Raw genomic sequence first — 46,989 nt, 5'->3', positions numbered from 1 at the left:
CTCGGCCGATGCCGCGAAAGAGATCAAGACACTGATTTCCGCCTCCAACCAGCAGGTTGTCGCGGGCGTGGACCTTGTCGACGAGACGGGCAAGGCTCTCGAACGGATCGTCCGCCAGATCGCCGAACTCAACGACTCCGTTGCGAAGATCGCCGCCTCGGCGCAGGAGCAGTCGACCGGGCTGGTGCAGGTGAATACCGCCGTCAGCCAGATGGATCAGGCAACGCAGCAGAACGCGGCCATGGTCGAGGAATCAACGGCTGCCAGCCACAGCCTCGTTCAGGAAGCCGAGCAGCTTACCCAGCTGATCGGGCGGTTCGATCTGGGCACATCGCCGGCCCCCGCCTCACCGGGCAGACTGCCGGTAACGCCGCCGCGGCCCGCGGCAAAGCCGGCCCCCATTGCCGCCCCTAAGCGGCACCTCGAAGGCGCCGATGCCGGCGATTGGGAGGATTTCTGAAGCTGCGACGAACGATCACGGCTGGCCAGGAGGCCTCCGGAATGATCGCCGGTGCGCTTCGCCCGCAGCCCCGGCACCGCGCGTCCGGTACGCTGGCATGAAGATGTCGCACCTGGTTGACGCAAATCATTGCCGCCCGAGATGTTCGAGGCTCATTTGCGGGCATACGGCATGACCACGCCGCGCTGAAGCCGTGGAAAGGTATGGCGATGAGGGATCTTCCGCTCGCCAGGGTCTACCAATTCATCGAGCCCGGGCCCGTCGTTCTGCTCACCACAGCAGAGCGGGGGCACCTCAATGTGATGACGATGTCCTGGCATATGATGGTGGAGTTCGAACCGCCGCTGATCGCTTGCATTGTCGGCGAGGGCGATTACAGCTTTGCCGCCCTGCGCAGGACGGGAGAATGTGTCATCGCCATTCCAGCGGCGGAACTGGCTTCGACGGTGGTCGGCATCGGCAACTGTTCCGGCCGTGACGTCGACAAGTTTGCGCGATTCGGTCTGACGGCAAGGCCGGCCCGGCTCGTGACCGCGCCGCTGATCGCCGAATGCTTCGTCAACCTCGAATGCCGCGGCATCGATATGCGTCTGGTCAGACGCTACGACATGTTCGTGCTCGAGGTCATCAAGGGGTGGATCGACCCGGCACGCCGGAACGCGCGAACACTCCATCATCGCGGCTTCGGCCGGTTTGCCGTTGATGGCGAAACCATCTCGTTTCGTTCGAGGATGCGGTAGACCAACCCTCTGCAAACGACCGGCAGGTCAGCCCCGATGGCCCCCACACCGGTCGGCTCGCAAGGTGATCTACCGGTTTCGCGTCGCCGTTCCCCAGAACGGCACATAGACGGTCAGCGCCACAACGTAGAGAAAAACGGCGCAGTAGAGGATCTGAAAGAACCACATTGGCAGGTTCCAATAGATCAGCCGATCGACCCATTGCATGATCAGCGGGTGCACGGTCCCGGCGCCGCCCGCCAGATCCTGCTGCCAGATGGTCAGGATGCAGGCACGGCCTGCCACCGCCTGGCCGGCAACCACCGCGAGAAGAGCAAGATGAAGCAGCCGGAGCCACGCAACGCGAATGACCCGCCAGCCGAGGCGCGCACCGACAGGGATCACGACCAACCCCGTTACATTGAACAGGATGACGATCACGTGCACCGCAAGGATCGCATCCGCGAGCACAAGAATCTCCCGCATGGGTCTCCGGTTGGGCAAATGGAACAAGTTGCCTGATTGCGCACCATGATCCGATTTCATCGACGCAGAAAGCCCAAAGTGATGCCGGAGCTCTCCTGCGCGGGTTGGCGAGGAGCGCTGCCCCGACCTTGTTCAGAGATAGGCGAAGCGGCGCATCTGGGGCGCCTGGGCGTGCTCCACCGCGCGGCTCTGCCGATCCGACAGCACGTCGCGCCACTGTCCGGCGCGCCCATTGCGGAAGAAGAGCGCAGCCGCCCCCGGCCGTTCGACAAAACCCCGTTCACGTTCCTGTGCGGCGAGGACGTCGAACGCACTGTGTCGGATCGCGCGGGCAAGGCGGGGGGGATCGGGCTCCGCGCCAAGAAAGCGGATCACGTCGCCAAAACCATCGGCCGGATCGGCGAGCAGATCTTCATAGCGCAACACCATTGTCGGCCAGGCGGGGTGCGCGGTCCATGACTCCACATGCCGGTTCCAGGAGCCGACGAATTCGGTCACCTTGTGGACGTTGTCTCCCGACACCGCGCGATCGTCCGTCATCAGATCAATCAATGCGTCATGGCCGACGCCGAGGTGATGCGCATAGGAAACCGCGACATCGCGCGGATCCCGCACCAGATAGATCGCGCGATCGGTGACCCCGGCCGTCACGAGCGGCGTGCCCGCATGGTCGACATTGGCATTGTGCGTCTTGACGAAGACCCGCTGCGGGTCGGCGCCGGCGATCGCGCGGTGAACGGCGGGACGCAGGCGGGCGGCCGCCTCGGCCGACAGCGTCGCATCCGGTTCGGCCATGAAAGGCCGGTAGAGCGATGCTCCGCTCTCGCCGGTCGAAAGCAGGGTCAGCCGATTGATGTCCTGCGGCCGGCCCTCATCGAGGATATAGTTCTGCAGGAAAGCCCGCAGCCAGGTGTTGCCGGATTTCGGATAGGAGGCGAGCCAGATGATGCGTCCCATGTCAGATCGTCCTCCGCCGAGGGCAGCAGGCGCCGCCGCGCCCCGATCGCACTTGTGAAATCGGCCTTTCGCTCACGTCCGGCAGTCCTGAAAGATAGCCCGTCGCCGCACATATCCGGTGGCAACTCCGGTTTTGCAACCGCCGCCGGCGGCTGGCGGGCTTGGGCAGTTTCCGTGATCGCGGGTGACCGGGCTCGGCGTTCGACTTCGCCGCGCCGGTGTCTATACTCCGCCCATGGACACCGATGAACTGGCCACGATCGGCTACGAAAAATGCGGCTTTGATGATTTCGTGCGGTGCCTGCGCGAAGCCGGCGTTCGCCAGGTGATCGATGTCAGGGACCTGCCTCTCTCGCGGCGCGCGGGTTTTTCGAAGCGACAACTCGCCGCCGGTCTCGATGCGGCTGGAATCGGCTACCATCACCTGCGGGCGTTGGGCACGCCGGCAGCGGGGCGCGAGGCCAATCGTCGGCGGCGGTGGGACGAGTTCTGGCGCATTGTCGACGACCGTCTGGCTACGCCGGAAGCTGCGTTCGCGCTGGCGGAGGCCGCGGAACTGGCCTCGGCGAAGCCATCCTGTCTTCTGTGCTACGAGGCGGCGGTCTGCCAATGCCACCGGCTGCGCGTGGGTGAACGTCTCTCCGCCAGCCATGGGTTCCGGCTTCGGCATCTCCTGGTCCAAGGCGCGGTCGGACATACGCCGCCCTCGCGCTGAACACGCGCCGCCCGGACGCCGACGTTTCCGCCCGCCCAAACCCTGCCACATTTCGGCCATGCATCTTCCTCATAACCTCTGCCCATGGACACATCACCAAGATGCGCCCTTGAGTCGGGAGAGCAGAATGTCGCGGTCGAGCGTCGGTCCGGAGCATGGCTCAGGATGGGCGCGATCATTCTCTGCACGGCAGGGCTTGCCGCATGCGCCGCCAAGGCGCCGCAGGCCAGTCTCGCCATGCCGCCGCCTGCCGAACCGCCTCCGCAGGCACTTCCCGCGCTGACCGTCGCAAAACGGCTGAGTACGATGCCTCCCGTCGCGGTGCCGGCCGTTCTCCGCCCGCCGCTCGATCTCTCGGGACGCAACGAGACCGGCAAGGCCTCCTATTACGCCCGCCGTTTTGCCGGCCGGCGCACCGCCGATGGCCAGCGCTTCAATCCGCACGCGCCGATGGCCGCCAGCAAGACGCTGCCGCTCGGCACGGTTGCCAAGGTCGTCAACCTGTCCAACGGCACGAGCACGACCGTCACGGTCGCCGACCGGGGGCCGAATGTCGAAAGCCGCATGCTCGATGTCAGTCCGGAGGTCGCGATCCGCCTCGGCATGATCCGGGAAGGCGTGACGCGGGTTCTGGTCGAGCCGATCACCATCCCGGAGCCGGATGGCAAGGTGAAGCTCGGCGCCGGCGCGGCGCATGCCTCGAAGGCGCAGATCGCGGCCGCCATCGGAACCTCCCGGCGAGTGATGCGCCAGGACGGAATCCGGGTCGCGGACCGGTGAGCCGCGCGCCCCTCGTCTGACGACGTCCTTTCCGCCCGATCGCAACGCTCGCCAAGGTGCCGGCGAGCCTATCTCGCGTGCGCCCTCAACGCGCACATCAGATCGTGCGACCGGTTCACCAGAACCGAGAAATGCCCCTCCCCGTCATAATAGGTGGCGGCGCATTGCCTGAGCCGCCCAGCCATGAGGCGTGCCGCTTCAACCGGCAGGATCCGATCCTGGCCGCCATGCCACAGCAGGACCGGCACGGGCACGTCTCCGATCCTGAATCCCCAGGGCCGGGCCAGCCGTTCGATCTCGGTGCGGTTCGCGGCGCCGCCCTGCAAGGCTGTCTCGGTCATCGTCCGCGCCATCAGGTCAAGCATGGCCGGGTTTCGCATCAGGGCCAGATCCTCGCCGCCCAGCCAGTGCGCCATGCGCATGAGCCGGGCATTGATCATCTCCCTCGTCGGAATGCCGTCCGGTCGAAACTGCCTGAGCCGGCTCCGCAGATAGCGCGGGAACAGAGACGCGATCCACCAGGCGAGCCGTCGCTTCAGCGGCCCTGAGCGACGCGCGATCGCCGGCGGCGGCATGGCGCTGACCAGCGAGCACACCGTGATGCGGGCGGGGCAAGCCCTCGCGCAGGCGAGCGCATAAGGCCCTCCGGCCGACATGCCCTGCACCGCGAACCGGCCGATTCCGAGAAGATCGGCCGCCTCCAGAATATCCGCCGGCCAATCGAGAAGCCTGTCGCCCGGTCGGGGGGCGGAGCGTCCGATACCGGGACGGTCGAATGCGAGGATACGAAGGCCGGCCGACCGCGCCGCGTCGGCCAGCACGAGGGCCTCCAGCCGCGAAGAACCGTGCCCGTGGAAATGAAAGACCGGTGGACCTTCCGCCGCACCGACATCGAGATACCCGAGCGCCCGCCCATCGTGTAGCCTCACCGTCGAACCGGGTTCGTTCTCCGGAACGCCGCCTTCAGTGAGGATCATGGGACGGGCACAATCCGGCGGGTCGGGGCCGGTCAGGCACGGATGTCACCGGCGGCCACCGATCTCGTCGATATGGCGCAGCAGATCGGCGGGATCCTCGTAGACCCTGATCGCGCCAGCCTCCCGCAGCTCATGGGCGCCATACCCCCCGCTCAGCAACCCGACTCCCAGGGCCTTGCAGCGCGCCGCCGCGAGCATGTCCCAAATGCTGTCGCCCACCACGACCGCCGTTTCGATCGCCGCGCCGAGCCGCTCCGCCGCGGCGAGAAAGAGATCCGGGTTCGGTTTTGCGTGGTTCACCTGATCGCGCGTGATCACCGCCGCCTGCTCGGGGTCCACCTGCAGCGCCTCGAGATTGACCGCGGCCGTCTCCATTCGCCCGCTGGTCGCGATCGCCCAGGGCACGCCGGACCCGGTGAGATGATCGAGAAGAGCCCTCGCACCCGGGAGAGGACGAATCCGTTTCCCGTAACGACGATATGATTCGGCATGGCCCCGACGGAGGCGCTCGATGCGTTCCGGGCTGATCTCCAGCCCGGTCTCGCGGAGGAGCTGGTTCGTGAAGAGTCCGCCGCTCATGCCAATCTTCCGATGGATGCGCCAGACGGCAAGGTCGATATCCTCGGCATCGAGCGCGTCCTTCCAGGCCAGGACATGCTGGTAAACGCTGTCGACCAACGTCCCATCAAGGTCGAAAAGGAAGACCGGTTCTCTGGGTATCATGGTTTCGTCTTTCTCGTTGTCCTCAACCGGCTCAGGGCATCACGCCAAGATCCGCACGATATCTGGGGACTCTCATGCACGCCGGACAAGACGCGATCATCTCGCGCATCCGGCCGGCAGGCTCGCTGGCGATCAGCCGCCGCGCGCCATCGGAGGCCGCAGCCCGTCGACGAAGATATCGATGATACGGAGCACCTGGACTTTCCAGCCCGGATCGGGCTGGCGCGCGTAACACAGAGCGAACACCGTCGACATGATCTCCTGCGTGGTGACATCCGCCCGCACCGAGCCGTCCGCCTGGGCCCGCGCCACGAGGCGCTCCATCGCGACGATCAGCGGCGCGGACACCTCGGAATACCGTGCCCTCGCCTCCTCCGTCATCGCCATCGACAACGCGCCGATCAGGCCTCGCTTGGTCTCGACCAGCCCGACCATTCCGTGAATCCACGCCCGCAGCGCCTCCAGCCCGTCGCCGGCTGATTCCAGTTCGGTGGCCGTCTCCGTCGCCTGTGCAACCTCGCTGGCGTAGACCGCCAGGAACAGCGACTCGCGCGTCGCGAAATGGCGGTAGAGCGTGCCGATGCCGAGGCCCGCACGCCGCGCGACCGCTTCAAGGCTCGCCTCCGGACCGCCCTGCCCCAGTATCTCCTTTGCCGCCGCGACGAGTCGCTCGCGGTTGCGCTGCGCATCCGATCTTGGCTTGCGACCGGCGATCTGCATCGTGCCGAACTCTCCCATTGCTAAACGGAGGCATGCTCCGTATATTGTCGAAAGCGGCCGACGGATCCGGCTTCGCCGCTCAACGCACCTTTCGGGCACCTTTGCACCGCGCCAGCGCGCCCGTCGATCCATAAACATCCCGAATGATCGGAGACTCCATGCTCCACCCGATACACCTCACGCTCAACGGCATCTGCCGCGACCTGACGCTCGATGACCCGCGCATCACGCTGCTCGACCTCCTGCGCGAGCGGATGGCGCTCCCCGGCACCAAGAAGGGATGTGACCGCGGCCAGTGCGGCGCCTGCACCGTGCTGGTCGATGGGCGGCGGATCAATTCCTGCCTCGTGCTGGCCGTCACGCTCGATGGCGCCGAGATCACGACCATCGAGGGTCTCACGGAAGGCGGCCGCCTTCATCCGGTGCAGGCGGCGTTCATCGAGCATGACGGGTTCCAGTGCGGCTATTGCACGCCAGGGCAGATCATGAGCGCGCTCGGCCTGATCACCGAGGGTCATGCCGGCGACGACCCGGAGCGCATCCGCGAGGGAATGAGCGGCAATCTATGCCGCTGCGGCGCTTATCACGGCATCACCGAGGCCGTGCAGGACGCCGCGAGACGCATGGCGGATACCAGCGCAGGAGACGCCGCATGACCCCTTTCGCCTATCTCCGCCCCGCCACGCTCGATGAAGCCCTCGGCGCCTGGGAACCGGGCGCGGCGTATCTCGCCGGCGGGACCAACCTGGTCGATCTGATGAAGACCGGCGCGCTGCGGCCGGGCAAGCTGATCGACCTCGCCCGCCTGCCCGACCTCGACGCGATCGAGACGCTGGAGGACGGCAGTGTCCGGGTCGGCGCGCTGGTGCGGAATGCCGATCTCGCCCATGACATTACCTTCGCCGCGCAGTTCCCGATGGTCGCCGAGGCGCTGCTCTCGGGAGCTTCGGGCCAGTTGCGCAACGCCGCGACCGTGGGCGGCAACCTGCTGCAGCACCCGCGCTGCGCCTATTTCCAGGACCCGCTGAGTGCCTGCAACCGCCGTGCGCCCGGCAGCGGATGCGATGCGCGGGACGGCGACAACGCCGCCCTCGCGGTCATGGGCTGGAGCGAAGCCTGCATCGCCACCAGCGCGTCGGATTTCTGCGTTCCCCTTGCCGCGCTCGATGCCGTGGTCGAAACCACCGGCCCGGCGGGAGCGCGCGAGATCCCCTTCGCCGAGCTTCATCGGCTGCCGGGCGATTCCCCCGAACGCGCGACCGCGCTTGGGCCGGGTGAACTCATCGTCGCCCTGCGCCTGCCCGCCGCCGCGTCCGCCTTCCGCGCCCATGCGCGCTATCTCAAGCTGCGCGAGCGCACCTCGTTCGCCTTCGCGCTGGTCTCGGCCGCCGCGGCGCTGCGTCTTGATCGCGGCCGGATCGCCGAGGCCAGGCTCGCGCTCGGTGCTGTCGCCGCGAAACCCTGGCGCAGCCGCGAGGCGGAGGCGATGCTGGCCGGCGCCGCCCCGGCGCCCGAACTCTTCGCCCGCGCCGCCGCCGTGGCGCTTTCCGGCGCCACCCCGTCGGGGGCGAATGCCCACAAGATCGAACTCGCCCGTCGCACCGCGGCCCGGGCTCTGGCGCTCGCCGCCGCGGGCACGCCCGCCCGGATGCCGGCGCTGCCTGCCTCGCCCTTCGGAGACCTCGCTCATGTCTGAGACTTCCATCCGCTTCGGCTCGAACGCCGGCCAGTCCGTCACCCGCCGCGACGGCATCGCCAAGGTCACCGGCGCCGCCACTTTCGCTGCCGACAATCACCCGGACGGCCTGCTCCACGCCGTCTATGTGCCGGCCACCATCGCGCGCGGGCGCGTCATCCGCCTCGACACCGGGGCGGCCAGGGCCCATCCCGGCGTGGTCGAGGTGTTCACGCCGGAAAACCGCCCGGCGCTGGCCGGCGATCCGGACGCGAAACCCTTCCTGTTCGCCTTCCGCACCGAGGTGCTGCAAAGCGCCGAGATCCGCTATGCCAACCAGCCGATCGCACTGGTCGTGGCGGAGACGGTCGAGGCCGCCACCGAAGCCGCCCGTCTCGTGGTGCCGCACTACGAAGCCCTGCCGCCGCGCCTCGGGCTTGACGGCGATGCCCCGTACAAGCCGGAGTCCGGCAATTTCGGTAGGCCGGCGGAAACCGTTTTCGGCGATGTCGCCGCAGGCCACGCGGCAGCCCGCCACGCGGTCGACCTGACCTATGAAACTCCGGCGCAATACCATAACGCCATGGAGACCCACGCCATCGTCGCCACCTGGGACGGCGACCAACTGGCGCTGGACGTGCCGAGCCAGGCCATCGTGATGTCGCGCGGGGCCTATGGCTACTATTTCGGCATCCCTGCGGAAAACGTGACGATTCGCAGCCCCTATCTGGGCGGCGGCTTCGGCTCGAAAGCGGTGATCAACGGGCCGGCGTTACTCGCCATCCTGGCGGCGCGCGCGCTTCGCCGGCCCGTCAAGCTGATGCTGCGGCGTGAGCAGATGTTCGGCCCGGTCGGCCATCGCGGCGCCACGCGCCAGCGCCTGCGCATCGGCACCGACGATGACGGCCGCATGACCGCGCTCGACCACGAATCGCTCGCCGTCACCTCCACCTTCGACGATTTCATCGAAGGTGCGGCGGACGCGTCCCTGGGGCTCTATGCCACGGAGGCCCTGCGCTCGACGCAATACGCCGTGCGCGCCGATATCGGCACACCGGGGCCGATGCGCGCCCCCGGCATCGCATCCGGTTCGGCGGCGCTCGAATGCGCGCTGGACGAGATGGCCGAGGCGGTGGGACTCGACCCGCTGGAATTCAGGCTGCGCAACTATGCCGACGCCGAGCCGGGCACCGGCCGGCCCTATTCCTCGAAGGCTCTGCGCGAATGCTACCGGCAGGGCGCCGAGCGATTCGGCTGGGCCGGCCGGCCGCTCGCGCCGCGCCAGATGACCGACGATCGCGGCCTGCTCGTCGGCTGGGGCATGGGCACCGCGCTGTTCCACGCGCCGATGTTCGCGGCGGAGGCACGCGCCACGCTGCGCCCCGATGGTACCGGCCTTGTCGAGACGGCGGCGGCCGACATGGGCCAGGGCGCCTGGACCGCGCTCGCGCAGATCGCCGCCGACGGCCTCGGCCTGCCACTCGAAAAGATCGAGTTTCGCGCGGGCGCTTCCGACCTTCCCGATGGCGGCATCGCCGGCGGCTCGGGGCACACGGCCACCGCGGGCGGCGCGCTTCATGCCGCTGGCAGCGATGCCGTCCGCCGGCTCGGAGAGATCGCCGTGGCCGATCCCGCCTCGCCGCTTTTCGGCGCCAATGCCGGCGTCGTCGCGCGCGACGGCCGGCTCTTCGCCCGCGACGATGACAGCCGCAGCGAAAGCTATGTCGAGATCATTGCCCGCGCCGGCGGCGCGGCAGTCCAGGGCGCCGGCAGCGCCGCCCGCCCGCCCGAGGCCGCGGAACGCCATGCGATGTATTCGCACGGCGCGGTCTTCGCCGAGGTGAAGATCGATCCCGCGCTCTTCCAGATCCGCGTCACCCGACTCGTGGGCGCCTTCGCCGCGGGCCGCATCATCAACCCACGCCTCGCGACGAGCCAGTTGATGGGCGGAATGATCTGGGGCCTGTCCTTCGCGCTGCATGAAGAGGCTCGCCACGACCGCCGCACCGGCCGGATCGTGAATGCGGACTTCGCGGGCTACCACATCCCGGTCAACGCCGACGTGGCGGGCCTCGACGTGATCACCGTCCACGAAGACGATCCGCATGTGAATCCGCTCGGCATCAAGGGCGTCGGCGAAATCGGGATCACCGGCACCGTCGGCGCCATCGGCAACGCGATCTGGCACGCCACCGGCACGCGCGTGCGGCGCTTCCCGATCCGGATCGCGGATCTGCTGGCGGGCTCGCAATCGATGTAGTGGTCGCGCCTCCGGCCATTAATTTGACATTTTGGCGCATATAGATCCCGCCAAGTTTATTGGCTAAGGGATCGAAGCATGAAAACAGCACTCGTCACCGGGATCACCGGCCAGGACGGCGCCTATCTCTCCCAGTTGCTCCTGGGCAAGGGATACAAGGTATTCGGTGTGATACGGCGCTCTTCGCATCGCGGCGTCGAAGACCATCGCCTGCGCTGGCTCGGCATCGCCGACAAGGTCACCCTGCTTGACGGCGATCTCGCTGATCTTTCCAGTCTCGTGCGCATCGTCAAGGAAGTCCGGCCCGACGAGGTCTACAATCTTGCCGCCCAGTCGTTCGTCGCCTCGTCCTGGCGGCAGCCGATTCTGACCGCCAACATCACCGCCGTCGGCGTCACCAACATCCTCGAGGCAATCCGCGCCGAACAGCCGGAGGCCCGCTTCTACCAGGCATCCTCCTCGGAAATGTATGGCCTGATCCAGGAGCCGATGCAGAGCGAGTCGACCCCCTTTTATCCCCGCTCGCCCTACGCCGTTGCTAAACTCTACGGCCACTGGATCACGGTGAACTACCGCGAGAGCTTCGGCATGCATGCCTCTTCGGGCATCCTGTTCAACCACGAAAGCCCGCTTCGCGGCGTCGAGTTCGTCACCCGCAAGGTGACCGACGGCGTCGCCCGGATCAAGCTCGGCCTCGCCGGCGAACTGCGTCTTGGCAATGTCGACGCGAAGCGCGACTGGGGCCACGCACGGGATTACGTGAAGGCGATGTGGCTGATGCTCCAGCAGGACAAGCCGGATGACTACGTCGTGGCCACCGGCCGCACTACCACGGTGCGGGACATGTGTCGTATCGCCTTCGACCATGCCGGCCTCGACATGGAGCGCCACCTCGTCATCGATCCCGCCTTCTACCGCCCCGCCGAGGTCGACGTGCTGCTGGGCAATCCCGCGAAGGCGGAGCAGAAACTCGGCTGGCGGCCGGAAACCACGCTCGAGCAGATGATCATCGAAATGGTCGACGCCGATCTCGAACGCCTGCGCCGCACCACGCCGGGCTGACCTCGCAGATTGCCGCCGCCATGCGAACGTTCCGCGCCGGCGGCGGACTGGCCACCGTCTCCAACTTCCACTAGCGTGCGCCGACTACGACTATACGATGGAGACGTCCGGCCCATGGGACAATTGAGACGGATACTTGTCACCGGCGCCGGCGGCTTCGTAGGGCGGCACCTGATGCCAGAACTTGGCCGCCGATTTCCGTGGGCCGAACTGGTCAGCTTCCGCGCCGATATCACCGACCCCGCCGCCACCGAGACCTCGGTGCGCGACGTCCGGCCGGATGCCTGCGTCCATCTCGCGGGCATCGCCGCCATTCCCGAGGCACGGGAACACCCACGCCGTGCCTTCGCGGTGAACCTCGACGGCACGCTGAATCTTGCCCGTGCCCTGCTTGCCCATGCGCCTGGCTGCCAACTGATCCATGCCGGAAGTGCCGATTGCTACGGAGCCAGCTTCCGCTCAGGCCAACCGCTGGACGAATCGGCCCCGCTGGCGCCGCTCAACACCTATGCGGCAAGCAAGGCCGCAGCGGATCTTACCCTCGGCGCCATGGCTGCGGAATCCGGACTGCGCGTGCTGCGCTTCCGTCCTTTCAACCATGTGGGCCCGGGGCAGAGCGAAGCCTTCGCTCTTGGCTCCTTTGCTGCCCAACTCCGCCGGATTGCCCGCGGCGATGCAGCACCGGTGCTGCATGTCGGCAACCTCGATGCCGAGCGCGACTTTCTTCACGTGAACGACGTGGTCCGTGCGTATGCGCTGGCGCTGGGACGCTCCGACGACCTACCGAACGGCACGATCTTCAACATTGCCTCCGGCATTCCGCGCCGGATGCGCGACATGGTCGAGGCGATGATCGTCTCTCTCGGTATCCATGTCTCGGTCGAGATCGATCCGACCCGCCTTCGGCCAAGCGATATTCCGCGCGCGGTCGGCGATGCTTCCCGCGCCGAAAACCTGCTTGGCTGGCACCCGGACCACGGGATCGAGGAGATCGTGCGCTCGGTCCTCTAAACGCCGCATCTGCGCCCCGAGGCGAAACCAGCCCTGAAGACACGACCGGCAGCCCGGCCGGAAACCGGCGGCAGATCCAGCCGATGCGCCAGACTGCCGCCGCGGGTCAGACGCGTGTCTTGAGCGTCGGCGACGACTTGAAACGCACGGTCTTTCCGGCCTTGACCTTGATGGGCTCGCCGCTGCGCGGATTGACGCCCTTGCGCGCCTTCGTCTTGCGCACCGTGAACGTGCCAAAGCTCGGCAGCGTGAATTTGCCCTTCTTCTTCAGTTCCTTGACGATCGCCTCGATAACGTCCGTAGCCGCCCGGTTCGCGGCGACGCCGGTAATCCCGGTCGAATTCTGAATCACATCCGTTATGAACGCTTTCGACATGGCGACGCCTTTCAATGATTGCAGGAGAATCCTAGCACTGTTCACTGCTCAAACAAAGACGCAAAACGGGGGCCGATGAAACGAAAAACGCCTGGTGTAATTCCGATTTTTACCCCGGCGGTGCGGTGCCATCAGGCGCGGCGCAGTCGGCGCATGAGGGTGCGCAGCAATCCGGTCTTCCACGTATCCAGCATCACCGCGAGCAGGATGACGATGCCGATCACGAGCGGTTGCCAATAGGTATTGAGATCGAGCACATCCATGCCTTCCGTCAGCGTGCCGATCACGATCGCTCCGAGCAGGGCACCGGCAACACTGCCGGATCCGCCGAACAAACTCACCCCGCCCACGACCGCCGATGCGATTCCATCGAACAACGACGCGCCGGAACCGGCTGTCGGATAACCGGACGCAAGGCGCGCGGCGAGGATCACCCCGGCAAGCCCTGCAATCGTTCCCGAAAGCGTAAAGCAGAGGATCTCGATCCGCGCGATGTTCACGCCAGCCAGCCAGGCGGAATGGCGATTGCCGCCGACGGCGTAGACCTTGACGCCGAACGCGGTGCGGCTAAGCACCACATGCGCGGCCGCGGCGACCACCAGCATCACGAGAACGCCGATCGGAATGATCTTCAGCACGTATCCCTGTCCAAGGGCGTTGAACGTGTTGCTGAAAATCGGAATCGGATTCGCCTGCGTCACGATCAGCGGGATCGATGCGGCGACGCCCAGGGTCGCGAACGTCGTGATGAAGGCGGGAACATTGATATAATGTGTGATCGAACCATTGATGAAGCCGATCAGCGCCCCGGCCAGGATGCCGCCGAGGATCGCTCCAGGCCAGCCGAGCGGCGTATGGTTGATGACCACGGCGGCCGTTACACCTGACAGCGCCTGGATCGCGCCCACCGAAAGGTCGATGCCGCCGATCAGCAGCACGAAGGTCTCGCTGACCGCCAGCAACCCGATGGTGATTGTGTTGACCAGCAGGGTCGAGATATTGCCGATGGTCAGGAAGTTTCCGGTCAGCACCTCCATCCCGGCCATGATCAGCGCGAGAATGACGAAAATTCCCGTCTCCGGCGGCAGGCGAAGGCCCTTCCGTTGCGGGCTGGCTGTCGTGCTGGTGTCCTGTTTTGCCATGAAGATCGCCCCGGTTGCGGATATGTCAGAGGGATTGTGCGAGAATCGAACGTGCCTCGGCCTCGGCGCGCGGAATCCCTGTGCCCTCGCAGATGCCGTGCCGAAATACATAGATCACGTCTGAAACTTCGAGAATCTCCTCGATCTCCGAGGAGCACACGAGCAGCGTATCGCCCGCCGCGGCCAACTCGCGGATCAGGGCATGGATCTCGGCTTTGGCACCGATATCGACACCTTTTGTCGGCTCGGCGAGCAGCAGGATGCGGCTCCGCGCCGTCACCCATTTCGCGAAGATGACCTTCTGCTGGTTGCCGCCGGACAGGCGCCGCACGCTGGTTCCAAGCGGCGAGCGTATGGCCAGGCGGGCCGCCATGGTGCGCGCCTGCTCCGCCACTGCCGCATCGTCGAACCAGATCCCGCGCGAGAACCGGTCGATGCTGGCGAGCACGATGTTCTTGCCGATGGTCATGTCGGGAATGAAGCCGTTGGCCTTGCGGTCGTCCGTCAGGAACCCGAAGCCTTTTGCCAGCGCGGCGCGCGGCGTTGTCGGCACATACGGCTCACCGGCCAGGCGGATCTCGCCACCCTGCATCGGCCGAACGCCGAACAGCACCTCCAGCAGTTCAACCTGCCCGGCTCCGGCCACGCCGTACAGCCCGACCACTCTTCCAGCATTGATCTCCAGACTCGCCGAGCGGCAATTGCCGCTCGAGAGGGTCTTTATATCGAGCAATGTGGTGCCGCCGAACGCGGTCCGCGGCGAGACCTCGGCGAGCGGCGTGGCATCGCGCCGATGGCCGGTGATGTAATAGGCAAGATCCGCCTCAGAAAGATCGGCGCGCTCCGCATCCAGCACGACATCGCCATCCTTCATCACCACCACATGATCGGCAACCGCCAGCGCCTCGCCGAGCTTGTGCGTGACAATGGCGATCGAGGTGCCGCCCGCCGCCAGCCGGCGGACCGTATCGAGCAGCCGGGTGATCTCGCTCGCGTTCAGTGCCGACGTCGGCTCGTCGAGCAGCAGGAACCGGCCGCCCTTGTCGAGCGCGATGATGATCTCCAGCATCTGCCGGTCAGCCGGCGACAGCGCTCCCGCAGCCATGTCCGGATCAGCGGCGAGGCCGTAAGTCGCCAGGGCCCTCCTGACATGTTCGTTCATCGCGGTGCGGTCGGTGAATGGCCCGCGCCGCTTCTCCCGGTTGAGGAAGAAATTCTGCGTCACCGTCAGTTTCTCGATGATGCGCAGTTCCTGCCAGACCACGGCAATGCCGTGCGCTTCGGCGATGCGCGGCGTCGTCAGCGTCACGGCCTCGCCATCGAGCAGGATATGGCCGCCGGATGGCTGCTCCGCCCCACCCAGGATCTTCAGCGCCGTCGACTTGCCCGCGCCATTATGCCCAAGCAGCGCCGTCACTTCCCCAGCGCGGAGCGAGAAACTCACTCCGCGCACCACGGGTGCGGAATCGTATCGCTTGACGATTCCCGAAAGGGCCAGGCTGCCAGCCTGGCCGGTGGACACCGTCGTCACGGATAGGCGATTTTCATCATCTCGTGGCAGTTAGCCTTACTGACGGTATAGGTCTTGGTGAGAACCAGTTTGGGAATATTCTTGTCGCCATCGAGATACTTGATGATATTCGCGACCTCGATCTTCGACTCGACCGCGGGGGACTGCAGCGCGCCAGCCTTGTAGACAGAGTTCTGGCAGATCGCCTGCACGGCCTGCTGGCTGCCTGAGAGACCGATCACCGCAACCTTGCCAACCTTGTTGGCGGCGCGGATCGCATCCATCGCCCCAAGACCACTCGGCGCATTGATATCGAAAATCACATTGACGTCAGGATGCGCCGAAAGCATCGCCGCCGTGGCGGACAAGCCGCCCGGCGTGGTCCCCTTGCCATTCAACCTCGATACGACGTGGATGTTCTTGTCACCATCGATGATTTTCTTGAAACCCTTGTCCCGATCCTGGACCGAGGTTGCAAACGGATAATCAATCCATCCCAGCTTCACCGGCGCCCCGTGCAGAGCCGACTTGTCATAGGCGATGACTTCCTTCGCGGCATTCTCGCCAAGCTGGACATTGTTCGACTGGACGAATTCGACGATATGCCCGCCCGCGCGCTTCAGGGTTTTCATGTCGACATTGGTATCGATCGTGAAGACCGGGATATGCGCGTGATTGGCTGCCAGCACGGCGGAGGAGGCCGCCGCCGCATCGGCGGGAGCGAACATGATCGCGTTGACATGCCGCTGGATGAACGCCTCGACCTGGTTGAGCTGCTGCGCCTCGCTCATGTTGCCGCCATAATAGATCAGCTTCGCGCAATCCGCGGCCGCATCCTTGGCGGCGGTTTTCGCCATGGTCTCGAAATACGGATTGGTCAGCGTCATCAACGACATGCCGATCACGTATTTCGGCTTCGCGCAGGTCTGCGCCGCCTCGGCGTGCGGGCCGGCCAGGCCGATCGTTCCGGCGATTGCCATGCCCACTATCGAAAGCCGCTTTGCCAGCTTCATTCCCGTTCCCTCCTGTTTTTGAACAATTCTACTTTTCGGACAAATTTGGCTCATAGATTTGCCCAGAGACCAAAAATTAGATGAACGAAAGCGCTTGCGCAAGCGCTTTCGCTCCCTGTAGTGTTTGTAGGCAGGTCAGGAGAAGATCGACTCGCGGGCCGGCATCGTGCCGTTGCGCATCATCCCCCCGCGTCCGCCAGGGCTCGCCGCATACACGCGATCGTTTTGGATTTCGGTGCCGCACGGAGCAGGCCGCATGAGTTGACAGCAAACGCCTCCACGCATGACCTCCGGCGCAGTCTCGTGCGCCGCAGCGCGAGACAGGCAAGCATTGGAAATATCGAGCAGTTGCGAGAATGAGATCTTTCGCCTCCCCCCTCTCACTTGGCATCGACCTCGGGACATCAGGCGTCAAGGCGGTCCTGCTGACCTCATCCGGAGCGGTCATCGGCACCATGTCGGCTGCCGTGCCGACATCGCATCCGCACCCCGGCTGGGCCGAGCAGGATCCCGAGGATTGGTGGATCGCCTGCATAACGGCCCTGCGCGAACTTCGCCGGCAGTATCCCGAAGCTTATGAGGCGGTCAGATCGATCGGGCTGTCCGGACAGATGCATGGAGCGGTCCTTCTGGATCGGCATAACCGAAGCATCCGCCCCGTGATCTTGTGGAACGATGCGCGCTCCACTGCCGAAGCGGCGTTCCTGGCGGAAAATCATCCCTCGTTCATCGAGGCGACCGGCAGCCTTCCGATGGCCGGCCTCACGGCACCCAAGCTGCTTTGGCTGCATGGCCACGAAATCGAATCATTCCGGAAGATCGACTGCCTCCTGTCGCCCAAGGACTATCTCCGGCTCCGGCTGACCGGCGAGCGCGTCACCGATATGTCCGATGCCGCCGGCACGCTCTTTCTTGATGTGCATCGCCGCTCATGGTTCGAGCCGATGATCGCCGCGACCCATCTCGAACCTCGGCAATTTCCCAGCCTGTGCGAGGGAACATCCGCCACCGGCACCCTGACCCGAAGCGCCGCCAGCGAGCTTGGCCTCGACAGCAAGGTCGTGGTCGCAGGCGGCGGCGCCGACAATCCGGCCTCCGCGGTCGGGATCGGCGCGTCACACCCGGGCGATTCGTTTGTCACCCTGGGAACCAGTGCCGCCGTCGTGTCGATCACCGATCGCCCCCTGGCGCGCATTGCCGGCGGCGTTCACGGCTTCTGCCACGCGCTGCCAGAGAGATGGTACGCGATGGGGGCCATCCTGTGCGGCGCAAATTCGCTGCGTTGGGTATCGAAACTGCTGTCGATGCCGAGCGAACAGGCTTTGCTTGATCGGCTTGCCGCCGAACTGCCACTCGAACGGCCGGTTCCGCCGACAACCCCGCTGTTTCTGCCCTATCTATCCGGCGAGCGTACCCCGCACAACGATCCGAACGTGCGCGGCGGCTTCATGAATGTCGGCATCGAGACCGCGGCGCCGTCATTCGGCTACGCCGTTCTCGAAGGAGTCGCCTTCGCCCTGCGGGATGCCATGGGTTCGGTGGAGGAGTCAGGTTCGGATATTCGTCATTGTTCTCTGGTCGGCGGCGGAGCGAAAAGCGATTACTGGGGACAGTTGCTGGCGAACGTGCTGGGACGCGAACTCCATACGCTGGAAGGCAGCGAACTCGGCGCGGGGATCGGCGCGGCGAAACTCGGTTTCGCCGCGCTCGGAATCGACGAGCCGGTGAACATGTCACTGCCCGTCAGAAAGACCTTCGAGCCGCAAGCGGACCGTCGCGAGGATCTGGACGACCGATATCAGAAATTCCGAACCCTTTACCCTGCGGCGAGTTCGCTCTGCACCTGAAGGAGGGGCCATTTCGTGACTCGCCGCATCATGATCGGACAGTATGGGAACGTCGCCCCGCTCCCATCTCCTCGGTCGGCTGCTTACCGACATCACCGGTCGCCGGATCTGTAAGGGGTCGAGCAATTGGCCACCATGGAAGATGTTGCCCACAAGGCAGGCGTTTCGGTATCAACCGTTTCGCATGTCATCAACGGCACCAGAAAAGTCCGTCCCGCGACGGTCGAAGCTGTAAGGGATGCCATCAGGAAGACCGGCTACGTTCCGAACTCGCTGGCGCAGGCCCTGGCGGGAGCGTCGACGAAAACGATCGGTGTGGCGATCTCTGCCCTGACAAATCATTATTTTGCGGAAACGGTCCGTGTGATCGAATCCGAATGCGCAAGGCGGGGCCTGATGATATTCCTGGCCGACACGCATGACGATCCGGACCAGGAACTGCGGGTCATCAAGGCGTTGCACCAGCGCCGGGTGGACGGCATCATTCTCGCGCCGACCGCGGGAACCGACCGACGGGCGCTCGACTACCTGAAGGGCAAGGGCATACCGTCGGTGCTGGTCGATCGTATCGTTCGAGGCGAGTTCGACCAGGTCGGCGTCGAGAACACCGTCGCGTGCCGCGAGCTCATCTCGCATCTGATCGGCCACGGCCATCGCCGCATCGGCTTCGTGGCGGGAGCTCCAGGAATTTCAACATCGATCGAGCGGCTCGAAGGATATCGCGACGCCCTGCATCAGGCCAGCATCCCGTTCGATCCCGCCCTGGTGTGTTGCGGAGAATCGGCAAACGAACCGGCACGCCGCGCCGTTCGCGAACTGCTCCGGCTCGACCCACGGCCGACCGCGATCGTGGCCTCCAACAACCTGATGATGATCGGCGCCATGCACGCCTTGCGCGATGCCGGCATAGAGGTGCCTGCGGGAATGGCTCTGGTCGGGTTCGATGATTTCGACTGGGCCGAACTCTTCAACCCCCGGCTCACAGTGCTCGCACAGCCACTCGAGGACATCGCCATGAAGGCGGTGGAACTGCTGACGAGACGCATCGCGCGGCCCGATGATCAATTCGAAATCGTGCGTCTCACGCCGGAATTGAGGATCCGGAACTCCTGCGGCTGCCAGGATCAGCGCTGACACCGCCGGGGCCCGGCCAAAGCCTGGCCACGGCGGTGTCACAAGAACGCATCCGAGGTCAGCGCACCTGACGCTCGACGGGCAGCGCGGCGTTGCGCGACCATTGCGACATCGAGCCCGTGTAGAGCTTCGCCTGCTTGTTGCCGAGCAACTCATAGCTGGCAAACCAGCCGAGCGCCGCCCAGTGCGCGGTATTGCAGAAATTGATCTGCCGGCCCGCCATCGGCACCCCTGCCGCCTTGTAGAGCCCGGCAAGATCCGCCGGCGTGCGGAACACGCCGCCATCGTTCACCGTCAGCCAGCTTTCGGGAAGGTTGCGCGCTCCGGGAATCGTGCCCGGACGCGTATCCACCGGCGCGAGGTTCACGCCGAGATATTGCGCCGACGGCCGGTCGTCGACCAGCGGAACGTGCGCCTTCATCGCCCGCTCCACCTCGGCCTCCGTCGCCAGCAGGCGCGGCCTGACATGGGCCACGAAGCGTGTCGCCACCGGCTTGACGAAGCCCGCCTGCACCGGATGGGCCGGCGTGCTGCCCCGCCCGACATATCCGGCATAGCCGCCGTTCAGGATGGAGACATTGTTGTCGCCCAGATACTTGAAGGTCCAGAACACACGCGCGGCGCTCGCCATGTCGGTGGCGCTCGTCCCGGCCGTGTAGATGACCACGCGCGTGCGGTTGCCGATACCGAGGCCGCCGATCAGGGTCTCCAGCTCCGCGACGGGCGGCACCATACCCGGCGCGCCGTCGACATCCTTCCGCCATAGGCCGTTCTGCGCATAATTGCTGTAGACCGCGCACGGCACATGCCCGTGCATATAGGTCTGCACGTTGCCGCCGCCGATCGGATTGCGGACGTCGAGCATGACGACGCCTGGCTTGCACGCATGGGCCGCGACCCAATCCGCGCTCACCAGCGGCGGCACCGGCTTCGCGGCGAAGGCCGTGCCGCCGAGAACGGCCGCGGCAAGACCGAATGCCGGAATGACTGACAGTTTCATGATGATCTCCCTGATCCCTGGCGAGGCGCCGGCCTGCGCCGGCCGCCCGCATGTCCATTCAGTCCGGCAGTCCGAACCGTCTTCTGAGCGCGATGCCCACGGGCGTGCCGAGCAGCGCGAAAACCAGCCACTCCCAGCCGTGCAGGCTGGTCGAGGCGATGCCGCTGAACAGGCTGCCGATATTGCAGCCGAAGGCGAGCCGCGCGCCATAACCCATGGCAAGACCGCCCAGCGCCGCGGAAAGCAACGGCAGCGGCTCGAATTTCGCGGTCAGGCTGAACCGTCCGCCGATCGCGCTTGCAAGCAGCGCACCGAGAACGATGCTGATATTCATCACCGACGTCTCGTCGGCCAGAATGCCGTGGGAAAGCGCCGCGTGCGGGAACGGCCAGCTCCAGAAGCCGTGCGCGGGCGGCACCCAGCCGAGCAGGCTCGCCCCCTTCGCGCCCCAGAGCGTGAACCCCCAGACGATCGACCAGGGATGCCCGGCGATCAGGAGGGTCAACCAGTTCAGCCCGGCCAGCATCAGCGCGGCGAAAGGGAGCGGCCAGGGGCCACGGAACCAGGCACTCCCCTTCGGCAGCCAGGCGCGCATCATCGGCGAGGCCGGCGGCGCGAACCGCCGCAGTATCAGCGCAAGGCCGCCGAGCGCAACGATCTGCAGGGCCGCGCCCGGGCCCCAGCCGATCATGCCACCGAACGAGACCGCGCCAAGCGAAGGCAGGGAAAGCCACCAGGGCAGCTGGAATGTTGCGATGAAGGCTCCCGCGCAAAAGAACAGCAACGCGAGCAACGTGCGCAGATTGCCGCCGCCCGACGCATACAGGCAGCCCGAGGCACAGGCGCCGGACATCTGCATCCCCACCCCGAACAAAAACGAACCGACCGCGACCGGCACGCCCGCTGGCGCGATCGCACCGGCCACGCCGTGGCCGAACACCGCTCCCCGCGCCAGAATGGGGGCGAACAGCACCGTCGCCGCCGCGAGCATGAGAAGATTGGCCATCGCTCCGCTGCCGTCACGGCGCAGGACCAGCGCGCGCCAGCCATAGGCGAAACCGTAGCCGCCGTGGGCCAGCGTCATGCCCATTGCCGCACCGATCAGAACCAGCGCCGGCAGCCTGCCGCCGGTAGCCGGCATGGTCATCGCGAGAAGCCCGACGATGACGACGCTCGCTGCGGCCAGCAGAGCTCGCGGCGGACGCGGCCCGGTCGCGGCAATCTGGCTCATGCCCCACCCCGTGTGACAACCGCCGGCGAGGCGCCATTCCCGGCATTGCGGCCAGCAGCGATCGCGCCGGCCATTCCGAAACCGCCCGCCTTCATCCTTCCTCCTTCGAGGTCCATCTTGCCCGGATTGCGCGCCGGACTCGCCGGCCGCGTGATCGTTCGAATTGAAACTTTCGAGACGATTTTTGTGACCTACCAAAGGCCGGTCAATAGTTCCGGAAAAATGAAAATGGGGATGTCGGCAAGGCCTCCTTGGGCAGAACGATTGTCCTGCAAAACACGGTAGCGGAAATGAATGTTTTCTATGCCGCGGCGAGACGCCGCAGGGCGGCGGCGAGGGAAACCCGCGTCTGGCTCGGTATCCGTAGCCTGCGGTCCTCGAACCGCCGGTCGCCAGGGCCGATCCCCGATCCCATCCGCGCATCCCGGGCGTACAGCAGCGCGACGATGTCCGGTGCAAACAGGACAACGAGATTTTCCAGCCAGCACGCCACATCGCCGGGCGACGCCCCCGCCAGGCGCGGCCGCAAGACGCGTCGTCCGATCGCCGCCGCTGGTTGCCAGGCTTCGTCAGTCACCCAGCGATTGGTTGTGAACAGCCGGATCGGCAGGCCCTGCACGTCAACCGAAATGCCGATCAGATGCGTGAAGCCCATCCCGCCCGCCGGCCCCGGCGTGAAGATGTGGAAATGCCCATGCTCGGCGCGCAACCGCTCACGCACCGCATGGGCATGGTAGAAGAACCGCCAGCCTGACACCGGATCCAACGCCTCTGGCTGCGGATATTGCGCCCATTCGGCGAACCCCTCGGCAGTGCCGGGCAACCGCGCGGGCGCGCTGGTTCCGGCCCGCGCCCAGGCGGCGATCTGGGCTGCCGCGGCGTATCCGGCGCGCGCCCGCCGCCGCGGCGAAACGCCTATTTCTGCGGCGCGCAGGGGTTCTGCGGAGCGCAAGGGTTGCCCGAATTCGTCTGCCCGTTCGTCGCGCCGGATTGCGGCGCGCACGGATTCTGCGGTGCGCAGGGATTGGCCGCGGCGAGAACGATCCCGCTCGCCGCCTTCGCCGCCGTCGCATGCGGCAGCGCCGGCGCGAGCGCGGCGGCCAGGGTGAGCATCGACAGGGCACTGTGCTTCGGCTTCATGACGGGTCTCCTCGGTGAATGCGGGCGGGACGGTGCGGTTCGCCCGCGCCGGGCCTCGGTCAACATAGAGTGACAAGCCGCCGTGCCGTCAAGGACGCCATCTGGCCAGTCGCGCGCCCCCATCCGGGCAACGACCCGGTGGCCAGGACGCAGCGCCGCGGCTTTCCGCCAGAACGACCCCCGCCAAGTCACATGCCCTTGCACGCCGGCCGCCCGGTGCGAAACCCTGCCATGCCACATATGGCGAACCGCCCCGTTTCACGCGGCGGGGAGTCAAAGGCGCGTGAGACCGGCAACGATCATCGAACCGTGTCTTGGCACCGGCCGCGGCGCGAGGCAGACCGCCCGCATGAACGCGCAACGCGACAAGAAGCAGCGTGCCGTCTTCACCCGGCGCGCCATGATCATCGGAGGCAGCCAGGTCGCGCTGTTCTCGGCGCTGACCGCGCGACTCTACGAGATGGAGATCGTCGATCACAGCCGCTACAGCCGGCTCGCCCGCAAGAACGCGGTGAGCGAACGGCTGATCGCGCCGGAACGCGGACTGATCACTGACCGCAACGGCGTCATTCTGGCCGGCAATCGCCAGCAATGGCAGGCCCTGTTCCTGATGACGGCGGCGTCTGACCCTGCCGCCACGATCGCGCGCCTGGAACGGATCGTGTCGCTGTCGCCGGCCGATCGCGCCCGGCTTGCGAAGCTCGCCACCGGGCCGATCCATTTCCTGCCGATCCTCGTCAAGAAGGATCTCGGCTGGGACGAGATGGCCAGACTCGAAGTTCACAGGCCATCGCTGCCCGGCCTCATCATCGATCGCGGCTTCCGGCGATTCTACCCGCTCGGCCCGCTTACCGCCCATCCGGTGGGCTACGTCGTCCGCCCGGACAGCGCCGATGCGGGGCGCGAGCCGGTTCTCGCCCTGCCTGGTGTGCGCGTCGGCGGCAGCGGCATCGAAAAATCGGCCAATGCCGCGCTCTTCGGATCGCCCGGCATCGTCGAGGATGAGGTCGACGCCGGCGGGGCCGTCGTTCGCGTCATCACGCGACGCCCGGCGCGCGAGGGGCACGCCGTCGGTCTCACCCTCGATGCCGGATTGCAGCGCACCGCTGCCGGCGCCCTGAACGGGCGGCCCGGCGCCGCGGTGCTGATCGACACCAGCACAGGCGACCTGCTCGCCATGGCCAGCGCGCCCTCGTTCGACCCGACCTGGTTCGACGACGGTGTGCCCGATCATGTCTGGCGGCGCTGGACCTCGAAGGCGGCGCATCATCCGCTTACTGACCGTGCGACCGGCGGACTCTATGCCCCGGGCTCATCCTTCAAGCCGACCGTCGCCCTCGCCGCACTCGAAGCCGGCGCGATCACCGGCGACACAAGGTTCTTCTGTTCCGGACACATGAAGATCGGCAACCGGATCTTCTATTGCTGGCTCCGCTCCGGCCACGGCTCGATGGACGTCGCTTCGGCCCTGCAGCAGAGCTGCGACATTTTTTTCTACCACGTCGCGATGCGCACCGGAATCGACCGGATGGCCGCGATGGCCCGGCATCTCGGCCTGACGGGCCGCGAAGCGCTCGCCCTGCCGAATGTCGCCGAAGGCTTCATCCCGACGCGCCGATGGGCGAAACAGCGGCAAATCGACTGGACCAAGGGCGATACGGCGGTTCAGGGGATCGGTCAGGGCTACACCGTCCTGACGCCGCTCGCACTCGCCGTGATGGCGGCACGCATCGGCACCGGCCGGGCGGTTCGCCCGCGAATCATCCGGACGGTCGGAGCGGTCGAGCGAACCCATCCGGCGGCAACCACGCTCTCCCTTTCGGATCGTCACCTGGCCCTGGTCCGCCAGGGTATGGCGGAGGTGGTCAACACGCCCCTCGGCACCGCCTGGGGCGCCCGCCTCGCGCTCCGGGGTGCCAGGATGGCCGGCAAGACGGGCACGGCCCAGGTCATCGGGGAAAGCGCCGAGATGGAAGCCGAAAACTACAACGATGCCGAACTGCCGTGGCAGGACCGGCCGAATGCGCTGTTCGTGGGCTACGCGCCGCTCGACAGGCCACGTTTCGCTGCGGCCGTGGTGATCGAGCATGGCACGCTTCTCGGCCCCGTGAAGATCGCCCGGGACCTGTTCGCGGCCGCCCTCTCCCGACGCCGTCTCGCCTATGGCGACGAGTCCAGACCTGCGTGATGCGGATCGCTCCGGGCATCGTATCGTCCCGTTGCCGATCATGACATCAGGATCCGCGGCCGCAGGTTCACGCCCGCTGCTTCAAGATACGGTGATACAACACCGGCTCCGGAACCAGTGCGTTTCTGGATTGTCCTTGCAGTATCGGCAATTTTTCCGATCGGCCGGTCGCCGACGGCCTCTTCTGACGATGACGTGTTATTGACACGTCATCGCGACCTCTACCGCAGCGCACAAAATCAGGGCAGTCAATATCGGCGGGTCGGCATTCGCATGGCGGGTCACCGGTTCCGGATCGATCCTGCCGCGCGGGCTCAACCTGGCCGCACCTCGCCTGTCGCCACCGCCTTGCCGAACCCTGCCAGGCTCCAATGGAAAGGCTTACCCGATGTCGGTCACGAACAAGCGGAGATCCCGACAGCCCTCCGCCGCCACCCCGGCTTGCGCCACGGGGTTGCGGAACGTCCTTCTGTTGCAGGGCGGCGGCGCGCTCGGTGCCTACCAAGCCGGCGCCTACGAGGCACTCGCGGAGCACGCCTACGACCCCGACTGGATCATCGGCGTCTCGATCGGCGCGATCAATGCAAGCCTGATCGTCGGCAATCCGCCGGAGCGCCGCCTCGAACGGCTTCGCGAATTCTGGAAGCGCGTCACGACCCCACGGCCTGGTTTCATTCCTCCCGCCCTGTCCCTACACGTCGCCGCCGAGAAGAAGCTCGGCGCGCTCAACGCGGTCCTGTTCGGCCAACCCGGCTTTTTCCGCCCCCGCCATCCGGTCGACTTCATTACGGAAAACCCGCTCAGCTTCTACGATACGGCCCACCTGCGCCAGACTCTCGAAGAACTCGTCGATTTCGACCTGATCAATAGCGGCACCACGCGGCTTGCCGTTGGCGCCGTGCAGATTCGTACAGGCAACATGATCTATTTCGACAATGCCGAGTGCCGGATCACGCCGCAGCACATCATGGCCAGCGGCGCCCTGCCGCCCGGCTTCCCGCCGGTCGAAATCGATGGAGAAGCCTATTGGGACGGCGGGCTCGTCTCGAACACTCCGCTCGAATACATGATGCGCTGCGAACCGCGCGAGAATAGCCTGGTCTTCCAGGTGGACCTGTTTCCGGCCCGTGGGCCGATGCCGAAAACGCTCGATGGCGTCGCCGAACGCGAGAAGGACATCCGCTATTCAAGCCGCACGCGCTATGGCACCGACGCGGAGAAACGCCGCCAGGACCTGCGCCGCCGGGTCTGCGCCTTCCTTGAAAAGCTGCCGCCCGAGTTGCGCGACGATCCGATCGCGAAGCATCTCCAAGAATTTTCCTGCCCGGCACAGATCGATGTCGTACACTTGATCTACCGCCCCGAGCATCCGCAGGGCGCCGACAAGGACGTGCAGTTCGACCGTACCACCGCCACGGAACGATGGCGCCACGGTCACGAAGATGCCTCGCGCGCGCTGGTCGCGGCACCGTGGCGCGAACCACACCCGCACGAACTCGGCATGCGGACCTTCGACATCGCCAAAACCGAATCTTGACGAGGAGCATTGCCACGATGGATGCAGCAACGATCAGGGAAACCGCCTTTGCGATGCCGCTGACGAGCCCGGGCTTTCCGAAAGGACCCTATCGCTTCGTCAATCGCGAATACATGATCATCACCTACCGCACCGATCGCGCGGCGCTCGAGAAGATCGTCCCCGAACCGCTCGAACTCGCCGATGACGTGGTGAAATACGAATTCATCCGCATGCCCGACAGCACCGGCTTCGGCGACTACACGGAGTCTGGCCAGGTGATACCGGTTCGCTACAAGGGCAAACCTGGGGTCTATGTCCATTCGATGTTCCTGAACGACCATCCGCCGATCGCCGGCGGACGGGAGATCTGGGGCTTTCCGAAGAAACTCGCGCGCCCGGTCCTGGAAGTCGAAATCGACACGCTGGTTGGCACGCTCGATTACGGCCGAATCCGGGTGGCCACCGGCACGATGGGCTACAAGCACCATACGCTCGATCACGATCCGGTTCTCTCCTCGATGCATGAGCCGAACTTCCTGCTCAAGATCATCCCGCATGTCGACGGTTCGCCACGCATCTGCGAACTGGTGCGCTATCACATGAGCGACATCGTCCTGAAAGGTGCCTGGACCGGTCCCGCCGCGCTCGCGCTCTATCCGCACGCCCTCGCCCCGGTCGCCGATCTGCCGGTTCGCGAAGTCGTCGCCGCCTCCCACATCCTCGCGGACATGACGCTCGATCTCGGCGAGGTCGTCCACGACTATCTTGCCTGATCGACCCTCCGGATTCCCCTCAAGAGAAAAGGATTTTCCCATGGCCCGTTTCGACGGCAAGGTCGGCATCATCACCGGCGCCGCCAGCGGCATCGGCCGCGCCATCGCTGAACAGTTCGCCAGAGAAGGCGGCCACGCCGTGATCGCCGATCTCGATCTCGACGCCGCACGCAAGACGGCAAGCGCCATCGCGACCTTCGGGCCGGCGCCGCTGGCGGTTTCGATGGACGTCACCGACGAGCAACAGGTGGAGGACGGCGTTGCCGCCGCCGCTGAAAGGTTCGGCCGGATCGATGTGCTGGTGAGCAATGCCGGCATCCAGATCGTCAGGCCGCTTGCCAAGTTTCCCTTTTCCGACTGGAAGAAGCTGCTCTCGATACATCTCGACGGCGCATTCCTGACGACGCGCGCCTGCCTGAAATACATGTATGCGCAGAAAAGCGGCTCGGTCGTCTATATCGGGTCGGTGCATTCAAAGGAGGCGTCGAAGCTGAAAGCGCCCTATGTCACCGCGAAGCATGGGCTGATCGGCCTCTGCAAGGTTCTCGCCAAGGAGGGCGCGGAACATAATGTCCGCGCCAATGTCGTCTGCCCCGGCTTCGTGCGGACGCCGCTGGTCGAAAAGCAGATCCCGGAACAGGCAAAGGAACTCGGCATCAGCGAGGATGACGTCGTGCGCAATGTCATGCTGAAAGACACCGTGGACGGCGAATTCACAACCGTGGAAGACGTCGCCGCCGCGGTGCTCCATTTCGCCGGATTCCCGAGCAATGCCCTGACCGGCCAGTCGATGGTCGTCAGCCATGGCTGGTTCATGCAGTAGCCGCATCCGGTCAACGCGCGGGAGTCCGACCTCCCGCGCTCGGCTCCTTGCCCGTTGCCGATACGGGAAACAGCCGGCGTGACCCGTCGCCGTCATTGCGCTTGCGCGCTGCGGCGCAAGGCCTGCGGCGGCTGGCCGAAGGCGCGCAGGAACGCCCGCCGCATGCGTTCCGGGTCGTGAAACCCGACCATCCCGGCAATCGCCTCGATGGGCATGCTGGAATGTTCGACCCGCTCGCGCGCGGTCTCCAGCCGCAGGCGCTCCACCGCCCTCGCCGGACTCATGCCGACCGACCGGCTGAATGCCCGCGAGAAATGCCGTGGACTCATCGCGGCCCGTTCGGCCAGCACCTCGACGGTCAGACGCGCGTCCAGATGGTCGCGCATCCAGCCGAGCAGCCCGGCGAAGCGTCCGTCTCCTCCACCCATCTCGATCAGCGCCGAAAACTGCGACTGCCCGCCCGGCCGGCGATAATAGACCACCATCTCCTGCGCCACGCGCCGCGCCACCGCCTCGCCCAGGTCCCCGGCGATCAGCGCCAGCGACAGATCGATGCCGGCGGTAATCCCCGCCGAGGTCCATATCGCCCCGTCACGGATGTGAATGGCATCCGGCTCGACCAGGAGGCGCGGAAACAGCCGCGCCAGTTCCTCCGTCCGTCGCCAATGCGTCGTCACCCGCCGCCCGTCCAGAACGCCCGCCGCCGCCAGCAGGAAAGCACCCGAACAGACGCTGCACAGCCGCCTCGCTCCCCGCGCCTGCGCCACGACGAAGGCACGGATCTCGGGACACTCCATTGCCCGCCGGCAGCCTCTGCCGCCCGTCACGATCAGAGTGTCCAGCGCACCGGCCGCACTGGCGGGTTCGCTGCCCAGCACGGCGCCGGACGATGAGCGGACGGGGCCGCCAGATGCGGAGAGGATCGCCAGCCGATACACGTCCGCCTGATGCCGCGCGGCGATCTCGAACGCCGTGATCGGCCCCGAGGCGTCGAGGATCTGGAAGTCCTGATAGATCAGGATGCCGATATGCCGGGCCATGGCCTGAAATGAGGGATCATGGTCATTTCGTCAATCGTGCCGTCATGGGACACTCGGTCGCATCATCGGAGATACCCCATGTCCCCACCGCCATTTCGTATCCTCTTCGCCGTCTATCCGGGCATGACCCAGCTCGATTTCACGGGTCCGCACCAGTTCTTCATCCGCGCGCCGGGATGCGAGGTCATCGTCGCCAGTCGCGATGGCGGCGATGTGCCGAGCGACGGCCTCGTCTTCGCCCGCACCGCCCGCCTTGCGGACGTTCCCGGCTGTGACCTTCTCTGCGTGCCGGGCGGCACAAACGCGCTCGACGCGGCGCTGGACGACGGCTTTATCTCCGAACTCCGCCGACTTGCCGCCGATGCACGCTACATCACCTCGGTCTGCACCGGTTCGCTGATCCTCGGCGCCGCCGGGCTGTTGCGGGGGCGGCGCGCCGCGTGCCACTGGGCGTGGCGAGACCTGCTGAAGCCGTTCGGCGCAATTCCGGATGACGGCCGCGTGGTGCGCGATGGCAACGTCATCACCGGCGGCGGTGTGACCGCGGGAATTGATTTCGCGCTCGTGGTCCTCGCCGAGATTGCCGGTCCGCAGGTGGCGCAAACCCTCCAGCTGGGCTTCGAATACGCTCCCGCCCCACCCTTCGAGGCTGGGCGCCCGGAACACGCGCCGCCTGACATCCTCGCGGTCTGCCGGCAGGGTCTCGCTCGGCTGGCTGCGACCCGCGAGGCCCAAACCCGCGAAGCAGCATCTCGTCTCGCCACGCAACACTGAATCCGCTGAGGGTGTGAAGCTGTCGATCCTGATGACAACACCAGGCTAGCGGTGGCGCGTTGAACCAGGCCGAGAGACCGCGCAGGCAAGCGGCCTCCCGGCGGGGTTCGTGACCGTAGCCGGTCTGGTGCATCAACTGATGGAGACGCGCAACTCTACCGACTGGCCCATCACGTCCTCTCCTTGAGATGAACGGCGACAGCTTCCGATTGAGCCAATACCGGGTTCGCTCCGGCGGGCGGAAAGAAGGCCCCGGATCGCTCCGGGGCACACACAGTTGTCGCGAGTGGGCTTGGCTTGCAGAAAACGCGGTAGTCTCGCGCGAGTTCATCATGCCGCCGCCCGGCTCTGCCGCCAGTGGAGACCGCATGTCCTCCCGGACAGACGTTGCGCAGGCCTATCGGCCTCCGCCCCCACCAGCGCCACCACCGCCGGCACCGCCGCCGCCCGCGCCGCTTCCCGACCCGTGGCCGCCCGCTGCGGGGCCTCGGCCAACGCCGATCTGGTCGTGCGTCATGTCGCGGTCGCGGTCACGGTCGAGATCGCGGTCCTGATCGGGATCCTGCAGTTTGTCCTGATCGCGCAGCCGGTCCTGATCCTGGTCCTGCGCCCGGGCCGTGCGGCTGAGGGCAACCAGGCCGGCAGCCAGGCCAGCCAGCCCGGCGGCGCCGGCGACGACGCGCCGGCGGGACATGATTTCCGATGAGTCGATACGTAAGGCCATTGTCTTGCTCCACGCCAAGAAGGTTGCCGCTTATTGCGTGTGTGGAGGCTAGGCAGACCGCATGTGCCGGGCGTTGCGCTGGATCAAGCAGAGAGTCGGGAGAAAGGACAGGGCGGGGCGGCACGTTCAACCGTTCGTACGATCGCCTTCCAACCGGGATCAGACGGTCTTTCGGCATGGAATAAGGGCCAGGTTGTTTGGGGGATCGGCAACGAATCGGGCTCTTGGGGACGCTGGCTCCACAATGGCCCCCATGGACGATATGGGGGCGGAGCCGGGATGTGGTGATGGCGAGGATTACGAAGATTTGGCGGGCATATTTTGGTCAGCGGAAGTCGATCAGGTCATCCGCAGGATCGTCCGGACAGGCGCAAGGCAGCGCGCGATCACTTTCTCAAACCGATCAGGCAGTATCGGAAATTCTGTATATGGGTGGCAGTTGACAGAGGAGCAGATAGGCAACCTTCCGCGCGTGTCGCGAAGTGCCGCTTGACATCAGGCGGTACGGCCCTGCGGTGCGGGCATATCGTTCGCCGGCGCGTCGTCGGCCTCGACGAGTCTGTCGATTTCGGGGGCAGGCCGCGCCTTCGAGAAGATGAAGCCCTGGAGATCGTCGCAGCCGATCCGCGCGAGGCCCTCGCGCTGTTCCAGTGTCTCGACGCCCTCGGCGGTGACGCGCAGCCCCCGGGCGTGGGCGAGCTCGATGATCGCCCGGACAATGACCTCGTCGCTGTCCTGGTCGCCGAAGCCGTGGATAAAGCTGCGGTCGATCTTGACGCGGTCGACCCGGAGCTGCTGGAGGCGGGCAAGCGAAGAGAAACCGGTGCCGAAGTCGTCGATGGCGATGCGGACCCCCATTGCCCGGAGCGATGCGAGGTTCTCGGCTGCGGTGCCGATCTGGCCGTTGGCGGCGGTTTCGGTGATCTCGATCTCGAGGCGCTGCGGCGGCAGGCCGGTGACGCGCAGGATGGCGGCGACCCGCTCGGCATAGCCGGGATTGGCGAGTTCGGGGCCGGAGGCGTTCACCGCGATGGTGCGGTTCGGCCAGTTGACCGCGGCAGTGCAGGCCTCGCGGAGCACGCGCTCGCCCATCATCTCGATCAGGCCGGCTTCCTCGGCGATGGGGATGAACAGGTCGGGCGAGATCCAGCCGAGCGCGGGGTGGCGCCAGCGCAGCAGCGCCTCGAACCCGGTAATGGTATGGCCGGCGGCGGCGTGAATGGGCTGGTAATATGGCACGATCTCGCCGCTTTCCTGCAGGGCAGCGCGCAGGTCGGCCTCGATTTCGCGGCGAAGGCGGAGCGCGTCGTCCATGACCGGGTCAAAGAACGCAAAGCGGCCGCGCCCGGTGGATTTGGCACTGTAGAGGGCGATGTCGGCCTTGCGGAGCAGGTCAATACGGTCCGTGCCATGATCCGGTGCGAGAGCGACGCCGATGCTCAGCCCGACGAACACACGGTTGCCATCAAGATCGAAGGGGACGCGGACGGACTCGACGATGCGCGCGCAGAGCTTCTCCACATCCTCGCGCCCGGCAACGCCAGCGAGCATGACGGTGAATTCGTCGCCGCCGACGCGGGCGACCATGTCCTCCTCGCGGACCAGGGCGCGGAGGCGCGCGCCAAATTCGCGGATCAGCGTGTCGCCGGCGGGATGGCCCAGCGTGTCGTTCACCTGCTTGAAGCGGTCGAGATCGAGAAAGAGCAGCGCGATCGAGGTCCCGGACAGCGCGGCGAGGGCGGCATCGGCGCTCTCGTTGAAGAAGGTGCGATTGGGCAGGCCCGTCAGCGGATCGTGAAACGCGAGGTGATGGATCCGCACCTCGCTCGCCTGCAGCCGGAGCGAGCGGCTGCGGACGACGGCGAGGAAGCCGGCGACGGTGAGCAGCGCCAGGGCGAGCAGCCCGCCGAGGATCGGCATCGCCCGCGACAGCACCGCCGTGCCGGGGCGGTAGGGGCGCCAGATGAAATAGCCGATCCGCTTGCCGGCATTGTCGTCGACCGGGTAGGCGGCGGCGCCAAGGCCGTGCGCCGGAGTCCAGGCGAAATGCAGGCCATTGAAAAGATAGTCGCGCGTCAGCCGGCGGGCGAAGGAGCCGTCGAGGAAGCGGACGGCGACGTGCAGATATTCAGTGCCGGGCGCCTGCCGGATCTTGCCGGTATCCGAGACGATGGGCTTGACGCTGATGACCGCGGGATGGCCGCTGACAACCGCAAGATCGGCAATGCCGGGCGAGAGGAACTTGCCGCCCTGCCCCGTAGCATGGCCATCGCGCATGTCATGCCGCAGGGCGTGGACGAGCGGCGCGACCTGTCCGCGGATCGCGTCATAGGCGGCGGGGGACGTCATCCTCCCATTGGCGAACGCGTAGATCGGACGGTTTTCGGGGTTCAGCACATAGGCGCCGTCGAACCCGAAGTAACTGTGCATCCAGGTGCCGAGATTGTCGTCGATCCAGTGCGTGTCGTCGGCGCGGACCTTCTCCACCGCAGTGTCCCACACCGTCGAGCTTTCCTGGTCGTGCGCAACCTGCGAGCGCAGCTGCGAGACGACGAGGGCGACCAGCCTTTCCTGCCGCTGGAAGGAGACGCGGTCGGACTGATGGGCCGCCCAGGCGAGGAGCAGGAAGGCAAGCCCGCCGGCCGCCAGGGTCAGCAGCAGCGCCGGAACGGCGCGCGTCAGCACGAAGGCGAGGCTCGTTCGATTGTCCTTCCGTTGCAACACGACTGTCTCCGTCCATCGGACCCAGTGTGATCACATGAACGGGAATCGTTAATACTTAATGTAATTTTAGACTCATTACGTAGTATGAATGCATGCCGAAAAAAAACGGCCCCGGATGCTTCCGGGACCGTTCTGGGAGGGGAGCCTCGAACGTCTCTGCATGTCTCAAGGCCCAACGTATGTAACAGAAGAGACGCTGCACACGGGTGACGCGAGCATGTCATTTACGTCAGGTTTGCATCCCTGTTCCTCAACGCATCGCGAGAACGTAACAGGAACGGGTTAACAAATCCACTCCGCTCCGCGATCATGTGTGGAACACATGAAAATCGGGCAATTTTACCGCCATTCCGCCACAAGGAAATGGCCCCGGAGCGCACCGGGGCCAGGAGGGAAAATGGGAGGAGAGTGTCTCGCCGGAAACAGTCGCGGGAGCCGGCGCCGTCAATATTACAACCATAGCGAGCATATTGCGTCGACGCAACAATAAAATGGCGGCGGACCGGATGCGATGAATCAATGACGGTCGCGAGTCGGCGTGCCAGCGTTATTCTGCAAACGCACGGCTTTCTCATGGAGACAAGATCATGAACCCTGTATTCCGATATGCCGCCCTGGCCGCGATGCTGGCCCTCGCCGGCTGCTCGAGCACGGCACGCGCTCCCGAAAGCGCCGCCCTCGGGCCGGCGGATCTCGCTTTCATCACGAGTGCGTATCAGCTCGTGCAGTTCGACATCGACGCCTGCTCCTTCGTCCGCAAGGGGCCGATCGAGCCTGCGGCGATGCCCGCGGTGGACAAGGTCTGCGCCGATGCAGCGACCTACAAGCCGCAGCTGCGCGCCCTTGCGGCCCAGGAGGGCGTGACGCTGCCGAACACGCTGCCCTTTGACCTCAAGGAAAAGCTCGTCTCGCTCAGCTATCATCCCGAGCCGAACCTGACCGTCGAGTTCCTGCGCGACGAGATCAGCAGCCATGAGAGCGCTATCGCGGTGTTCCAGGGCGAACTGCGCGAGGGACGCAACGCGGCCTTCCGGCAGAAGGCGCAGGAGGCGCTGCCGGTGCTGGAGCGCAACCTCGCCATGCTGCGCGCCGCCCTGCCCACCGGCACCGCGGAATGAGAAAAGCCCGGGCCTGAGGCCCGGGCTTCCCGCCATTCCGAAGGGGGTGAGGTCAGAAGACCTTGCCGACCTGGACCTGGAAGAAGATGTCGTTCTTGGCGCCGCCGCGGGCCTGAACGTCGGTCGCGAGCTGGGCTTGGGCGAAGATCGTCGGCGAGAGGAACGAGCCGGCGATGACGCCGATGCGGGTGAAGTTGTTGCGGCTACCGGTATCGAACGTCCCCAGCGGATTGACTTCGGATATCTTGCCGCCGAAGGTTTTCTCGAAGCTGAGGCCGACATAGGCGTCGGTCTGCGGGTGGAAGTAATAGGGCGCGTAGACGATGAACTGCGCAGCCGGGTCGGTCTTGAGGTGGACGCCGGTCTGAACGTTGGTATTGCCGTAGAAATACCCGTCGGCCCAGACCTCTAGATCAAGCCGCTTGCCCTTGGCCTGACCGAAGACCTTGTGCATGTAGCCGATTTCGAAATTGTTCACCCAGTTGTTGGTGCTCGCGTTGAGCGCGATGCTGGGGTTGTAGGAGCCCGAGGGCGGGCTGAGGAAGTAGGCCAGCACCACGGTTTCATCCTGGCTCGGATGATTGACCGGGTAGAGGAATGCGGAAAGTTGCGGCTCGGCGAAGCCGCTCTGGTGCGACACACTGCCGCCGCCGACCTCCTGGTTGCCGAGGAAGGAGACATAGGGGGCGATGACCTGAACGCCCCAAGGCATGCCGTCGATCGGGCTAAACGTGTGGACGAAGCGCAGCACCGGCACGTCGGTCTGGATGTGGGTGTTGCCGAGCTTGGTGCCGTTCGCCGTGTAGAATGTGCTCGCCGAAGCGAACTGGTTGTAGAGGAAGGCGACGCTGACATTGGGTGGCGGCGCGGGACCGTCATAGGGCAGCGGACCGCCGGCGCGGGCCGGCTGCATCATCGACGAGACGGCAAGCGCCACGCCGAAGGCCGCACCAGCGGCAACGCCCGCGGACCTCGTGACTTTTCCTGAAAAGTATTCGAACATTTGGACTGTCTCCTGTTGTTGTTGAGTTATTCTTTTCTGAATATTCATGCCCCCGGCCCATCGGCCCGGCAATGTCCTGTCATTCGACAAGATGGCGAGATTGTAATTTTTCCCTTTTTTGTGTCCATTTTGCCACATAAGACGCTGAATATTCGGTTTTTATAGATAACCCGTACCCGCTTCAGCCGCGAAACGGGTCGGCGTGCCGTCCCAGATGATGCGGCCATGCTCGATCACATAGATGCGGTCGGCATGCGGCAGGGCGAAGGTGACGTTCTGCTCGCCGAGGAGAACCGTAATGTCGGTCGTCTCGCGCAGGCGGGACAGTGCCTCGGAGAGCTGGCCGAGGATCACCGGAGCGAGGCCGAGAGTCGGCTCGTCGAGGACGAGCAGGCGCGGCTTGAGCATCAGCGAGCGGGCGATGGCGAGCATCTGCTGCTCGCCGCCGGAAAGGGTGCGCGCCTCCTGGGTGCCGCGCACGCGCAGGATGGGAAACAACTCGTGCAACCAGTCGAGCCGGGACGAGCGCTCACCGGGTGGCAGACGCTGGCCGGCGAGTTCGAGATTCTCGGCGACCGACAGGCGGCCGAACAGCTCGCGGGTTTCCGGGCACTGGACGATTCCGGCGCGGGCAATTTCCGCCGCCGATTCGCGGCCGCGCGTCGCGCCATCCCAGCTGATCGCGCCGCGGAACGGGACGAGGCCGGAAATCGCGTTGAACAGCGAGGTCTTGCCGGCGCCGTTGAGGCCGACGATGGAGACGAACTCACCCTCGTGAACGGTGAGGGAGACATTCTCCAGCGCCTGCGCCTTGCCGTAGAAGACGCTGACATCCTTGACCTGGAGCAGCACCTTGTGGGCGGCGATCTCGGCCTCGGGGCGTTCGTGGGTCTCGATGCCGCCGCCGAGATAGACGCGGCGGACGGTTTCATCCCGCATCACCTGCTCGGAGGAGCCCTCGGCGATCTTCTCGCCGAGATAGAGGGCGAGCACGCGGTCCGCTAAAGAGGCGATGCTCTTGACGTTGTGGTCGACCAGCATGACGGCGCGGCCCTGGTCGCGGAAGCGGCGGATCAGGGCGGAGAAATCGTGCACCTCGGTGCTGGTCAGGCCGGCGAAGGGTTCGTCGACCAGGACCACGCGGGGGTCGCGCGCGATGGCCTTGGCGAGTTCCATCCGCCGCAGATCGGCGAAGGGAAGCGTCGCCGGCAGGCGGTCGAGCACGTCGCCGAGACCGCATTCCTCGCCGATGCGCCGCGCCGTATCGATCGCGCCGGGCGGTGGGCGGAGGCGGCTGAGACTGTCGGGCAGCAGGCCGAGCAGGATATTTTCCAGCACGGTTTGCAGCCTCAGCGGGCGGGAGTGCTGGAAAACGATGCCGACCCCGGCGCGGGCGATGTCGTAGGTCGGGCGGCCGGCGATGTCCTCGCCGTCGAGCAGGATCTGCCCGGCGGTGGGGCGGACCACGCCCATGATCATCTGCATGACCGTGGACTTGCCCGAGCCGTTCGGCCCGATCAGGCCGAGGATCTCGCCGGGATAGAGGTTGAAGTCGAGCGACTTGACGGCGATCAGGCCGCCGAAGCGCTTGTGCAGCCCGCTGACGGCAAGGCGCGGGGTGGTGGAATTCATGCGCCCCTCCGGTGCGGCAGCAAGCCAAGCAGACCGTCCGGGAACAGCACGATCACCACCAGCGCGATCAGCGCGACGACGAAGGTGGAGAGCTGGCCGATCGGGCGGAGCAGTTCGCCGGCGACGATGAGGAAGACCGAGCCGATGGCGCCGCCGATGATGGTGCGGCGGCCGCCGAGCACGGCGGCGATGATCACGCGCACGCCGATCGAGATGTCGACCACGGCGCTGACCGAGGCGGTGCCGAGATAGAAGACGAGGAAGGCGCCGGCGAGGCCGGAGAACAGCGCGGAGACGGCGAAGGCGAGGATCTTGTGGCGGGTGGCGTTGAAGCCGAGCGCGGCCGCGGCCACCTGATCCTGCCCTGCGGCCTGCAGGATCATGCCCAGCGAGGAGCGGGAGATGAGGAACAGGATCAGGCCGCTGACCAGCATGAAGGCGAGCGCGTATTCGTAGTTCACGGCGCTGCTGATCGAGAGCACGTCCGGCACCGAGAGGCCGATCTCGCCGCCGGTGACGCCGGCGAAGATGACGATGGCCTGTTGCAGGAGCAGCACCGAGACCAGGGTGATCAGGCCGAGATAGGGGCCGGAAAGACGCAGCGCCGGGATGGCCAGGGCAACGCCGCCGGCCACCGCGACGATCGCGCCGACGACGACCGCGAGCGGCACCGGCAGGCCGAGCAGCGCGTTGGACATGCCCGCGCCATAGGCGCCGAGGCCGATCAGGAAGGTCGGGCCGAAATTGACCTCGCCGGCATAGCCGAACAGCAGGTCCCACGACATCGCGAAGACGGCGAAGTAGAAGGCGGTGGTCAGCACGCCGAGGATGTAGCCGTTGGCGCCGAGCGGAAAGAGCGCCAGCACGATGAGGAAGACCGCGAGCGCCACCAGGCGGGATTTCGGAATCGTCGACATCAGCGCCGTCCCAGCAGCCCTTGCGGCCGCATGTAGATCACCACGACGAGAAGGATGAGCGCCGGCACCTCGCGCAGCGAGGGCGAGACCAGATAGGCCGTCAGGGTTTCGATGTAGCCGACGATATAGGCGGCGATCAGTGTGCCGGAGACCGAGCCGAGGCCGCCCAGCACCACGATGGTGAAGGCACTGCCTGTCAGGCCCGGCACATAGCCCGAGCCCGAGCCGAGGAAGCTGCCGAGCAGCACGCCGGCGATACCCGCGAGGAGGCCGTAGATCACCCAGACGAAGAGATAGATCTGGTCGAGTTCGAAGCCGAGCAGGGTGAGCGCGCGCGGGTTGATCGAGGCGGCGAGCAGGCGGCGCCCGATCCGCGTGCGGTTCACCAGCAGCCACAGCGCGCCCATCACCGCCCAGGCAACGGCGGCGATGAAGATCTCGTTGATCGGGGTGCGCACGCCGAGGATGGACACCGTGCCGGCGATCAGCGGCTGCACCGTGATCGGGCTGTTGGTGAAGGCGTAGGACAGCGCCTCCTGGATCATCACACCCCAGAGCAGCGTCGCCGTCAGCACGAAGAGTTCGCGCTCGTGCGCGGGGACGGCGCGCGAATTTTCGATCGGGCGGACGATGCCGCCGTAAGTGACCAGCGCCGCGACAAGGCAGACGGCAAGTCCGGCGGCGGCGCCGACATAGGGGCCAAGGCCGATCGAGGTGCCGACATACCAGGCGATCATCGCGGCGATGACCATCAGGCCGCCATGCGCGAGGTTGAGGACGCCGGAGACGCCGAAGATAAGCGTGAAGCCCAGCGCGCCGAGCGCGTAGAGCGTGCTGATCGCGAAGCCGTCGATCAGGATCTGAATCGCGAGCAAGTCCTACCCTCCCAGGTCAGGCGAAATCGTGCGGGACTCCCGCCGGCGCGGATGCGGCCGGCGGGAGCGCGGGATGGTCAGGACTTCGGCGGCAGCTTGACGAAGCTCGGGAAGACGACCTTCGCATTCGCCAGCTTGAGCGGCCAGACGCATTTCTGCTGACCGTCCTGCCACTGGATGGCGACGCCGGTGACATAGTCCGGCCCATATTTCAGGGCGTGGGCGAACTTGCTCTTGGCGCCCTGGAAGGCGATGCGGCCCTGGGTACCGACCATGTTGGTCTTCTCGAGGGCGTGCACGATGGCAAGCGCCTTGGTCGATTTCGCGCGCTTCAGCGCGTCGGCGAGCGCATAGACGGCATCATAGGTCGAATACGCGGAGTAGGCCGGGGAATAGCCGAACTTCTTCTGGTAGGCGTCGGTGAACGGCAGGGTCTTCGGCGTGATGGCGACGCCGGGGGCCGAGGTGCTGCCGGTGATGACACCTTCGGTCGCGCCGTTGGTTGCTTTCCAGAACACCGAGGAGCCGGCCTGGGCGTTGATTCCGGCGAGCGCGATGGGCACCTTCTGCTGCGCCCACTGCACCGTCGGCTGCACGCCGACATGGGCCCAGCCGGCGATGATCACGTTGGGGTTGAGCTTCTCGATCTTCTGGTAGATCGGGGTGAAATCGGACGTGTTCGGCGCGAAGCGGATATTGTCGAGCACCTTGACGCCGATCTTGGGCAGGCACGCATCGTAGCCGGCGTCGAGCGGCTTGGTCCAGGCGGCGTCCTCGCTCATGACCACGGCCGTCTTCATGTGGAACTGGTCGACCAGCGTGTCTTTCGTCGCATCGCAGACGGCCTGGGCGAGATAGGCCGCCGGCATGTAGGCATGGAAGATGTACTGGTGCGCCTTGAAATCCTTGTGGACGTATTCAGACAGCTCGTTGGCGGCGGCGCCTGTGATCAGATAGGGCTCGTGCAGCCGTGCGGCCCAGGGTTCGAGCGCCAGCGCCACCTCGCTGACGAAGGTGCCGACGATGGCGACCGCATGGTCCTGCCGGACCATGCGCTGGAAGGAGCGGATCGCGTCGGTCGTCGAGAGGTGGTCGTCCTCGATCACGAGCTTGAGCGGACGGCCATTGATGCCGCCGGCCGCGTTGATCTGCTCGGCGGCGAGCACGGCACCATTGGCGATGGCCTTGCCGGGAATGGTGCCGATTTCCGAGGTGATGCCAACGACGATCGGACTGGCGGCCTGAGCCGCCGGTGCCGCGACCGCCACGGCCGCGCCAGCGATGACCGCGGCGAGCGCTGCTTTCTTTCCGGACATTCTAGTCTCCCCTTGTTGTAGACGGTTTTCAATTTAGTTGACGCGATCATGCCATAGGTTGCCCAATCGGCAAGGGGGTATCGCACACAGGAACGTGGTTTTCGGTTTTCGCCGTGCGAAATGCGCAATGGCAACCATTCGTTAAGGCAACTTCTCTAGAGTCCGTGAATGGCGGGTCCCTTGACCCGGCTCCGGCGCCAGGCGGCGCCGGCCCCATTTGAGGACAGATCGCCTTGGCCCTTCGACTGGACAGATGCTTCCGTCCCGCGCGGCGAGACCCGGCATGAGACGGACCGGCACCGCGCCGACGCAGAGCGGCACTCCCTCCCCCTCGCCGGCTTATTCCGGCGCTTCTGGCCGCGGCGTTCGGCGCCGCGCTGGTTCCCGCCGCCGCCTCGCCGGCGCGACACGCCACAATGCGGCCGGCCGAAGCTGCGCGGGCCCAGGGCCTCACGATCGAGCAGGGTAGCGGCAGGCTCATCACCCTCAAAGGGTCGGCGGCAAATGTCTTCGTGGCCGATCCCGGCGTCGTCGCCGTGCGGCCGGCAAGCGCGCACACGCTCTTCGTGTTCGGCACGGCGCCCGGCTTCACCACCGTCGCGGTGACCGACGCGCAGGGCCACGCCGTTGCCACACTGCATGTCGCGGTGACGCCGAAGACCTATCCGGCCGCGGCCATCCGCGCCGGCGCCACGCGGTCGGCGCCCGGCGCCAGGCTCTCGATTTCGAGTGCCGCCAACGGCGTCGTCGTGCGCGGCAACGTGCCGACGCCGGTGCAGGATTACCAGATCATGCAGCAGGCGCACCTGATCGCCGGCACGGGCGCCAAAGTGGTCAACCAGACCGAGGTGCGGCTGCCCCAGCAGGTGGCGCTCAAGGTGCGGATCGCGCAGATGTCGCGCACCATCGCCCAGCAGCTCGGCATCAACTGGCAGAGCGCCGGCAACGGCATCTCGGTGGGCAAGTTCCTGTTCGGCTTCAGCGCGCTCGACGTGCTGAACGGCTCGAGCCCGGCGACGCCGGCGGCGGGCAGCTACAATGCGGGGCTTTCGGTGGGCGGCGGCGCGATCGACAGCGTGCTGGACGCGCTGAACAGCGACAATCTCGCGCATATCCTGGCGGAGCCGACACTGACGGCGCTGTCGGGGCAGAGCGCCAGCTTCATCGACGGCGGGTCCTTCCCGGTGCCGGTGCCGGGGCAGAACGGCCAGGTGACGGTGCAGTACAAGAAATTCGGCGTGCAGCTGAAGTTCCGGCCGGTGGTGCTCGACAATGGCAGCATCATCCTGCATGTCCAGCCGACGGTAAGCTCGCCGACGACACAGAACGCCTTCCAGATCGCGGTGGCCGGCACGTCCATCGTGGTACCGTCGCTGTCGACGCAATCGGCCTCGACGACGGTGGTGATCGGCAGCGGGCAAACGCTCGCCATCGCCGGGCTGCTGAGCAACAGCAGCAACCAGACCGACAAGTCGGTGCCCGGCCTCGGCGACATGCCGGTACTCGGCGCCGCCTTCCGCGACGACAACTACAACCGCCAGGAACAGGAACTCGTGATCCTGGTGACGCCCTACCTCGTCAAGCCCGTGAACAACGCCGGACAGCTGATGACGCCGGACGAGGGCTGGTCTCCCCCCAACCAGATCCAGCGGATCGTCCTGCATCGTGACAGCGGCGGCGCCCGCCGCGAGATCGTCCTGCCCGGCCAGGCCGGCTTCATCCTGCGGTGAGCCCCATGCGCAAGTCACGTCTGATCGTTCTCGTCACCCTGGCGGGCGCGGCCGCCCTGCTGGCCGGCTGCGCCAGCAACGACCCGTTCGCGCAGCCGGGCAATTGGCACGAGAACGACGCGCCGATGCACAATATCGCCGTCGAACTGGTCAATCCGCACGACCTGGTTGGCGGGCATGGCGACGCCAGCTTCACCGGCCCGATCGCCGAGACGGCGGTAGGCAAGGCGCTGAAATCATCATCCTCATCATCCACGTCCGGCGCGGCGGGTAGCGCAGGCGGCGGCGGTACCTCGCTCGGCGGCGCGGGCGGCGGCCTGGCCGCGTCGTCCGGCGGAATGGGAGGGAGCGGACAATGAGCGCCACGGGGAACCGCACCCGGCAGATGCGGGCGGCGGTGCTCGCCCTCGCCGCGGCATCGCTCGCCGGCTGCGCGGCGCCGCAAAGAATGGGTGCGAACGAACCGACGCTCGGCGCCAACACGCTGAACGTTGCCAGAACGGCGCTTGCGGGCAACCGGCCGGATCTCGCCCTGCATGTCGCCAACGCGGTGCTGAAGGTTGATCCTGGCAATGACGAGGCGCGGCTGGTGCATGGCGACGCCGCCTATCTGCTCGGCGACTGCCGGACGGCGTCGGCCGATTACCGGGCGGTGCTGAAGGCCGCGCCACACACGGCGGGAGCGGAGATCGGCCTCGGGCGCTGTGCGCTCCGCACGAATGGTCGGGGCGCGGTTGCTGCGTTCCGGCAGGCGGCGGGCGACGATCCGCACAACGCCGTCGCCTTCAATGATCTCGGCGTCGCCCTTGCCAAGCGGGGCGCGTTCGGCGCCGCGGTTCCGGCATTCCGCAAGGCGCTGGCGCTCCGCCCGTCGTTCGCGGCGGCGCGTGCCAATCTGGGGCTTGCGACCGCGCTCGAAGGACAGCCTGGCGCCGGCGCGGCGATCATCGCGCCGCTCGCGCAGGGGGCGCAGGCCTCGGCGCCGGAACGCGCGAATTACGCCGCTGCGCTGGCGATGGCCGGGGATGAAGCCTCGGCGCAACGCGTGCTGAGCGCAGACATGCCGGCGGCCGAGGCTCGCGACATGGTGGCACAGCTGGCGCGGATCACGACCGTGCCGCATGCCGGTCAACCGCCGCACGCGGCCAACTAACGTGCCGGGCGCCGGCTCGTTGCCGGACGGCGCGGCTATTGTGCAACCGATGATGGCGGAGTGAGGCCTCACACGCGGCTGGCGCAGCAGCGGTGGTTGCGCGATCCGGCTTTTGCGGCACACTCGGGGCAAGCGCCGTGCAACGGCGCGTCCGAGGAGGAACGCACGCCGCCATGACGGAGGAACATCAGCCGCCCCCACCCGAGTCCGCGGACAACATTGCCCGCCATGTCGGCCAGGCGATGTTCGAGGTGGACCGGGCGACGCGGTCGCTCGGCATCGAGCTCGACGAGATCGGGCCCGGTTTCGCGACACTCTCGCTGCGTCTCGGCGCGGCAATGGCCAACGGGCACGGCACCGCGCATGGCGGGCTGATCTTCACCCTGGCCGATTCGGCCTTCGCCTTCGCCTGCAACTCACATGGCGAGCGGGCGGTGGCGGCGCATTGCTCGATCACCTTCCTCGCACCGGCGCGGCCGGGGGAGCGGCTCATCGCCACCGCGCGGGAGGTGGCGCGGCGCGGGCGGAACGGGATCTACGATGTTTCGGTCAGCAACGATGATGGAATCGTCGCGGCGTTCCGCGGACAGTCGCGCACGATCGGCGGCTCGTGGCTCGATGACAACGGAGGGTAGCGGGATGGAGCGGGACGTCGAATTCGCCTCGCGTGACGAGGTTGTCGCGCTGCAGACGAGGCGGCTGAGGGAGGCGCTGCGCCATGCCTATGAGCGCGTGCCATTCTATCGCTCGGCGTTCGACGCGGCGGGGGTGCGACCGGAGGATTTGCAGCGGCCGGAGGATCTGGCGCGGTTTCCGTTCACGGTGAAGGACGATCTGCGGCAGACCTATCCGTTCGGCATGTTCGCGGTGCCGCGCGGCGAGGTGTTGCGGCTGCACGCCTCGTCCGGGACGACGGGACGGCCGATCGTGGTGGGCTATACGCGGGCGGATCTCGATGTCTGGGCCGGGCTGGTCGCGCGGTCGATCCGGGCGGCGGGCGGACGGGCGGGCATGATGGTGCATGTCGCCTACGGCTATGGGCTGTTCACCGGCGGGCTCGGCGCGCATGCGGGCGCGGAGCGGCTCGGCTGCACGGTGGTGCCGGCCTCGGGCGGGATGACCGAGCGGCAGGTGCAGTTGATCGCGGATTTCGGGCCCGAGATCATCATGGTGACGCCGAGCTACGCGCTCGCGATCCTCGACGAGTTCCGCCGCCAGGGGCGCGATCCGCGGGCGACAGCACTGCAATACGGAATTTTCGGCGCGGAACCCTGGACCAATGCGATGCGCGCCGAGATCGAATCGGCGTTCGGCATCGAGGCGACCGATATCTACGGGCTTTCGGAGCTGATGGGGCCGGGGGTGGCGCAGGAATGCGTCGAGACCAAGGACGGGCTGCATCTCTGGGAGGACCATTTCTACCCCGAGATCATCGATCCGGCGACCGGCGCGGTGCTGCCGGATGGGGAGACCGGCGAGCTGGTGCTGACTGCGCTGAGCCACGAGGCGATGCCGATCATCCGCTACCGGACACGCGACCTCACGCGGCTGCTGCCTGGTACGGCGCGGCCGGGGATGCGGCGGATGGAGAAGATCGGCGGGCGGGCGGACGACATGATCATTCTCCGCGGCGTGAACCTGTTTCCGAGCCAGATCGAGGAATTGCTGCTCGCCAACGAATGGGGCAGCGGGCATTTCGTGATCGAGCTGACGCGGCCGCAGCGGCTGGACGAGATGACGGTGCGGGCCGAGTGCCGCCCCGAGCACTGGGACGGCGCCGGACTCGCCGGCGAGGCCGCCGCCTTTGCGCATCACATCAAGGCGACGATCGGCGTCACAGCGCATGTGGTCATCGAACCGCCTGGGACTCTCGAGCGGTCGGTCGGCAAGGCAAAGCGGGTGCGCGACCTGCGGCCGAAATGATCAGGCGACGAGGTTGGCGGGGCTCCGCCCTGCCAGCACCTCCTCGATCCCGTCGAGCGCCAGCATGCCCATCGCAGTGCGGGTCTCGCGCGTGGCGCTGCCGAGATGGGGCAGCAGGACGACATTCTCGAGACCGAGATAGACCTCGGGCACGGCGGGTTCGGCGGGAAAGACGTCGAGCCCGGCGGCGCCAAGATGGCCGCTGGCGAGTGCAGCGGCGAGGGCTTCATCGTCGATCGTGGTGCCGCGGCCGGTATTGACGACGATGGCGCCCGGCTTGAGGCGGGCGATGCGCGCGGCGTTCAGCCAGCGCAGCGTCGCGGCGCCGCCGGGCAGGTGGATCGACAGGACGTCCGCCCCGGCGAGGAAGTCGGCCTCGTCGGCGATGAAGGCGGCGCCGCCCTCCTGCTCAGGCGGCAGGCGGCGGCGGTTGTGATAGACGACGCACATCGACAGGCCCTGCGCCATCCGCGCCAGCGCCTGGCCGATGCGGCCCATGCCGAGGATGCCGAGCGTCTTGCCCTGGAGGCTGGTGCCGAGGAGGTAGGTGGGTGTCCAGCCCGGCCAGGCGCGGGCGCGGACGATGCGCTCGCCCTCGCCGGCGCGGCGGGCGGCGGCTAGCATCAGCGTAAGGGCAAGCTCGGCGGTGGCGAAGGAGAGCACGTCCGGCGTGTTGACCACGGCGAGGCCGCGCGATTTCGCGGCGTCGAGATCGATATGGTCGGTGCCGACGGAGAAGGTGGCGAGGACGCGCAGGGTGGCGGGGATGCGGGCGATGGCCGCTGCGTCGAGCCGGTCGGCCGGGGTGATCAGGGCGGCGGCGGCGCCATCGAGCGCGGCGAGGAAGGCGGCGGCGTCGAAAGCGCCGTCCTGCGCCAGGAAGCGGGCGGCGAAGCCCTCGGCGGCGCGAGCCTCGACCGGTGCGGGCAGCACGCGGGAGATGATCAGTCCTGGTTTCATGGGCGGTCCTTGAGTTCGGCCAGCGCGTCCCGCGTGTCAAAATCGCGCAGGACGGCATCGTCGGGCATTTCGACCTCGGCGATCCGGTCGACATGGCGGGCGAGGATGTGGCGCGCGCCGGCATCGCCGGTGAGGGCGGCGATTTCGGGGAAGAAGCTCCGGTCCCAGAGGATCGGGTTGCCCCGGCGGCCGCGATGGGTGGGGACAACGATGGCGCGGCCCTCGTCGGGGTCGTAGGCGGCGATCATCCGGTCGATCGCGGCTGCATCGACCAGTGGCATGTCGCCAAGGCAGATCAGCGCCGCCGCCGTGTCCGCCGGCAAGGCATTGATGCCGGCGGCGAGGCTCGCGGCCATGCCGGAGGCGAAGGCGGCGGCGTGGACGAAGCGGACCGGGCGGCCGGTCAGCGCCTCGCGCACCGCATCGTCCTGATGGCCGGTGACGACGAGGACGAGGGCGGCGCGGGCGGCGAGCGCGTGATCGACCGTCGCGGCGACGAGGGCGCGGCCATCCTGCAGGCGGGCGAGGAGCTTGTTCTGTGGGGCGGCGCGCGAGGAACGTCCGGCGGCCAGCACGATGACGGCGATTTTCGGCGCGGTGCGGCGAGTGGCGCGCGGCACGCGGGGTTCGGGGCGGGGGGCGAAATCCTTGAGCAAGCCGCCAATGCCCATCGAGGCGATCAGCGCGTCATCAAGGGGTTCGCCGGCGAAGACGCGGTCGAGCACGAAGTCGATGCCGTTGAGCCTGGGGCTGCGGGCGCAGCCGGGCAGGACGATGGCGGGCACCGCGCCGATGCGGCCGAAGCAGAGCAGGTTGCCGGGATCGACCGGCATGCCGAAGCGGTCGATCCGGCCGCCGG

Annotated in this window: 45 protein-coding genes; 22 read left to right on the top strand and 23 right to left on the bottom strand. The window is 66.6% G+C overall.

What is annotated here, in order from left to right; translation table 11 throughout:
* Positions 1-460: methyl-accepting chemotaxis protein (locus APM_RS04355; protein ID WP_007422138.1), on the top strand; the 460-nt coding region annotated here is incomplete at its 5' end.
* Positions 461-669: 209 nt separating this feature from the next.
* Positions 670-1,200 carry a flavin reductase family protein gene (locus tag APM_RS04350; RefSeq protein ID WP_011941579.1) on the top strand — a complete coding sequence of 177 codons (531 nt, stop codon included), beginning with the start codon at positions 670-672 and terminating at the stop codon, positions 1,198-1,200.
* A gap of 69 nt (positions 1,201-1,269) precedes the next feature.
* Here APM_RS04350 and APM_RS04345 read toward each other — a convergent pair whose 3' ends face one another.
* Positions 1,270-1,725: a DUF2784 domain-containing protein gene (locus tag APM_RS04345; protein ID WP_241763102.1), complete on the bottom strand. Its 456-nt coding sequence runs from the start codon at positions 1,723-1,725 to the stop codon at positions 1,270-1,272.
* Between the two features lie 72 nt (positions 1,726-1,797).
* Positions 1,798-2,622, bottom strand: a complete 825-nt coding sequence (locus tag APM_RS04340; RefSeq protein ID WP_007422135.1) for a sulfotransferase domain-containing protein — start codon at positions 2,620-2,622, stop codon at positions 1,798-1,800.
* Between the two features lie 235 nt (positions 2,623-2,857).
* Here APM_RS04340 and APM_RS04335 point away from each other — a divergent pair, with 235 nt between their 5' ends.
* The gene (locus APM_RS04335) at positions 2,858-3,337 is read left to right on the top strand and encodes a DUF488 family protein (protein ID WP_007422134.1); all 480 of its coding nucleotides are present in this window, start codon (positions 2,858-2,860) and stop codon (positions 3,335-3,337) included.
* 165 nt (positions 3,338-3,502) lie between these two features.
* Positions 3,503-4,117: a septal ring lytic transglycosylase RlpA family protein gene (locus APM_RS04330; protein WP_007422133.1), complete on the top strand. Its 615-nt coding sequence runs from the start codon at positions 3,503-3,505 to the stop codon at positions 4,115-4,117.
* Positions 4,118-4,185: 68 nt separating this feature from the next.
* On the opposite strand, the gene APM_RS04325 is transcribed toward APM_RS04330, so the two are convergent.
* The 3 genes from APM_RS04325 to APM_RS04315 form a co-directional block, all read right to left on the bottom strand.
* Entirely contained in the window at positions 4,186-5,094 is a 909-nt protein-coding gene (locus APM_RS04325; protein ID WP_007422132.1) for an alpha/beta fold hydrolase, read from the bottom strand.
* 45 nt (positions 5,095-5,139) lie between these two features.
* On the bottom strand, positions 5,140-5,817 hold the full coding sequence (locus APM_RS04320) for an HAD family hydrolase (protein WP_007422131.1): 678 nt from the start codon (positions 5,815-5,817) through the stop codon (positions 5,140-5,142).
* A 132-nt stretch (positions 5,818-5,949) separates the two neighbouring features.
* On the bottom strand, positions 5,950-6,537 hold the full coding sequence (locus tag APM_RS04315) for a TetR/AcrR family transcriptional regulator (protein ID WP_241763101.1): 588 nt from the start codon (positions 6,535-6,537) through the stop codon (positions 5,950-5,952).
* Positions 6,538-6,695: 158 nt separating this feature from the next.
* Between APM_RS04315 and APM_RS04310 the strand changes: the two genes are divergently transcribed.
* The 5 genes from APM_RS04310 to APM_RS04290 all read left to right on the top strand — a co-directional run bounded on the left by APM_RS04310 (position 6,696) and on the right by APM_RS04290 (position 12,545).
* Complete coding sequence (locus tag APM_RS04310; protein ID WP_007422129.1) at positions 6,696-7,193, top strand: (2Fe-2S)-binding protein; 498 nt, start codon at positions 6,696-6,698, stop codon at positions 7,191-7,193.
* Positions 7,190-8,233, top strand: coding sequence for a xanthine dehydrogenase family protein subunit M (locus tag APM_RS04305; protein ID WP_007422128.1), 1,044 nt, complete (start codon positions 7,190-7,192; stop codon positions 8,231-8,233). Before APM_RS04310 ends, APM_RS04305 begins: the two co-directional genes overlap by 4 nt.
* Positions 8,226-10,472 carry a xanthine dehydrogenase family protein molybdopterin-binding subunit gene (locus tag APM_RS04300; protein WP_007422127.1) on the top strand — a complete coding sequence of 749 codons (2,247 nt, stop codon included), beginning with the start codon at positions 8,226-8,228 and terminating at the stop codon, positions 10,470-10,472. The genes APM_RS04305 and APM_RS04300 overlap by 8 nt, the downstream gene beginning before the upstream one ends.
* Before the next feature lie 78 nt (positions 10,473-10,550).
* Positions 10,551-11,534, top strand: coding sequence for a GDP-mannose 4,6-dehydratase (gene gmd / locus APM_RS04295; protein ID WP_007422126.1), 984 nt, complete (start codon positions 10,551-10,553; stop codon positions 11,532-11,534).
* A gap of 114 nt (positions 11,535-11,648) precedes the next feature.
* Positions 11,649-12,545 carry a GDP-mannose 4,6-dehydratase gene (locus APM_RS04290; protein ID WP_007422125.1) on the top strand — a complete coding sequence of 299 codons (897 nt, stop codon included), beginning with the start codon at positions 11,649-11,651 and terminating at the stop codon, positions 12,543-12,545.
* Between the two features lie 106 nt (positions 12,546-12,651).
* Here APM_RS04290 and APM_RS04285 read toward each other — a convergent pair whose 3' ends face one another.
* The 4 genes from APM_RS04285 to APM_RS04270 all read right to left on the bottom strand — a co-directional run bounded on the left by APM_RS04285 (position 12,652) and on the right by APM_RS04270 (position 16,688).
* A complete protein-coding gene (locus APM_RS04285) occupies positions 12,652-12,921 on the bottom strand; it encodes an HU family DNA-binding protein (protein WP_007422124.1) in 270 nt (89 codons plus the stop codon).
* A 131-nt stretch (positions 12,922-13,052) separates the two neighbouring features.
* Positions 13,053-14,063: an ABC transporter permease gene (locus tag APM_RS04280; protein ID WP_007422123.1), complete on the bottom strand. Its 1,011-nt coding sequence runs from the start codon at positions 14,061-14,063 to the stop codon at positions 13,053-13,055.
* Between the two features lie 25 nt (positions 14,064-14,088).
* Positions 14,089-15,594: a sugar ABC transporter ATP-binding protein gene (locus tag APM_RS04275; RefSeq protein WP_007422122.1), complete on the bottom strand. Its 1,506-nt coding sequence runs from the start codon at positions 15,592-15,594 to the stop codon at positions 14,089-14,091.
* A complete protein-coding gene (locus APM_RS04270) occupies positions 15,591-16,688 on the bottom strand; it encodes a substrate-binding domain-containing protein (protein WP_007422121.1) in 1,098 nt (365 codons plus the stop codon). Before APM_RS04270 ends, APM_RS04275 begins: the two co-directional genes overlap by 4 nt.
* Before the next feature lie 254 nt (positions 16,689-16,942).
* Between APM_RS04270 and xylB the strand changes: the two genes are divergently transcribed.
* Together xylB and APM_RS04260 are read left to right on the top strand one after the other, a co-directional pair.
* Entirely contained in the window at positions 16,943-18,433 is a 1,491-nt protein-coding gene (gene xylB / locus APM_RS04265; protein WP_007422120.1) for a xylulokinase, read from the top strand.
* 135 nt (positions 18,434-18,568) lie between these two features.
* Positions 18,569-19,567, top strand: a complete 999-nt coding sequence (locus APM_RS04260) for a LacI family DNA-binding transcriptional regulator (protein ID WP_007422119.1) — start codon at positions 18,569-18,571, stop codon at positions 19,565-19,567.
* A gap of 58 nt (positions 19,568-19,625) precedes the next feature.
* Here APM_RS04260 and APM_RS04255 read toward each other — a convergent pair whose 3' ends face one another.
* From APM_RS04255 to APM_RS21335, 4 genes are all read right to left on the bottom strand, one after another.
* A complete protein-coding gene (locus APM_RS04255; protein ID WP_007422118.1) occupies positions 19,626-20,567 on the bottom strand; it encodes a sulfurtransferase in 942 nt (313 codons plus the stop codon).
* A gap of 58 nt (positions 20,568-20,625) precedes the next feature.
* On the bottom strand, positions 20,626-21,798 hold the full coding sequence (locus APM_RS04250) for a YeeE/YedE family protein (RefSeq protein WP_007422117.1): 1,173 nt from the start codon (positions 21,796-21,798) through the stop codon (positions 20,626-20,628).
* Between the two features lie 301 nt (positions 21,799-22,099).
* Complete coding sequence (locus APM_RS23060) at positions 22,100-22,801, bottom strand: DUF6969 family protein (RefSeq protein WP_371259403.1); 702 nt, start codon at positions 22,799-22,801, stop codon at positions 22,100-22,102.
* A complete protein-coding gene (locus APM_RS21335) occupies positions 22,714-22,938 on the bottom strand; it encodes a hypothetical protein (RefSeq protein WP_035186195.1) in 225 nt (74 codons plus the stop codon). The genes APM_RS23060 and APM_RS21335 overlap by 88 nt, the downstream gene beginning before the upstream one ends.
* A 349-nt stretch (positions 22,939-23,287) precedes the next feature.
* Between APM_RS21335 and mrdA the strand changes: the two genes are divergently transcribed.
* The 4 genes from mrdA (at position 23,288) to APM_RS04220 (ending at position 28,241) form a co-directional block, all read left to right on the top strand.
* Positions 23,288-25,126, top strand: coding sequence for a penicillin-binding protein 2 (gene mrdA / locus APM_RS04235; RefSeq protein WP_007422115.1), 1,839 nt, complete (start codon positions 23,288-23,290; stop codon positions 25,124-25,126).
* 388 nt (positions 25,127-25,514) lie between these two features.
* A complete protein-coding gene (locus APM_RS04230) occupies positions 25,515-26,663 on the top strand; it encodes a patatin-like phospholipase family protein (RefSeq protein ID WP_013639486.1) in 1,149 nt (382 codons plus the stop codon).
* A 17-nt stretch (positions 26,664-26,680) separates the two neighbouring features.
* Complete coding sequence (locus APM_RS04225; protein WP_007422113.1) at positions 26,681-27,418, top strand: acetoacetate decarboxylase; 738 nt, start codon at positions 26,681-26,683, stop codon at positions 27,416-27,418.
* A gap of 40 nt (positions 27,419-27,458) precedes the next feature.
* A complete protein-coding gene (locus APM_RS04220; protein WP_007422112.1) occupies positions 27,459-28,241 on the top strand; it encodes a 3-hydroxybutyrate dehydrogenase in 783 nt (260 codons plus the stop codon).
* A 92-nt stretch (positions 28,242-28,333) separates the two neighbouring features.
* Here APM_RS04220 and APM_RS04215 read toward each other — a convergent pair whose 3' ends face one another.
* A complete protein-coding gene (locus APM_RS04215) occupies positions 28,334-29,281 on the bottom strand; it encodes a GlxA family transcriptional regulator (protein WP_007422111.1) in 948 nt (315 codons plus the stop codon).
* 78 nt (positions 29,282-29,359) lie between these two features.
* Here APM_RS04215 and APM_RS04210 point away from each other — a divergent pair, with 78 nt between their 5' ends.
* The gene (locus APM_RS04210) at positions 29,360-30,055 is read left to right on the top strand and encodes a DJ-1/PfpI family protein (RefSeq protein ID WP_007422110.1); all 696 of its coding nucleotides are present in this window, start codon (positions 29,360-29,362) and stop codon (positions 30,053-30,055) included.
* Positions 30,056-30,452: 397 nt separating this feature from the next.
* Here the strand turns inward: APM_RS04210 and APM_RS22190 are convergent, their stop codons facing one another.
* Both APM_RS22190 and APM_RS04200 read right to left on the bottom strand, forming a co-directional pair.
* Positions 30,453-30,779, bottom strand: a complete 327-nt coding sequence (locus tag APM_RS22190; RefSeq protein WP_192826785.1) for a hypothetical protein — start codon at positions 30,777-30,779, stop codon at positions 30,453-30,455.
* Between the two features lie 495 nt (positions 30,780-31,274).
* A complete protein-coding gene (locus tag APM_RS04200) occupies positions 31,275-33,503 on the bottom strand; it encodes a bifunctional diguanylate cyclase/phosphodiesterase (protein ID WP_007422108.1) in 2,229 nt (742 codons plus the stop codon).
* A 587-nt stretch (positions 33,504-34,090) separates the two neighbouring features.
* Between APM_RS04200 and APM_RS04195 the strand changes: the two genes are divergently transcribed.
* Positions 34,091-34,621 (top strand): DUF4142 domain-containing protein, encoded by a 531-nt coding sequence (locus APM_RS04195; protein ID WP_007422107.1) that lies wholly within the window; start codon positions 34,091-34,093, stop codon positions 34,619-34,621.
* Between the two features lie 52 nt (positions 34,622-34,673).
* On the opposite strand, the gene APM_RS04190 is transcribed toward APM_RS04195, so the two are convergent.
* The 5 genes from APM_RS04190 to APM_RS04170 all read right to left on the bottom strand — a co-directional run bounded on the left by APM_RS04190 (position 34,674) and on the right by APM_RS04170 (position 40,364).
* On the bottom strand, positions 34,674-35,624 hold the full coding sequence (locus APM_RS04190; RefSeq protein ID WP_158004988.1) for a transporter: 951 nt from the start codon (positions 35,622-35,624) through the stop codon (positions 34,674-34,676).
* 159 nt (positions 35,625-35,783) lie between these two features.
* Positions 35,784-37,256, bottom strand: a complete 1,473-nt coding sequence (locus APM_RS04185; protein WP_007422105.1) for an ATP-binding cassette domain-containing protein — start codon at positions 37,254-37,256, stop codon at positions 35,784-35,786.
* Positions 37,253-38,173 carry a branched-chain amino acid ABC transporter permease gene (locus APM_RS04180; RefSeq protein WP_007422104.1) on the bottom strand — a complete coding sequence of 307 codons (921 nt, stop codon included), beginning with the start codon at positions 38,171-38,173 and terminating at the stop codon, positions 37,253-37,255. Before APM_RS04180 ends, APM_RS04185 begins: the two co-directional genes overlap by 4 nt.
* A complete protein-coding gene (locus APM_RS04175; RefSeq protein WP_007422103.1) occupies positions 38,173-39,048 on the bottom strand; it encodes a branched-chain amino acid ABC transporter permease in 876 nt (291 codons plus the stop codon). The genes APM_RS04180 and APM_RS04175 overlap by 1 nt, the downstream gene beginning before the upstream one ends.
* Positions 39,049-39,125: 77 nt before the next feature.
* Positions 39,126-40,364: an ABC transporter substrate-binding protein gene (locus APM_RS04170; protein WP_007422102.1), complete on the bottom strand. Its 1,239-nt coding sequence runs from the start codon at positions 40,362-40,364 to the stop codon at positions 39,126-39,128.
* Positions 40,365-40,780: 416 nt separating this feature from the next.
* Here APM_RS04170 and APM_RS04165 point away from each other — a divergent pair, with 416 nt between their 5' ends.
* The 5 genes from APM_RS04165 to paaK all read left to right on the top strand — a co-directional run bounded on the left by APM_RS04165 (position 40,781) and on the right by paaK (position 45,170).
* Positions 40,781-42,094 (top strand): type II and III secretion system protein family protein, encoded by a 1,314-nt coding sequence (locus tag APM_RS04165; RefSeq protein WP_007422101.1) that lies wholly within the window; start codon positions 40,781-40,783, stop codon positions 42,092-42,094.
* A gap of 5 nt (positions 42,095-42,099) precedes the next feature.
* Entirely contained in the window at positions 42,100-42,453 is a 354-nt protein-coding gene (locus APM_RS04160) for a hypothetical protein (protein WP_007422100.1), read from the top strand.
* Positions 42,450-43,247 (top strand): tetratricopeptide repeat protein, encoded by a 798-nt coding sequence (locus APM_RS04155; protein ID WP_007422099.1) that lies wholly within the window; start codon positions 42,450-42,452, stop codon positions 43,245-43,247. The genes APM_RS04160 and APM_RS04155 overlap by 4 nt, the downstream gene beginning before the upstream one ends.
* 173 nt (positions 43,248-43,420) lie before the next feature.
* The gene (paaI, locus tag APM_RS04150) at positions 43,421-43,882 is read left to right on the top strand and encodes a hydroxyphenylacetyl-CoA thioesterase PaaI (RefSeq protein WP_007422098.1); all 462 of its coding nucleotides are present in this window, start codon (positions 43,421-43,423) and stop codon (positions 43,880-43,882) included.
* Positions 43,883-43,886: 4 nt separating this feature from the next.
* Positions 43,887-45,170, top strand: coding sequence for a phenylacetate--CoA ligase PaaK (gene paaK, locus APM_RS04145; protein ID WP_007422097.1), 1,284 nt, complete (start codon positions 43,887-43,889; stop codon positions 45,168-45,170).
* On the opposite strand, the gene APM_RS04140 is transcribed toward paaK, so the two are convergent.
* Positions 45,171-46,130 (bottom strand): D-glycerate dehydrogenase, encoded by a 960-nt coding sequence (locus tag APM_RS04140; RefSeq protein WP_007422096.1) that lies wholly within the window; start codon positions 46,128-46,130, stop codon positions 45,171-45,173.
* The coding region (locus tag APM_RS04135) for a nucleotidyltransferase family protein (RefSeq protein WP_007422095.1) at positions 46,127-46,989 on the bottom strand (863 nt) is incomplete at its 5' end. The genes APM_RS04135 and APM_RS04140, both read right to left, overlap by 4 nt.

The organism is Acidiphilium sp. PM (assembly GCF_000219295.1).
Taxonomy (GTDB): Bacteria; Pseudomonadota; Alphaproteobacteria; order Acetobacterales; family Acetobacteraceae; genus Acidiphilium; species Acidiphilium multivorum.
This window is presented reverse-complemented; position numbering and strand designations above follow the sequence as displayed.

What these genes read in the sequence shown, in the direction of transcription:
- APM_RS04350 (WP_011941579.1), top strand. Translation starts at nt 670, where the DNA reads ATGAGGGATCTTCCGCTCGCCAGGGTCTACCAATTCATCGAGCCCGGG.
- APM_RS04345 (WP_241763102.1), bottom strand. Translation starts at nt 1,725, where the DNA reads ATGAAATCGGATCATGGTGCGCAATCAGGCAACTTGTTCCATTTGCCC.
- APM_RS04340 (WP_007422135.1), bottom strand. Translation starts at nt 2,622, where the DNA reads ATGGGACGCATCATCTGGCTCGCCTCCTATCCGAAATCCGGCAACACC.
- APM_RS04335 (WP_007422134.1), top strand. Translation starts at nt 2,858, where the DNA reads ATGGACACCGATGAACTGGCCACGATCGGCTACGAAAAATGCGGCTTT.
- APM_RS04330 (WP_007422133.1), top strand. Translation starts at nt 3,503, where the DNA reads ATGGGCGCGATCATTCTCTGCACGGCAGGGCTTGCCGCATGCGCCGCC.
- APM_RS04325 (WP_007422132.1), bottom strand. Translation starts at nt 5,094, where the DNA reads ATGATCCTCACTGAAGGCGGCGTTCCGGAGAACGAACCCGGTTCGACG.
- APM_RS04320 (WP_007422131.1), bottom strand. Translation starts at nt 5,817, where the DNA reads ATGATACCCAGAGAACCGGTCTTCCTTTTCGACCTTGATGGGACGTTG.
- APM_RS04315 (WP_241763101.1), bottom strand. Translation starts at nt 6,537, where the DNA reads ATGCAGATCGCCGGTCGCAAGCCAAGATCGGATGCGCAGCGCAACCGC.
- APM_RS04310 (WP_007422129.1), top strand. Translation starts at nt 6,696, where the DNA reads ATGCTCCACCCGATACACCTCACGCTCAACGGCATCTGCCGCGACCTG.
- APM_RS04305 (WP_007422128.1), top strand. Translation starts at nt 7,190, where the DNA reads ATGACCCCTTTCGCCTATCTCCGCCCCGCCACGCTCGATGAAGCCCTC.
- APM_RS04300 (WP_007422127.1), top strand. Translation starts at nt 8,226, where the DNA reads ATGTCTGAGACTTCCATCCGCTTCGGCTCGAACGCCGGCCAGTCCGTC.
- gmd (WP_007422126.1), top strand. Translation starts at nt 10,551, where the DNA reads ATGAAAACAGCACTCGTCACCGGGATCACCGGCCAGGACGGCGCCTAT.
- APM_RS04290 (WP_007422125.1), top strand. Translation starts at nt 11,649, where the DNA reads ATGGGACAATTGAGACGGATACTTGTCACCGGCGCCGGCGGCTTCGTA.
- APM_RS04285 (WP_007422124.1), bottom strand. Translation starts at nt 12,921, where the DNA reads ATGTCGAAAGCGTTCATAACGGATGTGATTCAGAATTCGACCGGGATT.
- APM_RS04280 (WP_007422123.1), bottom strand. Translation starts at nt 14,063, where the DNA reads ATGGCAAAACAGGACACCAGCACGACAGCCAGCCCGCAACGGAAGGGC.
- xylB (WP_007422120.1), top strand. Translation starts at nt 16,943, where the DNA reads ATGAGATCTTTCGCCTCCCCCCTCTCACTTGGCATCGACCTCGGGACA.
- APM_RS04260 (WP_007422119.1), top strand. Translation starts at nt 18,569, where the DNA reads ATGGAAGATGTTGCCCACAAGGCAGGCGTTTCGGTATCAACCGTTTCG.
- APM_RS04255 (WP_007422118.1), bottom strand. Translation starts at nt 20,567, where the DNA reads ATGAAACTGTCAGTCATTCCGGCATTCGGTCTTGCCGCGGCCGTTCTC.
- APM_RS04250 (WP_007422117.1), bottom strand. Translation starts at nt 21,798, where the DNA reads ATGAGCCAGATTGCCGCGACCGGGCCGCGTCCGCCGCGAGCTCTGCTG.
- APM_RS21335 (WP_035186195.1), bottom strand. Translation starts at nt 22,938, where the DNA reads ATGAAGCCGAAGCACAGTGCCCTGTCGATGCTCACCCTGGCCGCCGCG.
- mrdA (WP_007422115.1), top strand. Translation starts at nt 23,288, where the DNA reads ATGAACGCGCAACGCGACAAGAAGCAGCGTGCCGTCTTCACCCGGCGC.
- APM_RS04230 (WP_013639486.1), top strand. Translation starts at nt 25,515, where the DNA reads ATGTCGGTCACGAACAAGCGGAGATCCCGACAGCCCTCCGCCGCCACC.
- APM_RS04225 (WP_007422113.1), top strand. Translation starts at nt 26,681, where the DNA reads ATGGATGCAGCAACGATCAGGGAAACCGCCTTTGCGATGCCGCTGACG.
- APM_RS04220 (WP_007422112.1), top strand. Translation starts at nt 27,459, where the DNA reads ATGGCCCGTTTCGACGGCAAGGTCGGCATCATCACCGGCGCCGCCAGC.
- APM_RS04215 (WP_007422111.1), bottom strand. Translation starts at nt 29,281, where the DNA reads ATGGCCCGGCATATCGGCATCCTGATCTATCAGGACTTCCAGATCCTC.
- APM_RS04210 (WP_007422110.1), top strand. Translation starts at nt 29,360, where the DNA reads ATGTCCCCACCGCCATTTCGTATCCTCTTCGCCGTCTATCCGGGCATG.
- APM_RS22190 (WP_192826785.1), bottom strand. Translation starts at nt 30,779, where the DNA reads ATGGCCTTACGTATCGACTCATCGGAAATCATGTCCCGCCGGCGCGTC.
- APM_RS04195 (WP_007422107.1), top strand. Translation starts at nt 34,091, where the DNA reads ATGAACCCTGTATTCCGATATGCCGCCCTGGCCGCGATGCTGGCCCTC.
- APM_RS04190 (WP_158004988.1), bottom strand. Translation starts at nt 35,624, where the DNA reads ATGTTCGAATACTTTTCAGGAAAAGTCACGAGGTCCGCGGGCGTTGCC.
- APM_RS04185 (WP_007422105.1), bottom strand. Translation starts at nt 37,256, where the DNA reads ATGAATTCCACCACCCCGCGCCTTGCCGTCAGCGGGCTGCACAAGCGC.
- APM_RS04180 (WP_007422104.1), bottom strand. Translation starts at nt 38,173, where the DNA reads ATGTCGACGATTCCGAAATCCCGCCTGGTGGCGCTCGCGGTCTTCCTC.
- APM_RS04170 (WP_007422102.1), bottom strand. Translation starts at nt 40,364, where the DNA reads ATGTCCGGAAAGAAAGCAGCGCTCGCCGCGGTCATCGCTGGCGCGGCC.
- APM_RS04165 (WP_007422101.1), top strand. Translation starts at nt 40,781, where the DNA reads ATGCGGCCGGCCGAAGCTGCGCGGGCCCAGGGCCTCACGATCGAGCAG.
- APM_RS04160 (WP_007422100.1), top strand. Translation starts at nt 42,100, where the DNA reads ATGCGCAAGTCACGTCTGATCGTTCTCGTCACCCTGGCGGGCGCGGCC.
- APM_RS04155 (WP_007422099.1), top strand. Translation starts at nt 42,450, where the DNA reads ATGAGCGCCACGGGGAACCGCACCCGGCAGATGCGGGCGGCGGTGCTC.
- paaI (WP_007422098.1), top strand. Translation starts at nt 43,421, where the DNA reads ATGACGGAGGAACATCAGCCGCCCCCACCCGAGTCCGCGGACAACATT.
- paaK (WP_007422097.1), top strand. Translation starts at nt 43,887, where the DNA reads ATGGAGCGGGACGTCGAATTCGCCTCGCGTGACGAGGTTGTCGCGCTG.
- APM_RS04140 (WP_007422096.1), bottom strand. Translation starts at nt 46,130, where the DNA reads ATGAAACCAGGACTGATCATCTCCCGCGTGCTGCCCGCACCGGTCGAG.